The sequence below is a fragment of the Oceanobacter antarcticus genome (genome assembly GCF_044962685.1).
Lineage (GTDB): Bacteria > Pseudomonadota > Gammaproteobacteria > Pseudomonadales > Oceanobacteraceae > Oceanobacter > Oceanobacter antarcticus.
This window is the reverse complement of sequence record NZ_JBBKTX010000026.1, coordinates 1-56,101: the sequence shown is the minus strand read 5'-3', so window position 1 is coordinate 56,101 and position 56,101 is coordinate 1. Positions and strand designations below refer to the sequence as shown.

At 53.4% G+C, this 56,101-nt stretch carries 55 protein-coding genes (1 of these 55 cut by a window edge); 33 read left to right on the top strand and 22 right to left on the bottom strand.

Features of this window, described 5'->3' with window-relative positions:
* The 7 genes from WG929_RS17755 to WG929_RS17725 all read left to right on the top strand — a co-directional run.
* Nucleotides 1-724: the 3' portion of a catechol 2,3-dioxygenase gene (locus WG929_RS17755; protein WP_369855810.1), read on the top strand. 212 nt of this gene lie to the left of the window's left edge; 724 of the gene's 936 nt are visible here — the last part of the coding sequence; its start codon lies beyond the left edge, outside the window; the stop codon is at nt 722-724.
* Nucleotides 725-902: 178 nt separating this feature from the next.
* Nucleotides 903-2,258, top strand: coding sequence for a benzoate 1,2-dioxygenase large subunit (benA, locus tag WG929_RS17750; protein WP_416207157.1), 1,356 nt, complete (start codon nt 903-905; stop codon nt 2,256-2,258).
* A gap of 11 nt (nt 2,259-2,269) precedes the next feature.
* Complete coding sequence (benB, locus tag WG929_RS17745; RefSeq protein WP_369855808.1) at nt 2,270-2,761, top strand: benzoate 1,2-dioxygenase small subunit; 492 nt, start codon at nt 2,270-2,272, stop codon at nt 2,759-2,761.
* A 196-nt stretch (nt 2,762-2,957) separates the two neighbouring features.
* Nucleotides 2,958-3,968, top strand: coding sequence for a benzoate 1,2-dioxygenase electron transfer component BenC (gene benC, locus WG929_RS17740; RefSeq protein WP_416207156.1), 1,011 nt, complete (start codon nt 2,958-2,960; stop codon nt 3,966-3,968).
* A gap of 58 nt (nt 3,969-4,026) precedes the next feature.
* Nucleotides 4,027-4,812 carry a 1,6-dihydroxycyclohexa-2,4-diene-1-carboxylate dehydrogenase gene (locus tag WG929_RS17735; protein WP_369855806.1) on the top strand — a complete coding sequence of 262 codons (786 nt, stop codon included), beginning with the start codon at nt 4,027-4,029 and terminating at the stop codon, nt 4,810-4,812.
* Nucleotides 4,813-5,027: 215 nt separating this feature from the next.
* A complete protein-coding gene (locus WG929_RS17730) occupies nt 5,028-5,330 on the top strand; it encodes a hypothetical protein (RefSeq protein WP_416207155.1) in 303 nt (100 codons plus the stop codon).
* 126 nt (nt 5,331-5,456) lie between these two features.
* On the top strand, nt 5,457-6,020 hold the full coding sequence (locus WG929_RS17725) for a CBS domain-containing protein (RefSeq protein WP_416207154.1): 564 nt from the start codon (nt 5,457-5,459) through the stop codon (nt 6,018-6,020).
* Between the two features lie 93 nt (nt 6,021-6,113).
* Here WG929_RS17725 and WG929_RS17720 read toward each other — a convergent pair whose 3' ends face one another.
* The 3 genes from WG929_RS17720 to WG929_RS17710 form a co-directional block, all read right to left on the bottom strand.
* Nucleotides 6,114-7,502: a TRAP transporter large permease gene (locus WG929_RS17720; RefSeq protein WP_416207153.1), complete on the bottom strand. Its 1,389-nt coding sequence runs from the start codon at nt 7,500-7,502 to the stop codon at nt 6,114-6,116.
* A complete protein-coding gene (locus tag WG929_RS17715; RefSeq protein ID WP_416207152.1) occupies nt 7,492-8,043 on the bottom strand; it encodes a TRAP transporter small permease subunit in 552 nt (183 codons plus the stop codon). Before WG929_RS17715 ends, WG929_RS17720 begins: the two co-directional genes overlap by 11 nt.
* Before the next feature lie 109 nt (nt 8,044-8,152).
* Nucleotides 8,153-9,202: a TRAP transporter substrate-binding protein gene (locus WG929_RS17710; protein WP_369855801.1), complete on the bottom strand. Its 1,050-nt coding sequence runs from the start codon at nt 9,200-9,202 to the stop codon at nt 8,153-8,155.
* Nucleotides 9,203-9,499: 297 nt separating this feature from the next.
* Here WG929_RS17710 and WG929_RS17705 point away from each other — a divergent pair, with 297 nt between their 5' ends.
* Nucleotides 9,500-12,991, top strand: a complete 3,492-nt coding sequence (locus WG929_RS17705; protein ID WP_416207151.1) for a hybrid sensor histidine kinase/response regulator — start codon at nt 9,500-9,502, stop codon at nt 12,989-12,991.
* 143 nt (nt 12,992-13,134) lie between these two features.
* On the opposite strand, the gene WG929_RS17700 is transcribed toward WG929_RS17705, so the two are convergent.
* Complete coding sequence (locus WG929_RS17700) at nt 13,135-13,749, bottom strand: response regulator (protein ID WP_369855799.1); 615 nt, start codon at nt 13,747-13,749, stop codon at nt 13,135-13,137.
* A 438-nt stretch (nt 13,750-14,187) separates the two neighbouring features.
* Between WG929_RS17700 and WG929_RS17695 the strand changes: the two genes are divergently transcribed.
* Nucleotides 14,188-15,282, top strand: a complete 1,095-nt coding sequence (locus WG929_RS17695; RefSeq protein WP_416207150.1) for a DcaP family trimeric outer membrane transporter — start codon at nt 14,188-14,190, stop codon at nt 15,280-15,282.
* Nucleotides 15,283-15,487: 205 nt separating this feature from the next.
* Here the strand turns inward: WG929_RS17695 and WG929_RS17690 are convergent, their stop codons facing one another.
* From WG929_RS17690 to brnA, 4 genes are all read right to left on the bottom strand, one after another.
* A complete protein-coding gene (locus WG929_RS17690; RefSeq protein WP_416207149.1) occupies nt 15,488-16,483 on the bottom strand; it encodes a helix-turn-helix transcriptional regulator in 996 nt (331 codons plus the stop codon).
* Nucleotides 16,484-16,503: 20 nt separating this feature from the next.
* On the bottom strand, nt 16,504-16,767 hold the full coding sequence (locus tag WG929_RS17685) for a hypothetical protein (RefSeq protein WP_416207148.1): 264 nt from the start codon (nt 16,765-16,767) through the stop codon (nt 16,504-16,506).
* A 207-nt stretch (nt 16,768-16,974) separates the two neighbouring features.
* Nucleotides 16,975-17,346 carry a VOC family protein gene (locus WG929_RS17680; RefSeq protein WP_416207147.1) on the bottom strand — a complete coding sequence of 124 codons (372 nt, stop codon included), beginning with the start codon at nt 17,344-17,346 and terminating at the stop codon, nt 16,975-16,977.
* A gap of 52 nt (nt 17,347-17,398) precedes the next feature.
* Complete coding sequence (gene brnA / locus WG929_RS17675) at nt 17,399-17,653, bottom strand: type II toxin-antitoxin system BrnA family antitoxin (RefSeq protein ID WP_369855794.1); 255 nt, start codon at nt 17,651-17,653, stop codon at nt 17,399-17,401.
* Nucleotides 17,654-17,778: 125 nt separating this feature from the next.
* Between brnA and WG929_RS17670 the strand changes: the two genes are divergently transcribed.
* Nucleotides 17,779-17,925, top strand: a complete 147-nt coding sequence (locus tag WG929_RS17670; protein WP_369854690.1) for a hypothetical protein — start codon at nt 17,779-17,781, stop codon at nt 17,923-17,925.
* Between the two features lie 76 nt (nt 17,926-18,001).
* Here WG929_RS17670 and WG929_RS17665 read toward each other — a convergent pair whose 3' ends face one another.
* Nucleotides 18,002-18,175, bottom strand: coding sequence for a BrnT family toxin (locus tag WG929_RS17665; RefSeq protein ID WP_369855793.1), 174 nt, complete (start codon nt 18,173-18,175; stop codon nt 18,002-18,004).
* Between the two features lie 155 nt (nt 18,176-18,330).
* On the opposite strand from WG929_RS17665, the gene WG929_RS17660 reads away from it, so the two are divergent.
* Nucleotides 18,331-18,570, top strand: coding sequence for a type II toxin-antitoxin system ParD family antitoxin (locus WG929_RS17660; protein WP_369855792.1), 240 nt, complete (start codon nt 18,331-18,333; stop codon nt 18,568-18,570).
* A complete protein-coding gene (locus WG929_RS17655) occupies nt 18,570-18,863 on the top strand; it encodes a type II toxin-antitoxin system RelE/ParE family toxin (protein WP_369855791.1) in 294 nt (97 codons plus the stop codon). Before WG929_RS17660 ends, WG929_RS17655 begins: the two co-directional genes overlap by 1 nt.
* A gap of 100 nt (nt 18,864-18,963) precedes the next feature.
* Here WG929_RS17655 and WG929_RS17650 read toward each other — a convergent pair whose 3' ends face one another.
* From WG929_RS17650 to WG929_RS17635, 4 genes are all read right to left on the bottom strand, one after another.
* Nucleotides 18,964-19,353, bottom strand: coding sequence for an MAPEG family protein (locus WG929_RS17650; protein ID WP_416207162.1), 390 nt, complete (start codon nt 19,351-19,353; stop codon nt 18,964-18,966).
* A gap of 146 nt (nt 19,354-19,499) precedes the next feature.
* On the bottom strand, nt 19,500-20,837 hold the full coding sequence (locus tag WG929_RS17645) for a YecA family protein (RefSeq protein WP_416207146.1): 1,338 nt from the start codon (nt 20,835-20,837) through the stop codon (nt 19,500-19,502).
* Nucleotides 20,838-20,976: 139 nt separating this feature from the next.
* Nucleotides 20,977-21,186: a hypothetical protein gene (locus WG929_RS17640; RefSeq protein ID WP_416207145.1), complete on the bottom strand. Its 210-nt coding sequence runs from the start codon at nt 21,184-21,186 to the stop codon at nt 20,977-20,979.
* Nucleotides 21,183-22,151: an MvdC/MvdD family ATP grasp protein gene (locus WG929_RS17635; RefSeq protein ID WP_416207144.1), complete on the bottom strand. Its 969-nt coding sequence runs from the start codon at nt 22,149-22,151 to the stop codon at nt 21,183-21,185. The genes WG929_RS17640 and WG929_RS17635 overlap by 4 nt, the downstream gene beginning before the upstream one ends.
* A gap of 942 nt (nt 22,152-23,093) precedes the next feature.
* Between WG929_RS17635 and WG929_RS17630 the strand changes: the two genes are divergently transcribed.
* From WG929_RS17630 to WG929_RS17605, 6 genes are all read left to right on the top strand, one after another.
* Complete coding sequence (locus tag WG929_RS17630; protein WP_416207143.1) at nt 23,094-24,059, top strand: lipase family alpha/beta hydrolase; 966 nt, start codon at nt 23,094-23,096, stop codon at nt 24,057-24,059.
* Nucleotides 24,060-24,062: 3 nt separating this feature from the next.
* Nucleotides 24,063-25,202, top strand: a complete 1,140-nt coding sequence (locus WG929_RS17625; protein WP_416207142.1) for a lipase secretion chaperone — start codon at nt 24,063-24,065, stop codon at nt 25,200-25,202.
* Between the two features lie 268 nt (nt 25,203-25,470).
* The gene (gene tsaA / locus WG929_RS17620) at nt 25,471-25,947 is read left to right on the top strand and encodes a tRNA (N6-threonylcarbamoyladenosine(37)-N6)-methyltransferase TrmO (RefSeq protein WP_369855781.1); all 477 of its coding nucleotides are present in this window, start codon (nt 25,471-25,473) and stop codon (nt 25,945-25,947) included.
* Between the two features lie 433 nt (nt 25,948-26,380).
* Nucleotides 26,381-26,665: a 2Fe-2S iron-sulfur cluster-binding protein gene (locus WG929_RS17615; RefSeq protein ID WP_369855780.1), complete on the top strand. Its 285-nt coding sequence runs from the start codon at nt 26,381-26,383 to the stop codon at nt 26,663-26,665.
* 56 nt (nt 26,666-26,721) lie between these two features.
* Nucleotides 26,722-27,069 (top strand): 2Fe-2S iron-sulfur cluster-binding protein, encoded by a 348-nt coding sequence (locus tag WG929_RS17610; protein ID WP_369855779.1) that lies wholly within the window; start codon nt 26,722-26,724, stop codon nt 27,067-27,069.
* A gap of 477 nt (nt 27,070-27,546) precedes the next feature.
* Nucleotides 27,547-28,821: an ABC transporter substrate-binding protein gene (locus tag WG929_RS17605; protein WP_416207141.1), complete on the top strand. Its 1,275-nt coding sequence runs from the start codon at nt 27,547-27,549 to the stop codon at nt 28,819-28,821.
* Here WG929_RS17605 and WG929_RS17600 read toward each other — a convergent pair.
* Nucleotides 28,810-29,706 (bottom strand): LysR family transcriptional regulator, encoded by an 897-nt coding sequence (locus WG929_RS17600; protein WP_416207140.1) that lies wholly within the window; start codon nt 29,704-29,706, stop codon nt 28,810-28,812. The genes WG929_RS17605 and WG929_RS17600 overlap by 12 nt on opposite strands.
* 238 nt (nt 29,707-29,944) lie before the next feature.
* Between WG929_RS17600 and WG929_RS17595 the strand changes: the two genes are divergently transcribed.
* The 7 genes from WG929_RS17595 (at nt 29,945) to WG929_RS17565 (ending at nt 35,465) form a co-directional block, all read left to right on the top strand.
* The gene (locus WG929_RS17595; RefSeq protein WP_416207139.1) at nt 29,945-30,388 is read left to right on the top strand and encodes a DMT family transporter; all 444 of its coding nucleotides are present in this window, start codon (nt 29,945-29,947) and stop codon (nt 30,386-30,388) included.
* A 274-nt stretch (nt 30,389-30,662) separates the two neighbouring features.
* A complete protein-coding gene (locus WG929_RS17590; RefSeq protein ID WP_416207138.1) occupies nt 30,663-30,992 on the top strand; it encodes a phenol hydroxylase subunit in 330 nt (109 codons plus the stop codon).
* A 23-nt stretch (nt 30,993-31,015) separates the two neighbouring features.
* Complete coding sequence (locus tag WG929_RS17585) at nt 31,016-31,999, top strand: aromatic/alkene monooxygenase hydroxylase subunit beta (protein ID WP_416207137.1); 984 nt, start codon at nt 31,016-31,018, stop codon at nt 31,997-31,999.
* A 10-nt stretch (nt 32,000-32,009) separates the two neighbouring features.
* Nucleotides 32,010-32,279: an MmoB/DmpM family protein gene (locus WG929_RS17580; protein ID WP_369855774.1), complete on the top strand. Its 270-nt coding sequence runs from the start codon at nt 32,010-32,012 to the stop codon at nt 32,277-32,279.
* A 137-nt stretch (nt 32,280-32,416) separates the two neighbouring features.
* Complete coding sequence (locus WG929_RS17575; protein WP_369855773.1) at nt 32,417-33,916, top strand: aromatic/alkene/methane monooxygenase hydroxylase/oxygenase subunit alpha; 1,500 nt, start codon at nt 32,417-32,419, stop codon at nt 33,914-33,916.
* 122 nt (nt 33,917-34,038) lie between these two features.
* Entirely contained in the window at nt 34,039-34,401 is a 363-nt protein-coding gene (locus tag WG929_RS17570) for a phenol hydroxylase subunit P4 (RefSeq protein WP_369855772.1), read from the top strand.
* A 2-nt stretch (nt 34,402-34,403) separates the two neighbouring features.
* Nucleotides 34,404-35,465 (top strand): NADH:ubiquinone reductase (Na(+)-transporting) subunit F, encoded by a 1,062-nt coding sequence (locus WG929_RS17565; protein ID WP_369855771.1) that lies wholly within the window; start codon nt 34,404-34,406, stop codon nt 35,463-35,465.
* 96 nt (nt 35,466-35,561) lie between these two features.
* Here the strand turns inward: WG929_RS17565 and WG929_RS17560 are convergent, their stop codons facing one another.
* The gene (locus WG929_RS17560; protein ID WP_369855770.1) at nt 35,562-37,490 is read right to left on the bottom strand and encodes an FAD-dependent monooxygenase; all 1,929 of its coding nucleotides are present in this window, start codon (nt 37,488-37,490) and stop codon (nt 35,562-35,564) included.
* Here WG929_RS17560 and WG929_RS17555 point away from each other — a divergent pair.
* Together WG929_RS17555 and WG929_RS17550 are read left to right on the top strand one after the other, a co-directional pair.
* Nucleotides 37,464-37,643, top strand: a complete 180-nt coding sequence (locus WG929_RS17555; protein ID WP_416207136.1) for a hypothetical protein — start codon at nt 37,464-37,466, stop codon at nt 37,641-37,643. The two genes, WG929_RS17560 and WG929_RS17555, sit on opposite strands and share 27 nt — an antisense overlap.
* Entirely contained in the window at nt 37,640-38,578 is a 939-nt protein-coding gene (locus WG929_RS17550; RefSeq protein WP_369855769.1) for a LysR family transcriptional regulator, read from the top strand. The genes WG929_RS17555 and WG929_RS17550 overlap by 4 nt, the downstream gene beginning before the upstream one ends.
* A 263-nt stretch (nt 38,579-38,841) precedes the next feature.
* Here the strand turns inward: WG929_RS17550 and WG929_RS17545 are convergent, their stop codons facing one another.
* The gene (locus tag WG929_RS17545) at nt 38,842-39,831 is read right to left on the bottom strand and encodes a LysR family transcriptional regulator (RefSeq protein ID WP_416207135.1); all 990 of its coding nucleotides are present in this window, start codon (nt 39,829-39,831) and stop codon (nt 38,842-38,844) included.
* Nucleotides 39,832-39,971: 140 nt separating this feature from the next.
* Here WG929_RS17545 and WG929_RS17540 point away from each other — a divergent pair, with 140 nt between their 5' ends.
* Nucleotides 39,972-41,024 (top strand): zinc-binding alcohol dehydrogenase family protein, encoded by a 1,053-nt coding sequence (locus tag WG929_RS17540; protein ID WP_416207134.1) that lies wholly within the window; start codon nt 39,972-39,974, stop codon nt 41,022-41,024.
* Between the two features lie 88 nt (nt 41,025-41,112).
* Here WG929_RS17540 and WG929_RS17535 read toward each other — a convergent pair whose 3' ends face one another.
* The 4 genes from WG929_RS17535 to WG929_RS17520 all read right to left on the bottom strand — a co-directional run bounded on the left by WG929_RS17535 (nt 41,113) and on the right by WG929_RS17520 (nt 46,524).
* Nucleotides 41,113-42,987 (bottom strand): feruloyl-CoA synthase, encoded by a 1,875-nt coding sequence (locus WG929_RS17535; protein WP_416207133.1) that lies wholly within the window; start codon nt 42,985-42,987, stop codon nt 41,113-41,115.
* 82 nt (nt 42,988-43,069) lie between these two features.
* Nucleotides 43,070-44,848 carry an acyl-CoA dehydrogenase family protein gene (locus WG929_RS17530; RefSeq protein ID WP_416207132.1) on the bottom strand — a complete coding sequence of 593 codons (1,779 nt, stop codon included), beginning with the start codon at nt 44,846-44,848 and terminating at the stop codon, nt 43,070-43,072.
* A gap of 10 nt (nt 44,849-44,858) precedes the next feature.
* Nucleotides 44,859-45,638: a 3-hydroxyacyl-CoA dehydrogenase gene (locus WG929_RS17525; protein WP_416207131.1), complete on the bottom strand. Its 780-nt coding sequence runs from the start codon at nt 45,636-45,638 to the stop codon at nt 44,859-44,861.
* A 121-nt stretch (nt 45,639-45,759) separates the two neighbouring features.
* Nucleotides 45,760-46,524, bottom strand: a complete 765-nt coding sequence (locus WG929_RS17520) for a crotonase/enoyl-CoA hydratase family protein (protein ID WP_369855763.1) — start codon at nt 46,522-46,524, stop codon at nt 45,760-45,762.
* Between the two features lie 314 nt (nt 46,525-46,838).
* Between WG929_RS17520 and WG929_RS17515 the strand changes: the two genes are divergently transcribed.
* The 4 genes from WG929_RS17515 to WG929_RS17500 all read left to right on the top strand — a co-directional run bounded on the left by WG929_RS17515 (nt 46,839) and on the right by WG929_RS17500 (nt 50,100).
* Nucleotides 46,839-47,891: a TRAP transporter substrate-binding protein gene (locus WG929_RS17515; RefSeq protein ID WP_416207130.1), complete on the top strand. Its 1,053-nt coding sequence runs from the start codon at nt 46,839-46,841 to the stop codon at nt 47,889-47,891.
* 191 nt (nt 47,892-48,082) lie between these two features.
* Nucleotides 48,083-48,553: a MarR family winged helix-turn-helix transcriptional regulator gene (locus WG929_RS17510; protein ID WP_369855761.1), complete on the top strand. Its 471-nt coding sequence runs from the start codon at nt 48,083-48,085 to the stop codon at nt 48,551-48,553.
* 57 nt (nt 48,554-48,610) lie between these two features.
* Nucleotides 48,611-49,216 carry a GNAT family N-acetyltransferase gene (locus WG929_RS17505; RefSeq protein ID WP_369855760.1) on the top strand — a complete coding sequence of 202 codons (606 nt, stop codon included), beginning with the start codon at nt 48,611-48,613 and terminating at the stop codon, nt 49,214-49,216.
* On the top strand, nt 49,213-50,100 hold the full coding sequence (locus WG929_RS17500) for a carbon-nitrogen hydrolase family protein (protein WP_416207129.1): 888 nt from the start codon (nt 49,213-49,215) through the stop codon (nt 50,098-50,100). The genes WG929_RS17505 and WG929_RS17500 overlap by 4 nt, the downstream gene beginning before the upstream one ends.
* Before the next feature lie 153 nt (nt 50,101-50,253).
* On the opposite strand, the gene WG929_RS17495 is transcribed toward WG929_RS17500, so the two are convergent.
* Together WG929_RS17495 and WG929_RS17490 are read right to left on the bottom strand one after the other, a co-directional pair.
* Nucleotides 50,254-51,564, bottom strand: coding sequence for a jacalin-like lectin (locus WG929_RS17495; RefSeq protein ID WP_416207128.1), 1,311 nt, complete (start codon nt 51,562-51,564; stop codon nt 50,254-50,256).
* A gap of 246 nt (nt 51,565-51,810) precedes the next feature.
* Entirely contained in the window at nt 51,811-54,027 is a 2,217-nt protein-coding gene (locus WG929_RS17490) for an autotransporter-associated beta strand repeat-containing protein (RefSeq protein WP_416207127.1), read from the bottom strand.
* A gap of 652 nt (nt 54,028-54,679) precedes the next feature.
* On the opposite strand from WG929_RS17490, the gene WG929_RS17485 reads away from it, so the two are divergent.
* Nucleotides 54,680-55,873, top strand: a complete 1,194-nt coding sequence (locus WG929_RS17485; RefSeq protein ID WP_416207126.1) for a multidrug effflux MFS transporter — start codon at nt 54,680-54,682, stop codon at nt 55,871-55,873.
* Nucleotides 55,874-56,101: the final 228 nt, after the last annotated feature.

The window sequence follows — 56,101 nt, the reverse complement described above, 5'->3', positions numbered from 1 at the left end:
CAAGGTGCTGGATAACGACACCCTGCTCCATTTTGAGCGCGCATTAAACGACTATGGTCTGGAAACCAGTCGTATGCCTGCTGGCGAGATGCTGGAAACCGGCGAGCGGGTGCGTTTCACTTTACCTACTGGTCATCTGATCGAACTGTACGCCGACAAGACGTGGGTGGGCAACGACAGCGCTGAGTTGAATCCGGCACCCTGGAATGCCAACGCCGAAAAAGGCATCGCCCCTATTCGTATGGATCACTGCTTGCTGTATGGCCCGGATACTGCGGCTGCCAAAAAGATTCTGATTGAGGTGCTGGGCTTTCAGTTGGTTGAGCGCACCCTGACCCCGGATCGGGAGGGTGAAATTGCGCTCTGGCTCAGCTGTTCCAACAAGGCCCATGATATCGCCTTTGTTGAACATTCCGAGCCTGGCAAGCTGCACCATGTCGCCTTCCAGCTGGAAAGCTGGGAGAAGGTATTACGTGCGGCTGACATTATGGCGATGAACGATGTGCCGGTGGATATTGGCCCCACTCGCCATGGTATTACCCGAGGTTGCACCATTTACGCCTGGGATCCTTCCGGTAACCGGTTCGAAACCTTTATGGGCGGTTATCAGACCTATCCGGATCACAAACCGATCACCTGGACATTTGAAGGGCTGGGCGAGGGCGGTGGTCTGGATTACGCGCATCGCAAGTTACACGACACGTTTCTAACGGTTGTTACCTGATATTTTTGCAGACGGCCAGCGGGGTAAACACCCCGTTTTCTGGCCTGCGGCTGCGGCTTTTTCGGCTCGGTTAAACTCATTACCCGACTGTGCACAAAACGGATAAACCTTATCCGGCTCTGGATAGTTCGTATTTCGTCAGGCTTTTAACCTGAACATCAATACGGAGGGTCCATTGATGAACGAGCAACTGATAACAAAAATCCAGAGCATGATGGAAGAAGACAAGGAACAGGGCCTGTTTCGCTGTCGCCGTGACATGTTTACCGATCCTGAGCTGTTCGAGTTGGAGATGAAGCACATCTTCGAAGGCAACTGGATCTATCTGGCCCATGAGAGCCAGATTGCCGAAAACAACGATTTTTTCACCACCTATATGGGTCGCCAGCCGGTATTTATTGCCCGTAACAAGGACGGTGAACTGAACTGCTTTATCAATGCCTGTTCCCACCGGGGCGCGGTGTTGTGCCGTACCAAAAAGGGCAACAAGTCGGTTCTTACCTGTCCATTCCATGGCTGGAGCTTTAATAACTCCGGCAAACTGTTGAAAGTAAAAGATCCGAAAGAAGCCGGTTACCCGGATTCCTTCAACTGCGAAGGCTCCCACGACCTGGCCAAGGTCGCCCGCTTTGAATCCTATCGTGGTTTCCTGTTTGGCTCGCTGCGAGAAGACGTCAAACCACTGACCGAACACCTGGGCGAAGCGGCCAAGATCATCGACATGATTGTCGATCAGTCACCGCAGGGGCTGGAAGTAGTCAAGGGCGCATCCAGCTATATCTACGATGGTAACTGGAAGGTTCAGGCTGAAAACGGTGCCGATGGCTACCACGTGTCGTCCGTGCACTGGAACTATGTGGCGACCACCGCACGCCGTAAAAATGGCATGTCCGACGATGACGTCAAAGCCATGGATGCGTCGACCTGGAACAAACAGAAAGGCGGCTTCTACGCCTTCGAGCAAGGCCACATTCTGCTGTGGATGCAATGGCCTAACCCGCAAGATCGCCCGCTGTATGAAAAACGTGACGAGCTGGTTGCCCAGTATGGTGCAGCGCGGGCCGACTGGATGATCGGTAACTTGCGTAACCTCTGTCTGTACCCGAACGTCTTTCTGATGGATCAGTTCAGCTCGCAGATTCGTCACTTCCGCCCGATTTCAGTCGATAAAACCGAAGTCACCATCTACTGCATCGCACCCAAAGGCGAGAGTGCCGACGCCCGTGCCCACCGCATTCGCCAGTATGAAGACTTCTTTAATGCCTCAGGCATGGCGACGCCGGATGATCTGGAAGAATTCCGTGCCTGTCAGGAAGGCTTCAAAGCCGGTGGGCTGCCATGGAACGACATGTGCCGGGGTGCCACCCACTGGATCAACGGCCCGGACGACGCGGCCAAAGCCCTTGACCTCAAGCCGGTGATGAGTGGTGCCAAATCGGAAGACGAAGGTTTGTACACCATTCAGCACCGTTACTGGGTGGATTACCTGTCTGCCTGTGTCGACAAAACCGGTTCGGATAAAGCCAAAGGCTAAGGAGCAACATAATGAGCTTTGAATACCAACAGATTCTGAACTTCCTGTACTCCGAAGCCCGTGCGCTGGACGACAAGCAATGGGATCAGTGGCTGGAACACTACGACCCGGAAGCAGAGTTCTGGATTCCCAGCTGGGATGACGATGGCGAACTGGTGACCGACCCGCAAGCCCATGTCTCGCTGATGTACTACCGTCGTCGCGACGGTCTCGAAGACCGGGTGTTCCGTATCAAGACTGAACGCTCCAGTGCCTCCAGCTTGCCGGAGCCGCGTACCAGCCATAACACCAGCAATGTTGAAATACTTGCCGACCATGGCGACAGCTGTGATATCCGCTACAACTGGTGTACCCACAGCGTGCGCTACAACACCGTGGATTCCTATTTCGGCAACGCTTTTGTGACGCTGAAAAAGACCGACGCTGGTATTCGTATTCTGAAGAAAACCGTCGTGATCAAAAATGATTACATTCATCACGTCGTCGATATCTATCACGTGTAAGACGATGTCTGATGCTCGATAACAAGCACACAGGGTGCGCAGTGTTCACCCTGTGTGCTTGTTATCGGCGGCTTCAAGTGGAGTGGTGCAGCGGGCGATGGTCAAACCAGGCACCCGCCCGTGCATACCGCTCAATCGCCACTCTCTCGCAGAACCATAACGACAAAAGCCTTCAACAAAGGCTGGAGACACCGCTATGCCCAAAATAGCACTCAATTTTGAAGACGGGGTTACCCGTTTTATCGACGCCATGGCGGGTGAAACCGTTGCTGATGCCGCCTACCGCTCGCAAATCAATATCCCGATGGACTGTCGTGACGGTGCCTGTGGCACCTGCAAATGCCAGTGGGAATCCGGCCAGTTCGAAATGGATGATTACATCGAAGATGCGCTGTCAGATCAGGAAGCGGAAGCGGGCAAGGTGCTTACCTGTTGCATGGTGGCAGAAACGGATTGCGTGATTAACGTCCCGGCGCTGTCATCCCTGTGTGTACAGACCCAGATGGCAGATATTCATGCCGAGGTGGTGGCACTTAACCGACTGTCACCATCCACCTTCAGCTTTACCCTTGCCAGTGACCAGATTCGTGCCATGCATTTCTTGCCGGGACAATACGTCAACCTGCAAGTGCCCGGCACCGATCAAACCCGTGCCTACTCGTTCAGCTCGCTGGTGCAAGAAGACCGTGGTGCTGTGTCGTTCCTGATTCGGGTCGTGCCGGACGGCTTGATGAGCAGCTGGCTGGTCAACGACGCCAAGCCGGGCGATACCATGACATTGCGTGGCCCGTTCGGCAGCTTCTACCTGCGTGATGTCAAACGTCCGCTGTTGATGCTGGCCGGTGGTACCGGTTTGGCACCTTTTCTGGCGATGCTGGAAAAACTCGAACGCGACGGCTGCCCGCACCCCGTACATCTGATTTACGGCGTTACCAACGACGGTGACCTGGTTGAAATGGACAAGCTGGAAGACTTTGCCGCCCGGATCGACAACTTCAGTTTCACCGCCTGTGCCGCCAACCCGGATGCGGAATACCCGGTTAAAGGCTTCGTGACCCATCATATGGACGACGGCGTGCTACACAACGGCGACCTCGATATTTACCTCTGTGGGCCGCCGCCCATGGTGGATGCCGTCAACGGCTTTATGACCGATAAAGGCATCAAGCCAGTGAATTTCTATTACGAGAAATTTGCTTCCAGTTGAACATCGCCCGTTTGTGGTGGTGTGTTTTGCACACCACCTCGCTTCAGGAGAACACCTCATGCGTCCATCCCGTTTTGAAAACAAAGTCGTTATCGTCACCGGAGCTGCTCAAGGCATCGGCCGGGCGGTGGCGGAATCCATGGCGGCGGAAGGCGCGATACTGGCCTTGATTGATCTGTCGCCCATCGTCGAAGAAGTGGTCGAATCCTGCCTCGCTGCCGGTTCACCCAACACCCTCTACCGACTGGCCAATCTGGAGCAATTCAAAAGTGCCAACGACGCTATCCGTTCGGTCATTGAAGAGCTGGGTCGGGTCGATGTGCTGGTGAATAACGTCGGCGGCACCATCTGGGCCAAACCCTATGAAGCCTACAAACCGACCCAGATCGAAAAAGAAATCAGACGCTCGCTGTTTCCGACCTTGTGGGGTTGTCATGCGGTGCTCGATACCATGCAGGCACAACGCAGTGGCACCATCGTCAACGTCTCGTCGATTGCCACCCGTGGCCTGAACCGGGTGCCCTATGCGGCTGCCAAAGGCGGTGTGAATGCCTTGACCGCTTGTCTGGCGTATGAAAATGCCGAATACGGTATTCGGGTAAACGCTACCGCGCCGGGCGGCACCGACGTTGGCCCGCGTCGAATTCCGCGCAACACCAACAAACAAAGCAAGCAGGAAGAAATCTGGTATCAGCAGATTGTCGACCAGACCATCGATTCTACTCTGATGAAGCGCTACTCGACGCCGCAGGAACAGGCCAATGCCATTCTGTTTTTGGCATCGGATGAATCTTCCTACCTTACCGGTTCGGTGATTCCGGTCGGTGGTGGGGATTTGGGCTGACTCCCGGCATACGTTAATGGCATTTTTGATGCCATTCCGTTAGGTGGGGCAATAATGATGTAATAATTTACAGGATTGTCCCATTTGAACGTCTTTGGTGGAGAACTTAAACAGAATATTCAGTCTATACTTCAACAGTGACGCTAAATCCGTCATCTTGAACGTATCAACCACCGATTGCCGTTTAGCGCAATCTATCGAACCGGGGAGAGCTAATGATCAATCGTTGCATCATGCTGCGTATGCTCTTCTGTGTCTCCTTGTTGGGTGCCATCAGTGCGGTCAGTTGGCTGGATGCCCAGGGTGACCACGGCGCTTTCTGGAGTAGTCAGGTTGCGTTCAGTGATCCCCCCGCATTGCTGGATGGCGACAACGACCGCTATGTTCCACCTGCTCCGGTTACGTTATTCCTGCTGACGCTTGTGCTGATGGTTGTGCTGTTGCCTGCGATGGTGCCGGATTACCGGACGCAGCATCGCGCCAGCATTCGGGTTCGCGGCCCTCCTCGCCGTTTTTGATTGCTCTGGCCAATGGACAGCTTCCCCCGCTCCCTTTGGCCAGACTCCCGAATCTCACCCAACAATCAGAATATTGCCTGACCGATCAGTATCGCTGCGGTAACAGGCAAAAGAGGAGTATTTCCCATGCATAAATTGACTCTGCACCCAGTACAAAACGTCGATGAACTGGCCTTTCCTGAAAAACCCGTGCATATCTCACTGAACAGCCCAGCAAAGGCGTTTTTTACCGATTTTATCGACAGCGAACCGATGGTGATTGAATCCTCGGTGACTGCCGTCGAAGCTCGCAACATGATGATCAAGACCCATGTCCGCCTGAAGTTGGTGGTGGATGAGAATAACCGCTTTCTCGGTATCATTGATGCAGAGCATTTGTCGGATCAGTACATTCTGCTGCAAGCAACCAATACCGGCCTCAGCAGCCTGAAAGAAGTGCTGGTCTCGGAACTGATGACCCGCAAGAAAGATCTGACCGCGCTGAATTACTCCGAACTGGTGCTCTCAACCATTGGCGATGTGGTGAACTGCCTGCAAGATAACTATCAGCAACACTGTCTGGTGGTGGATCGTGAAAACCACAAAATCCGGGGCCTGTTCTCCGCCAGTGACATCTCTCGCAAGCTGCGCTTGCCGATTGATATTCATGAACAATCCAGCTTCGCACGGGTATTTTCAGCGGTATCCTGATGCGGCACCCCAGAAAAGGGGCTGTCTGCAAGGCGGGGTGAGATTCCGCCTTGCAGGCACGGCCAGCCATGGCCACTTTGATCTCTCCGGTTGTTATGGCCCGTAGACGTAGGCCGGGAACCAGTTGACCAGACCGGGGAAGATGATCAGCAACGCCAGGGCGGTCAGTTGCAGCAGAATAAACGGAATCACGCCTTTATATATGGTCGCTAACGATACTTCCGGCGGGCACACACCTTTCAGATAGAACAGCGAGAAACCCACCGGCGGTGTCAGGAACGAGGTCTGCAAGGTCAGCGCGACCAGCATCACAAACCACACCAGAGTCGGATTATCCATGACGCCGTAGCCGTTGATGGAAATTTCCAAGGCACTGATCACCGGCGCAACCAGCGGTAGAATAATCAGCGTGATTTCGATCCAGTCGAGGATAAAACCGAGTAAAAATACGATGCCAAGAATAAACAGAATGATGCCGTAGGGGCCAAACGGCAGGGCGGTCAGTAACGACTCGATGTATTCGTCACCGCCCAGTTCCCGCAGTACCAGTGCAAACATGGTGGCCCCGATAAAGATCGCGAAGATATAACCGCTGACGTTGAGAGTATCGTGCAGACATTCGCGCACGACCTTGATAGTCAGCCGTTTGTTTTGCCAGGCCAGGCCCATAGCCGCCGCTGCACCTACGGCAGAAGCTTCCGTCGGCGTGGCAATACCGGCAAAAATACTGCCGAGTACGGCCAGAATCATCGCCAATGTGGGTGCTACGGCCTTGAAAACATCGATCCAGACCTTGGCCGTCACTGGCTGAATGTTGTCGTCCAGTGGCATGGATGAGGGTTTAAACAGACCCCAGCCGAGAATGTAGACGATGTACAACACGCCCAGCAGCAGGCCGGGCATAACCGCTCCCATAAACAGGTCGCCAACCGACAACGCCAGCTGGTCGGCCATAATCACCAGCATGATGCTGGGAGGAATCAGGATACCCAGCGTCCCGGCGCTGGCAATGGTGCCGACGGTGACGGTTTTGTCATAACCCTGGCTCAACATGGCAGGCAGTGACATGACCCCCAGCAATACGACCGAGGCACCGACAATACCGGTGGATGCCGCCAGAATAATCCCGATCAGCACGACAGTAATGGCCAACCCGCCGCGTACTCGGCCAAACAGCGCCTGGAAGGATTTCATCAGATTTTCGGCGACACCAGACTTATCGAGCAGGTTGCCCATAAAGATAAACATCGGCAGTGCCACCAGAATCCAGTTGTCCATGATCTTGTAGGTGCGGTCAACGACCAACCCCACCGAGGTAAAGTCGATACCAATCAGGGTGTCGAGGTACGTATCCGACAGGTAGGCCAGCAGGGCAAACACAGTACCAACACCGCCCAATACCCAGGCGACCGGAAAACCGCTAAACAGCAGCAGGATAAAACTGGCGAACATGGCGATGATGAGGATTTCATTAATGTCCATCGTGGTGACCTCCGCTCAGATGACGTTGCAGCAGGATGGCTTCACGAAAGAGGCGGTTCAGTGCGGCGATGATCATTAACCCCATGGTGACGGGAATCAGGGTTTTGATCAGCCAGCGCCAGGGCAGCCCGGCGGGTGCAATCGAGCGCTCATTAATGCGCCACGACTGATAGACAAAATCCAGCCCGTGATAAAACACCAGCGACAAAAACGGCAGCAACAATAACGTCAGCCCGAGAATTTCTACCAGATGTTTGGCTGTTGGGCCGAACTGACCGTGCAGGACATCCACCCGCACGTGGCTGTTGTTGGCCTGGGCATACACGACACCGGCAAAGACGCCGATGGCGTATAAGTGCCATTGCAGTTCTTCCAGCGCGATCATGCCGGCACTGAAGCCGCGACGCAGCATGACCTGGGTGAGAATCACCACCATCAGGATGGCGAAGATCCAGGCGACGGCTTGACTGAGCCGGATCAGCAGCCGATCGACGGTGTCGGCAAATGGCACCGGAAGGGCAGTATCTGGGTGCTGGTTCATGGGTGTTCCTGCGAGTGTTCGTTGATAAAGCGTTGATGCGAAAAACAAAACAGGGTGCCTGGCAGACACCCTGTCGGCAGCAACTCAGCTGCGGCCCGGTAGGCTCGTATCAATCGCGAGGCAGAAAGGCGCGGCTGGACCACAACTTGTAGTTGCTGCGGAAGGTTTGCAGATCGTCATAGACCGCCGCGAAGGTCGGATCCTTGCGCTGTTCGGTGGCGACTTCTTCCCATGCGCCTTCAAAGGCATCTAGCATTTCTTTCGGCCACTCGTGCACGGTTACGCCGCGCTCCTCAATGTTGGCGCGGATCGCTTCAAACTGAATGTATTCAGACTCTGCCACCGAGTTGGTGACCGATGCCTTACAGGTGGTTGATACCACGGCGCGCTGCTGGTCGGTCATGCCTTTCCAGGTATCGCCGTTGACCAATAATTCAAAGAAGGTGGCCTGCTGATGCCAGCCAGGAAAGTAGTTGTGCTTGGCAACCTTGTAGAAACCGAGCTTCTGGTCGATCGCCGGTTGCGAAAATTCGGTGGCATCAATGGCTCCTTTTTCCAATGCACCAAAGATTTCACCACCTGGAATCAGTGAGGTGGAGACCCCCAGCTTGGCCAGTACTTCACCACCCAGACCATAGAAACGCATGTTCAGACCTTTGAGGTCTTCAAGGGAGTTGACCGGCTTTTTGAACCAGCCAGAGGTTTCCGGGCTGATCAGTGCGCAGGGCTCAACGTGGACGTTGTAACCGGCATCATCGTACATTTTTTGATACAGCTTGAGACCGTTGCCATAGTACATCCAGGCGGCAAATTCCGGCGCTTCCGGGCCAAACGGGATGGTTGAAAAGATGGCGGCGGCAGGCATTTTGCCAGCCCAGTAACCGGCGATGGAGTAACCTGAGTTAACTTTGCCAGTGGATACCGCATCGAGGATTTGCAGCGGAGCGACCAGTTTACCCGGCTCATACAGTTTCATTTTGACTTCGCCACCCGAGACAATCGGTAGTTGTTCAGCAACCCACGCGATGGGTGTTCCCAGGGCTGGCAGGTTAGAGCCAAAAGCAATCGGGGTTTTCAGTAAGACAGGTTTTGCCTGTACGGCAGTGCAGCAGAGCGCCAGCGCTGATGTGGCCACCAGAGTCGTAAGAGTGCGTTTCATAGCCTGATCCTGATTATTATTTTTTCAGTAGCTGTACGTCCATTGGTTGAAAAAATGGCACGCCAGAGTGTGTGAAAAACTATAGGGAGGCGGCCTGGGGCATCCTACCCTTCTTTGGTAGGGGAATTTGCCAAGACCTACCAAAGTAGGTTGAGCGGGAGAAATAACCTGTATACAAGAGAGATCAGGCCGATTCCGATTCACGTTTTGTGGGGTAAACAATAATAATGGCCTCAGTAATAATGACTTCAGTATCAACAGACCGCGTGACGACTTGCGCGAGTAGAGGCCGATTCCATGGATAGCCTGATTCATCAGGTCTGGTTTGTCGGTGGGCTGTCACTGATGTACGTCGGCTTTTTGTTTGTGATCGCCATTTGGGGGTCACGCTGGATGCGGCCTTCCTGGCAGCCTTATGTGTACAGTCTGACGCTGGCCATTTTTTGCACCACCTGGGCGTTTTACGGCACGGTACAACAGGCGCTGACCCATGGCTGGATTTTGGCACCGACCTACGCCGGAGCCATCCTCCTGATTACTGTGGGCTGGAAGGTCATGGATCGGATTATCCAGATCGCCCGGCAGGAAAACAGCACCACAATTTCCGATTTTATCTCGGCCCGCTTCGGTCATAGCCGGGGCGTGGGCATTCTGGTGGCGCTACTGTGTTTGCTGGGGGTGGTGCCTTATATCGCGTTGCAGCTCAAGGCGGTGTCTGCCAGTTTCCAGCTGCTAACGCTGACCAGTTCGGTCGAATTAAGCTGGTACAGCGACCCGACGCTGATCATCGCTGGCATCATGGCCATTTTCAGTATTCTGTTTGGTACCCGTACGGTGGATTCCAGCGAAAGCCATCAGGGCATGATGCTGGCAATTGCGTTCGAATCGCTGGTCAAGCTGGTGGCACTGACCGCCGTCGGGCTGTTTGCTGTGTATGGTCTGTACGACGGCTTTGCCGATCTGGTGAACAAGGCCATGGCAGAAGGTGATATTGCCCGTACCCTGACGGATTATGCCGATCCCAGTGTCTATCTGACCCATGCCTTGCTGGGGGGGATCGCCATTATTGCCTTGCCGCGTCACTTCCACGTAGCGGTAGTGGAATACCGCTCGCAGCGCGATATTCGTGCCGCCCGCTGGATGTTTCCGCTCTACTTGCTGGCGATCAATCTGTTTGTATTGCCACTCGGCATGGTGGCGATGCTGAATCAGGATCTGCTGGAATCCTTCACCTATATCACGCTGGAACTGCCACTGGCATTTCATCAGGAATGGCTGGCGTTGCTGGCTTATATCGGCGGGCTGTCGGCGGGGACGTCGATGGTGATTATCTCCTCAATCACCCTGGCGACCATGGTGTGTAATGAAATCGTCTTGCCCATTCTGATCAAGTTTGGCTGGCAGGGTAACGGCACTGGCATCAAGCTGCGGGTGTTGCTGATCCGCCGGGTGGCGATTGTCGGTGTGCTGGCGCTGGCCTTTATTTATTACCGTTTGCTGTCGCAGTTTCACAGCTTGTCGGAAATCGGCTTGCTGGCCTTTGTTGCTATCGCCCAGTTTGCGCCAGCGATACTGGTCGGAATGATCTGGCACGGTGCCAATCGTATGGGGGCTTACTGGGGGATCGGCACCGGGTTTGCGGTGTGGTCTTACACGCTGTTCCTGCCGGTAGTATCGGATATGGGCTGGGTGGATCCGGCCTTTCTTGACGGGCCATGGGGGTTGGCGTTTTTACAACCCCACGGCTTGCTGGGGCTGAATGAACTCAACCCGATTGTGCACGGCACCTTCTGGAGCCTGATGCTGAATACCCTGATGCTGGTGATTGCGTCGCTCTATCACAAACCCAGTTTTGCCGACACCGAACAAGCCCAGCGTTTTGTTTACAGTACCGGCTCATCGGGTCAGCTCAGTTCGCGGCGTTATGCCATTCGGGCCCAGGATTTACGTGCGTTGCTGCAGCGGTTTATCAATCCGGCCAAGGTCAACGCGTTTTTTGAAGATTTCAGCAATCCGCTCACCGGTCGGATATTGCATCGTGGCGAAGTGGATGAACCCATGCTCAAAGAAGCGGATCGTTTGCTCAGTTCGGTGGTGGGACGCAAGGGGTCGGCGCTGCTGTTACGTAATCTGGTTGAGGACGATACCGGCCAGTACACCACGCTGAATAATCTGGTTGAGGAAGTCTCCGAGGTAGTGCTGTTCAATCGCGACCTGCTCAATTCCATTCTGCACAGCCTCAATCAGGGCATCACGGTGGTGGATGAACACCTGACGTTGGTGGCCTGGAATCAGCGCTTTGCCAGCTTGTACGGTTTCCCCCAAGGGTATTTGTACGTCGGCCAGTCGGTCGAGGCACTGCTGGGGCATATTGCCCGTTCCGGCGGCTATGGTGACCAGAATGTTGACGCACTGGTGGCGCAACGCTTCAGGGAGTTACGCAATCGGGAGATACTGCATTACGTGCGTAAAACCCGTGATGGTCGTTCGATCGAACTGAGTGGCACCCCGATTGGCGAAAATCTCTACATCACGGTGTACAGCGACATTACCGAATATCGCCATATCGAAGACCAGTTACGCAGCGCCAACGAAGTGCTGGAACAGCGGGTCGAAGAGCGCACCCGTAAACTCACCGAACTGAATAATGACCTGCAAAAGGCCAGCCGTAACAAGACCCGCTTTCTGGCCGCTGCCGGGCACGATCTGGTGCAGCCATTAAATTCGGCGTCGCTGTTTTCAGCGTCGATACTGAACAAACTGGAGCGCAAGCAGGCAACCAGTCCCGGTGCGGTGGATGAAATCATGCCGGTGGCCCAGCATCTGGATCAGTCGCTGCACTCCGCTGAGTCATTACTGAACGAGTTACTGGAAATCTCCAAACTGGATGCCGATATCGTCCGCCCCCGCCGCCAGGTGTTTGCGCTGTGTCGGGTGCTGGACTCGCTGGTGGATGAGTTCCGCCCGCTGGCGGAACAGAAAGGTATCGAACTTCACTATCTGCGCAGCAGCGCCAGAGTGGATTCCGACCCGGTACTGTTGCGGCGTATCGTACAAAACCTGCTGAGCAACGCGCTGCGCTACACCCGTCAGGGGAAGATACTGGTTGGCACTCGACGTCAGCAACAGGGCGTACAGGTGCAGGTACTGGATACCGGCATCGGCATACCGGCCCATGAACTCGATATGATTTTTGAAGAATTTCATCGCCTTGAAGGAGTCCGTAATGGCGTTGAGCCTCATGCTCCGGCGAATACCAAAGGCTTGGGGCTGGGATTATCGATTGTACGGCGTTTGTGTTTGTTGCTGGATCACCCTATGAGGGTGGTTTCCGAACCGGAGCAGGGCAGTTGCTTCAGTGTGTCGATTCCAACGACCGTCGCACCATTAACGGCCACGCCGTCTGCTCGTGATGATCAAGGCGAACGCGGTTCCGGGCTGGTGCTCTGCATCGATAACGAACAGCAGATTATTGATGGCATGGCCATGTTGCTGGGCGACTGGGGCTATCAGGTGATTACCGCCAACAGCTTTAACCGCGCCCGCAAAGCCCTTGCCGGGCAGATACCGGATCTGGTGATCATCGACTACCACCTGGATCAGGGTGTCACCGGGCTGGATGTGATGGCCGGATTCCGCCAGGTCTGGCAGCGCCAGGTACCTTGCATGGTGATTACTGCCGACTACACCGATGAGGTCAAACAGCGGATAGAAGAACTGGGCTTCATGTTGTTACGCAAACCAGTGAAACCAATGGCGTTACGAGCACTGTTGAACAAGATGCTCTAGCAGGCTGTCGGGCTTAGGGCTGCGCTACTGCGAAAAGCTGAAGCTGGCTCTTTTTTGAGCAAATTCTGGTTAAATAGAACCACTATTCGCCTCAAAATTACGCAAACATCGCTCAAACCAGTCTTTCCCTCGCGACGAACGCCTCAGTCCGGAATATCCAGCTGCTGCACAATCAGTGCCGCCTGGGTGCGATTATTGATGTTCAGCTTGCGGAAAATATCGCTGATATGGGATTTGACTGTGGTTTCCTTGATGTTCAGCGTGTAGCCAATTTGCTTGTTCAGCGCCCCCTCGGCAATCAACTGCAACACCCGCAGTTGCTGGGGGGTCATCTGGCCCAGACGGGCCGTCATATCGTTGTTGGGCTGATCGGTAAATTCAGGAAAACTCAGCTTGCCTTCCATCACCTGCGCCAGCGCCTGACTGATACCTTCAATCGTGGTCGACTTCTGGATATAACCCAGTGCTCCCAGCTGGCGAACATTTTCAATCACCAGCCGGTCTTCACTGGCACTGACAACCACAATGGCCAGATGCGGAAACTCGGCCCGCAGTCGCATTAACCCCATCAGTCCGGTATTACCCGGCATACGCAGGTCGAGCAATAACAGGTCGGTGGCTTGTTGCCCAACCGTCTGCAGTACCTGATTAAAGTCCTCACATTCACTGCTGGAGCAGGGCATGCCGGTTTCAGCCAAGGCATCACTCAGTGCGCGGCGGAAGAGTGGGTGATCGTCAGCGATCAGAACCTGGTACATACATTATCCCGGTTTTTATAATTATCTCCGTGAATCTACTCCCGGCTTTCTGGGTCAGGCAAGCCTTTCCGGGAAGAAAGCACTCATATTCCTACTAAAGTAGGGCGACTATAGAAGGGAGACTATAGCAGGACGACTATAGCAGGGCTTTTAATATTATTAATAACCTTAACGAATTCATTGTCAGTGTTTTTTTATTAATAATAAAAACAATCAAAATAGGTGGCTGACTAGTGCTTTGGTAGCCGTCGGGATTTTTATTGCCGATTTTATAATCAATAACATATCCGGTTTTTTTCTCCCTACTATTTTACGGGATACCCGTCGGGAACCCTTGGATATAGTTTTTTGATCATTTGTGGCGCTGGCATGGCCAGAACGACCAATATCTGCAAATGGAAAATAACAAGCACAAAACAACTAACGGCAGGAAATACCATGCACAATAACAATAATGCAGGATGGTTCTCGATCACGGTTTTGGCGGCAGCGGTAATGGCAGCATCGGCCATGGCTCAGGCCGAGATTGAAAGCAGCAACAGCTTCAGTGGTTATGTCAAAACCGATATTCTGTTTGATGCCGAGAACGACGGCTCTGCAACCCATACCCGTGGACAGTCACTGATCACCCTGAATGAAAACGAAGCGGAAGACGAAGAGGGTGACCTGAACATGTCGTCACTGGAATCCCGCCTCAAGTTTGTCCACTCCAGCACCGGAACCCCCGCCGGTAACCTGAAAGCCGTGATTGAGGGTGACTTCTTCTCCGGCACGGCGCGGGTATTTAACCTGCGCCATGCTTACCTGCAGCAGGATAATCTTACCATTGGCCGCACCTGGAGTACCTTTATGGATCTGGGAGCACTGGCAGAAACCGCCGACTTTGGTGGCCCTGCTGCGCGTATTTTTTCACGTAAATCGCTGGTGAAATACGCCATCCCAATGGGGGATGACACCCTGGAACTGGCTGCTGAACAGCCGGTGAACTCGGAAGATCCGAACGTCCCGGATCTGGTTGCCAAGTACACCGCCAAAACCCGTTTCGGCCATCTTTCCGCCGGTGTGTTGGTGCAGAAAATCAATGTCGATGATGGCACCAAAGACGACAGTGCTACGGCGATTGCCGGACGATTCTCCGGTCGTATCAATATGGCGGGCGATCATCTCAAGTTTGCGCTGATCTCGGGTTCCGGCCTGGGTGGTTACATGAACTTTGGTGATGTGGCGGCCTACGATTTCAGCGGCGACAGCCTGGAGCTATCGAGGCAGACCGGCGTTAAAGTGGCCTATCAACACGTGTTTTCCCCGGCATTCCGTTCTACGTTGCGGCTGGCCAAAACCACCTCTGAAATTGATGGCAACGATATGGGTGACTTCTCTTCGATGCACCTGAACCTGATCTATAACGCCTACAAGCCACTGAAGTATGGCGTTGAGTTGATCAGGGCTACCAAGAAAAAAGCAGAGGGCAATACCTTTAGCGAAGACCTCAAATTGAGCCGCTTGCATCTGTTCGCCAAGCTGGCTTTTTAAACGCAGTTATTTGGGCAACTGGGTTGCAACTCACCGGTTACCCGACAGATATGTCGCTTGTAGCCCCGATATTGCCTGAGGGAGCAGGATTGCCCCTTCAAACGGAACAGGACGTTGGTATCAGGGCGGCACAAGGATGTTAAGCAAGGATGCAGGGCAAGGATGCCTCTTTTCTCGATGCTATTCAGGGACGTTATGCCGTCGTTTATTGCTGATACAAGGCCATCATCTTGTATGAGTTCTCCCTGAATTCATCCACCCAATGTGGCGGTGCGGTGACCCGAATATGATGATTCAGACCGTATACCCACCACTTGGTCTCCTGATCGTCGGGTACTCTGGCTTCCAGCTGATACCAGTCGCTGCCATCAAGCGGGGTAATCTTCTGTTCATCACCGAGTGGGGTTTCTTCAAGCCGTTGGGCGATAGCCGGAGCAATGTCTGCCTTGAGGATGATCTCTCCGGCGGGTGTCCAGCCAAAATTGGCGATGTACTCATCAATATTGAAGTGAATATGCTCGTCGATGCTGTCGTCTGACAGCTCGGCATTCGAGATTCGGTGTAATGCAAAAATGACCGGGTTGGTGTAGTCGTTCGCCGTCGCAATAAGGTAGTGAACATTACCCTTGCTCACCAGCCCCAGCGGTGAGAACCGCAGGGTTTTCGGGTGATCTGCGGTGCGTTTGGCGTACAGGGCCGTGAATTGTTTGCCGAGCAGCAGCGCCTGGGTCAGTGTCACCCAAACCTGATGATTAAATGCCGGTTTCTGCAATTGTTTTAATCCGGGGAGTACCCGAACTCGTTCAGGCCAGGCACTCAGGTGGCTGCCGTGGCGCTGGAGTACGGCTTCCGCTTCAGTAAACTGGGGCTCTATGCCCTGATAGACCTCGGCTGGTAATACTTGCTGCAAATAGGGCCGCGCCTGAAGGTAGCCCAATGCAATCACTGCCGTACTGGTCGGAGCAAGTTCCTTGCGACCTTTCAGAAAACGCCATGTCTGGCCTCTGCCCTGTTCACTGCAGTAGTAGGCGTAATGCTGCGACAGCTCAACCAGGTCTCGTTCAACGGTGCGCTTGTGGCAAGGGAAATGGGGATTGAGTTTTTCCCAGATGGCGCGGGTACTGACTGGCGGAGACGGTTCTTCCGGGATCATACGCAGCATTTCCATGCGACGTGCGAAGGTGGAGTAATCGTTAGACATGGTTCATATCCTTATGGGTCTTAGGCTCTATCCAGCCTGGCGAGTATAGCGCCAAATAAATGCAGGGTATGTTGTGCTTTTTTGACAGCAAACAGACCGGCTGATTGAGTGAATGTATCGGTCTGCAGGTGGGCCGATAGTGTGTCTTGCTGATCAACGTACAGCGCATAGGCATGACAGTCCGGGCAATATTCGGGTATCTCGCTCAGAGAGTTATACAGACTGTGCCAGCGACATTGTGAGCAGCTGGCGCGATAGACGAAGGATGGGCTGGTTTTTTTCATGGTCACTTCCTGTTTGATCCAGAGAATGGCCATTGTTGGGAGTGACTGCGTCAGTCTGCGTCGCTTGCGCGAAGAATCTTGCTGTTCAGGCGATGGTTGGATCAAACTTCACCATTCTCAGTGAAACGCCCTGTCCGGATCCGCATGCGGGGTGTTGTGGGGCGGGGTGTTGTGGGGGCTGAGGGTTAGAGACCCTCGGCTACCCGATTATGCATTTTTCCCAACCCTCAACTGGAAAATGTTACCCTCACAGTCACAGGCATCACATACTTGACGGCCACCAAACTCCCAGCTTTTTGGCGGATATATAGTGCCACCTTTTTCTTTGACTTTTTCCCCAATTAGTTCGAGGCGAGTATCGATAAAGAATGTTGGCTTTAGCGGCGTATTCTCTCTGGGCTCATGTGAATTAAGCGCCGTTTTAGAAATCTCCGTTTCAAGTAACACCAGCTCAAAATCTCCATCAACCAGTAACATATATGAACTGTCACTTTCGACGGCATCAAGCCCGAAGACGTGAGAATAGAATTCGGCTAATCGACCAATTGATGAAGCGTAAATAACCAACCCTGTTCTCATATGCTCTCCTTACGCACCTTCGAATGTATAACGTCCAAAGAAACGGTGCAGTTTACTGCGTCCGGTTGCTTGACTTGTTAAAAGTTGATTGCTCCAAACGTTCAGCAAGCCATATCTTGATAATGGATTGGCGAGTAACGCCAAGACGTGTTGCTTCTTTATCAAGGGATTCAATCATCCAGGTAGGAAAGTCTACGTTGACTCTCTTCTGAGTTTGATTGGGACGCTTAATTGTTGATAGATCGAGTTCATCGACGATATCCGATTGGTTATCGTCGAACTTCTTATCCAGTGATTTAGCTTTCATAGAGTACCACCTCAGATTCCCGGAACCGCCTGACGGGGATAATCCGAATCTTGTCTTTAGGGGACATCTATTTAATCCTGCACGGCTCTGCGCGAGTGTTGCCGTTGTTCAGGGCAAGGCGACGAATGCAGCGAAATGACGAGTCCTTTTCAAATTCGTCAACACCGCACTGGACGGCGGCAACCCGCGCCCTTCGGGGGCTGCCGGATGATCTCGACTCGGTGTCGCCGACTTTTGACTTGACCCGTCAGGCCTGCAAGTCGGCTTCGTGATTCGAAACCATCCGGTGGCCCAGAGTGAGCACCGGATTAAATAGATGTCCCCTTTACGGTAAGTAATAATGGCAGATCAATGCTTCCCGTCGATCATGCCGACCACCAAAGCCCTTGGCTCATCCTCTGATTTAGCCATAACTTTAATAAAATCAGTGTCTTGCCAGATGGCTTGGGCTTGAAAAAAGTCAATCCCATGCTTTTTCTGGTTAGATTCACTCTTCTTTGGGTCAAATTCAAAAGAATACATAGGTATAGAAAATATACCGTCATGGGGGGCCCGGCAAGATGTAATTTTAGACTTTTAATGCCCAAACAGCCGCGCGGCTTTATCGCGTCGGCCTGCCTTGCCTTGTTATGGGTGTTTTGGCAGAATATACCAATATTTGGTACAGGAGGCACCCCATGGCTAGAAACACCAGTATTACACTTGGCCCCCACTTTGACGAGTTTATAGCCACACAGGTTGAAAATGGCCGCTACGGCTCGGCGAGCGAGGTGGTGCGTGCCGGGCTGCGCCTGCTTGAAGAAACGGAAAGCAAGCTTGAAAGGCTCCGGCGCCTGTTGGATGAAGGCGAGCAAAGCGGTATAGCGGACTACTCCCTTGAAAACGTTATTGCTGAGCTGGATAACGAAGCCCACTAATGCGCTCATATCTACTCACCGCCGCCGCTCGAAAAGACCTTATTGATATTGGCCGCTTTACCGCTGAAAAATGGGGAAAGCGGCAACGCGACAAATACCTCAAGCAGCTTGATGCTGCCTTCAAGCTGCTTGCTCGCCAACCTGAAATAGGCCGCGATGCGGATGAAATAAAGGCCAGGTACAAAAAGTTCAGTCAGGGCAGCCATATCATCTTTTACCGAGCTGGCATGGAATCCAAGATCGTTGTGATTCGAATCCTCCACAACAGTATGGATGTGGATCAGCACCTCTAAAACCCATAACGCCAAGCACAGGGGCCGGAGTGAAGGCGCTGTTTTTCAAGCGCCGCAACGGAGGTCCAAGCCACGAAGCGGCTGAGCCTGGTGCGATTTGTTATATTTGATGTATTACTAGATTTACCCATAAAACCATGACGCTTATAAATGCAAACCAAAAAGTATACATGCGGTGTAGTATGTGGTTGTAAGTTAAATGAATGTAGGCGTGAATATACCGAAAACCTACAAATAACCAAGCGGTAATTAAACCCAATTTGCTTTCAATGTTGAGAGCAAGATAGAGCGTGCAAGCAACATAGAACAATAAAGGGATTTCAAATTGATTGTTAAAACAACGAGTGCTTCTCGTTATAGCTTCTGGTGCTTCGTAGCCTTGCATTAGCCGGAAATATTTGGGACTAATTTCTTTAGATTTGACCGCAGATATACGTGCCTTAATTTCTACAATGCCTATAAAGAAGACAAGCAAAACCATAGCAAACATTGGGAAGATCAATTTAATTACCTTTTGTGATTACGGAAATAGTAAAATATAACGCATAGCTCACCGGAAAAATGGGAGCGCAGCGAGTATTTTTTCCGGTGTAGCTACTTGTTAGTTGCAATTTGCTAGCAGACTGACCTATAAAATCACATTCTTTCATAATAACAATCGACCAAACCTATTATAACTGGGACTTCATGCCCTCTTATCTTTACTAAATGTTTCTCAAAAAATTGTCTCGACTTTTCTGGCAATAACAAACCAGAAGTACTTCTAACATACTCCTCTTCTAAAGCTATTAGAGACCTAATTTTGTTTATTACATTCTCTCTATTCTTATTTTTGTTTAACATTAAAATATAAATACAGGCTTCTTGCCCTGTTACATGTTTTCTAACTGCTTGATGAAATGCCTCTTTAAAACTTCTATCTCCTGTCCACCACTTTAGTTCACCGTTAATAAATTCATATCTATTTTCAATATTTGTTATTTTAAAATCTAGCTTTCCATCAAAATGGAAAGTTTCCCCTTCAGCTTGAACAAAAATAACTTTTGCCAATATCAAATATAGATCTCGCAACAACTCTTCATCTAAGGATTGCAGTGATTCGGGATGTTGTGAGCAATAAAATGCAAAATCATGAATTGAAATAAACACTTTATTTGAAAAATCTTCAAGCCTTGCTTTAGGTTCAATTTCAGTTTTTGAATAGGATTGAATTTTTAACTTTTCAGCAAGAATTCTTTTAACCTTATCCACATTTATGGGTGTTAATGATGAAGGCGCCTTAATGTCTATAACCCCATTGTATGGCACAGTAGTTCTTGCGATTGGCTCAAGTTTCCCCGCGCCAAATTTGGGGACATAATATATATGGTAGCTTAAAATTAGGTCATCCGATATTTCTAGCTTTAGGTCTTCCTCTAATAGTGAATTAATCTTCTGTAATGACTCCAAGATCATTTTAAAACCTTCTTGGTTCTTAGATAGCTCTTCTCCTTTTTTGGTAAATAGCTCACCTTGAAACTGTAATGAAGAAAAATACGGAAGCTTATTAGTTTCTAAAGTTGAAAAAAACTCCTCTCCCTTAGTCTTAGTTTTATGAAACATAATGTATTGGCGACCATGGAAAGTAACTGGATATGGTTCACTGTCTTCGAGGGGAAGCAAGGCTGGTATATCTGCGTTTATTATTAGGAAATATTGCTCCGGATTTTCTTGGACTTTAACAAATTCACCTTCAGTTATAACCGAACTAAAAATTTTAACTCCCGGTGAACCAATAGTTAATTTATGAAACCTACTGCCTTTTTCTACAGTATTATCAGTTACTTCCACTCCGTCATGATTGACATTTGGAATGTTCGAGCTTGCATTCGCTCTCTCTGCTACATGTTGAGAGATAGGGCTCCCATGGCATTTTTTATACTTGAGATTACTTCCGCACGGACAAAGCTCATTTCTTCCAACTTTTTTACGCATAACTTTAATACTTCCAATTTGTACAGATATTCGCCGATGCAACTAACGCCAGCATAACCGGTGGAGCGAGCTGCCGCGCATTTTTGTACGCAAAAATCGCGACAGTTCGCGGAGTCCGAGTTGATGCTTTTGTTAGCTTTTATGCAGCTACAAGCATCCCTTCGTTCGGGCGGTCAGAATCAGAGCGGTCATCTTTCTCAGCCGCATAAGTTGACTGCGCTGTACTTGTTGATGCGCCTGAGCCATAAATCTTTTGAGCATCAGGATTTGCAGGAATCCAATTCCATACACCTTGAGAGATCTCATCGTTACTTGGAGCTTCTAGAAACTTTGTAGCGAATACTTTCATTTTTCACCCTTCTTCGTTGATAACATACTTACAATTGAATCCGATATGCCTAGCCCAGTTAAGTCTTCAATCCATAACCATTGCCCCATTGTATTGATTTCTAAAAAATGCCACTCACCAGATGGCGACACAACAAAGTCTAAAGCGCCAAATTCAAGCTCTAAAGACTTCATAAACTGATTAACCTTGTCTCGAATTTCGATGGGAGGTTCGATTGGATGATGCGGTGTATTTGGAATGTCGTACCTCCTCCAGTCGACACTAGCTAATTTTGACTTCTGAGATTGTATTTGGCATACATGATGATCTTTACCGACTACTGTGTACCTGACCTCGTAATCTTTTTCTACATATGCCTGAAGAACAATTGGGTTTTCATCAATATCGCCGAAATCACGGATTTCAGATTCTGAAACTTTGTTTACATACAAGCCCTTAAAACTTCCATCTGCGTCCTGATAAAACTCTTGATTCATGAGTTTCAACACAACATCACCATAAGTGTCGATAAAGTTGCAAAGCTCTTTTTTCTCATTGCTTACAATTAACGGTGGCAATATGAACCCAACATCTCTTGCCACATCCATCTGTAAGTATTTATTTTCAGCTTGATATGACTTTGCCAATGGATTCAGCCATTTTACAGTCTTTAATGTGTTGTACAATCCAAGTAGTGTTTTATTCCACTCTCCGCGCCATATTTTAAATCCTGGCTCATTTATGTTAGCCTCCTCCAAGGAGACTTCAACGAAAGGCCTCCGCACCCAAACCTTATCTATCTGGTCTGAGTTTATAGAAATATTATTCTGATGAATATTCCATTTTCCCTCAAAAAATGTAATCTGAGAGGACTTTAGGGAGTCTGTGTCCAAATCAAATCTAAAGTATTTTTCATTGCTTGAACTCAACTTGCCGCATACGACATCAGCATGTTTGTCAAAACTATCACTTAATATCAATATCATTCTCTTTCATTTCCCTCTGGGCTAAGTTCCGGCAAAGCTAACAGTTTATTAGTGCGCATGCGCGGTTTCTGGGCAAGTCGGTTTCTGGGAAATCACCGTAACTACTTGAATAATAGGAAGTAAAATCCATTTCCAGATCAGTCCATTCTGTGAAAACGAGCATGCGCATTAACTCCTTTGTGCCTTGCGCATTAATCTGTAAACCTGCGCAACAACTTTCCGTGTATCAATGCCTTAACGATAACAACGTCCGGGAAAGCGCGCAAGGCTTCTGAAAAAGCGCGCATTGATTTGGGCAAACTTTCAATTATACTGGATATGCATACAGATCAGATCAAGGAGTGATCAATGACTTCCAGCCCCTTTCTCAATGACATTCGCCGCTTTATGCGCACCCGCGGCTACAGCTCGCCTGGCGTTTGTGTTGGCTGGACGGGATCTGGTGATCGAATAATTCGGCGGGTTCTGCTGCTTTACTGCTGTTCTGTTTGGTCAGGACTAATCGAGACTGTTGCCTTTAAGGCACTATGATGATGCCTTTTTGTCACTTTGTGACCTATCGACAGGACACTGAATACGTACACTTCCGATCGGTGCTGGCCCGGCAGACTCCGGGTACATGCACCAGTGAGATAACGTACTTAGGGGGCGTTCTCAATGATTTGCCACGGCCTGTCAGGAGGAAAGATTCCTCCAGGCAAGGCGTTGGACGCCGAGAATGGCGAGTCCTTTTCAAGTCCAATAACACCGCATGGCGGGATATTGACCCTGACCCTTCGGGCTGAGGCCAGTAACTCCAGTCCGGCGTTATTCGTCACTTGTTTAGCTCGCTAAACCACGCTCCTCATGCCTTGTTCTGAAGCCAACTGGCTCTCAGCAGGCTCGGTTTAATCATTGAGAACGTTCCCTAATCCTCAACAATAATAATCCGAGGAATACCAGATGTTGATGTCCTGTTTACAACGCAAAACCGGCTCGTTCACGCGCACCCTGATGTGTCTGTTGCTGTTATCGCCTGCCATGGGATGGGCGATGTCAGATCAGTCATCCGGTGGTTATACCGCGACCCGTTACCCGATTGTGCTGGCTCATGGCCTGTTCGGCTTTGATTCCCTGCTGGGGGTGGATTACTGGTACAAGGTTCCTGAAACCCTGCAGGCGGATGGCGCTCAGGTGTATCTGACGTCAGTGGCCAACTCCAACTCTCCCGAGGTGCGGGGAGAGCAATTGATTGCCGAGGTTGAACAGATACTGGCGTTGACCGGCGCCGATAAGGTGAACCTGATCGGTCACAGCCATGGTGGCCCGACCACCCGCTATGTGGCATCGGTACGGCCCGACCTGGTGGCCTCGGTGACGTCGATCTCCGGGGTCAACAAGGGCACTCCGGTTGCCGATGGTATGAGTGATTGGGTTGAGGGTGGCAGCGCCCTGTCTGGGGTTGCGGCGTCATTGGGAACGGCACTGGCTGTCGCGATTGATGTGTTGTCCGGTGGCGGTTACGAGCAGGATGTGATTGCTTCGCTGGCTTCGATGACCACCGCAGACTCGGTGGCCTTTAACCTGCAGCATCCAGGCGGTATTCCACTGACCGAATGCGGTGAGGGGGACTACGAGTTTAACGGTGTGCGTTATTACTCCTGGGCCGGTGCTGCGCCGTTGACCAATATTCTTGATCCGTTGGAAGTGGTGACTACCACGGCAGCGCTGTTTTTTGATGCCGGTGTTGCCAACGATGGTCTGGTCGGTGCCTGTGCGGCGCACCTGGGGATGGTGATACGGGATGATTTTGCCATGAACCACCTCGACGAAATCAACCAGACTCTGGGGATTCATCACCTGACCGAAACGGATCCGTTGACGGTATTCCGTACCCATGCGCATCGTCTGCAGCAAGCCGGACTGTAAACCATGGCTGAACCAGGTTCTAACTCTCCGTCACAACGGCCCTTTCTATACCGACTGCGCCACCCAATAGTCGCAGCATGGGGAATATTTGCTGCGCTGCTGCTGGCCGGTGTGTGGTGGCTAGCGGGGTCGGGTGCCTGGTCGCCGGAGACAGTACGGGTTCAGTCAGCGGCGGCAGTTGCCGCCGCTGACGCCGTTTCCGGTATGGCTGTGCCTTCATCGGCGGCACCGCTGCAGACCAGCACTCGTCGCGAAATATTGCCCGACGCGGTTGCTTTGGGGCTGGCCACCTTTCGTGGTGCGGCACCGGACGGTCGCTTGCACGTCGACGGTGCCAATCAGCTGATTATTGACCGGCAATTACGTTATTGGCTCGACAGCTGGTTATCGGTGCAAGGTGAATTAAGCCTTGAACAGGTGCTGGAATTAATCACTGAGCGCATGAATCAACTGCCGGATCCTGGTCGAACCGAGGCGTTGGCGCTGCTGGATGCTTATCTCGGTTATCGCAACCAGCTGGCCAGCTACGATGATCGCACCGGCCGCAGTCTGACCAGCGGCGATCTGGAGGCACTGCAACAGCGTCTCGACTGGACCGAACGGCTACGTCTGCAATGGTTCACGGCAGCGGTCAGCCAGGCCTTTTTCGCTCAGGACGACATTCTCGATCAGCGTTTTCTGGCGCAGCAGGCGTTACGCCAGGCCGCCCACACCAACGCCCACACCAACACGGAGGACGATAGCAACTCAACCATGGTGCTGGAGCAACAGTTACAAGCCCTCGAACAGCAGCTGGCACCAGAACTGCAACAAGCCAGAAGCCAGAGCCGCCGCCTGATTACCTTGCAACAGGGTGAACAGCAACTGGCCCGGCAAGGTGCCGACAGTGATACGTTGCAGCAATGGCGCAGTGCCCAGTTTGGCGAGCAAGCCGCACAACGGCTGGCAGTACTGGATCAGCAACGGCAGCTCTGGCAACAACGATTGCAAGACTACGCGACTTTGTCCGGGAAACTGTCCGGGAAACTGTCCGGGCAACTGTCAGGGCAACAGGGTGAACAGGCACTGGCACGTTATCGCACAGAACACTTCACCACGACGGAGCAGAAACGCCTCAAGGCTGCGCTGCAACTGCTGCCGTAATGGCGGTCTGGTTGACCGGTCAGGACGAATTCTGCACCTTGCGCGGCCATTGGGAATCACGTCACAATGCCTTATGTTGTGTTGCCGAACGTAAAAGGACTCACCATTTTGTGGTGTTTGCCGTCTTGTCCTGACGCCCCGCAGCACCCGCGCACGACGGCATGGATGCAGGAGGGAGAGCGAAGCAGGGAGCCGAGCGTTGTGCGGGATTCAATTGATGGTTCCTGATGGCAAGTACTTGGCATCAATCAACAGGAGGTCGCTACACATGCACGTAATAAACCCGATTGGCGTAATACATTCCCCCCACACATCCATTGACGGCATGCCTATCCAACCAAAAGGGGCCGCTGACATTGCCGGGTATGTCATCATCGACAAACAATACCAGGACGGATTACGCGACCTTGAAGGCTTTAGCCATATCTATCTTTTTTACAGTTTTCATCAGGCCAGCCGCACCGAACTGCTGGTCACGCCTTTTATGGACAAGCAAGCAAGAGGGGTCTTTGCTACCCGCTCGCCACTACGGCCCAATCATATGGGTATGTCGATTGTGAAGTTAACCGGAATTGAGGGTAACCGACTGTCTGTTGAGGGGGTGGATATACTGGATGGTACCCCCTTGCTGGATATCAAACCGTACATCGCCAAATTTGATGCTGTCAAAGACAGCCGCTCCGGCTGGTTGCAGGCCAGTGATGCAGACATCAGCGCCAAGCGTTCAGATGAACGATTCCGTTAAACCACAGTAGGGCAGAGGCGCTGTCACCAGGATTAAATATATGTCCCCTTATGTCTGGTTTCCGACAAAAAATCGGTAGCAATCAGTTTCGGCTCAGGAACTGACAAAGACGACATTATTATTGTCGTATTTCCGACAGTTATCCGCTCTCTTTTGAAAAATACCTTGTCTATCAAACAATTAGCCAGCTCCTTTGCCATGGTCTGGCAATTGCAGTCTGATTTTTGAACAGCCCTGATAACGATAATGGCGATGCATTTTGCCTCTGGATGCAATCGCTGCCCGGATCCGTTTGTTGGCGCCTGGCTGCTGGCTATGCGTAACAAAACATCCGAGGCAATAAGGCTGGGTTCCCCGCGCAGAAAAAGAGGATCGGTGTTTCGTCCAGTGGCGTCAGGCCGATGATTACTCCTTCCATTCAAGGAAACCAACCGTGGCTAAAGCTCAAATTACATTCAAGGACATTGATATCACCGTAACCGTACCCATTGGTGTACGCGTGATCGAAATCTCAGACAAAGTCGGCTCAGGTATTGTGTATGGCTGTCGCGAAGGCGACTGCGGTACCTGCCTTATGAAGGTCGAGGAAGGCTGGGATAACCTGTCCACACCGTCCGTTATTGAAGACAAGATCCTGCGCGACAACGCTGCGGGTAAACACCATCGACTGGCCTGTCAGGCTCAGGTTCTGGGTGACGTTATTGTCAGCCCGGCCTGATACCACAGCACAGACGCTTTTCGTTTTACTCACAGATAATTATCAAGGAGCCTGATATGGCTATTCTGACCTTCAGCAACCCATCGTATAAAGACAAAACCGTATACGCTACGGCAGGCAGTCACACGGAATCCGTGTTGAAAATTGCCAGGGAAAACAAGATCCCCATCGACTTCAACTGCGAAGACGGCAACTGTGGCACCTGCCTGATCAAGGTCACGCCACTGGGCAGCAAGCCTCGTATGGCTGGCCCGCTGACCGATAAAGAAGTATCCGCATTGACGGAGCTGGGGAAAATCAGCAAAGACGATGTTGATACCATGCGGGTTGACGATCTGCCAACCGTCTGGCGGCTGGCTTGTCAGCTGATTGCCCGTGATGAAGAGCTGTTGATTGAGTATTGATCACAGTTCCGGGGGAGGGTGTCGGGCATAGCCCGGCATTCGCCCGTTCTGCTCGTTGTATCTGGCGATGTGTGACGCCCTGTAAACAGAGTCCTTTCGTCATCGTGTTGAATACACGGCAGAGCTGGATGATTTACGGATAAATATCTTCGTAAGGGTGGTATTGAGTTCCGGTTTCCAGCATAACCGACACGCTTGGTGTCGAGAGCAGAGCCAACTGATAATCATGGCCGGTGTTGGGTTTGGCACCACGAATGGGATAAACACTTGCTCTGACCGCTCCGGTTGCATAAACGAGAAGCTATGTTCCTGTGTGCAGGAGCACAGCGGTCATCGGGGTTACAAGCCGATCCGGTTGCTGCTGTCATGGATTGCGGTGTTCGAATCGGTTCCGGTTCGGTATACAGGGAACAAGGTGCATCGGAGCTGATCGGCAGTGATCAGCATGCGCCAGACCACAGGATCAGGATTATAATAATGATAAAAAAAGACCCGTTATCTCGCCGCCGCTTCATTGCTGCTGGTGGTTCTGCCGCGCTGGCTGGATTGCTATTACCGTCGTTTGCGGCGGCCAATAGCCCAACTTTCAAAATAGGTTATATCAGTCCGAAAACTGGCCCGCTGGCAATATTTGCTGAACCGGATAACTTTGTGATGGAGCAGGTGCGGCAGCAAACGGCGGCGGGGATTCCAGTTGGCTCCGAGCGTTTTCCGGTCGAGATTCTTTACCGTGACAGCCAGTCGAGTGTCGATGTTGCCGCACAGGCAGCCCGTGATCTAATTGTCAGGGATCGGGTGGATATTGTGCTGGCAGCTTCGACACCGGAAACCACCAATCCGGTGGCCGATATGTGTGAACGCATGGGGGTTCCCTGTGTGACCAATGATGCCCCCTGGCAAAGTTATTTTTTTGGTCGGGGTGGCGATCCGAAGCTAGGCTTCCAGTGGACGTATCATTTTTTCTGGGGGCTGGAGGATGTGATTGAGTCCTATATCTCGCTTTGGCAACAGATCGAGACCAACCGGCGGATTGGTGTGTTGTGGCCGGATGATGCCGATGGCCGGGTATGGGCTGATGAGAGCATGGGCTTTCCGCCCGCGCTGCGCCAAGCCGGGTTTGAGATCGTTGACCCCGGTCGCTTTCAGGCCGACGCGGTCGATTTTGCAGGGATTGTCCGGCAGTTCCGGGAGCAGGAGGTCGACATTGTCTCGGGCGTGTTACCGCCGCCGTTTTTTCAGCGTTTCTGGACGGAAGCATTAAAGCAGAACTTCAAACCGCACATCACCACGGTTGCCAAGGCATCCGAATTTCCGTCGTCGCTGTTACCTTTCAAACGTGACGCCAACGGGCTCAGTGTGGAAGTCTGGTGGAGTCCTGGCTTTCCGTTTTATTCCGGTCTGACCGGGCAATCCGCTTTTGAGCTGGCGCAGGCCTATACCAAAAGCACCGGGCGTAACTGGACGATGCCGCTGGGCTTTAAACATGCTTTGTTTGAGGTGGCTCTGAATGCCCTGAAACATTCCAATGGGCCTGGACGACTGGAAAGCATTCGTGCGGCGTTGGCGAGCACCGATTATCAGTCGATAGCCGGGCGGATTAATTTCCAGACCGGTCCGGTACCTAATATCAGTAAAACCCCACTGGCGTCGGGACAGTGGGAATATCGTTATCGGCAGATGGAATTACTGGTGGTGGATAACAAGGGAGAGGATGAGATTCCGCTGCAGGCGCGCCTGCGTTCAATGCGCTGATGACTCGGATGTGGGCAGGGTGAGGTAAGCGCGGAAGCGTTGCAGGTGGTCTGAATTGTCATTTTTACGGATCGACATGACCAGTGGTGAAACCAGCCCCTCTTCGCGGATGGACAGATAGCAGACGTCATTCCGCTGCATCAAGCGCACGGATTCAGGAATAATGGTGACGCCCATACCCGCAGCAACCAGCCCCAGTGCTGTTTGCAGACTGTTGGTTTCAAAAATGTCGTTCAGTTCCAGCCCTCGGGCCTTGAACTGGTTCAGTACCTGGTCGGCAAAACTGGGGCGCGGCGCAGACGGGTAGAGGATCACCTTTTGCTCGCAGATTTGTTGCAGCGACAGATCGTTCCAGGCTGCCAGTCGGCTGGAGGACGACGCCGCAACGATCAGCTTGTCTTTGGTCAGGGGGATGCTGTCGATGGATTCATCACTGATCAGCAGTCGCCCGAAGCCAACGTCAATGCGGCCACTTTTCAAGGCTTCGGTTTGTTGCATTGAGGTGAGTTCAGAGAGCGAAATATCGATGTTGCTGTTGTCACTGATAAAGCGTTGGATCGCTTTGGGAATATGGCTGTACAGCACCGATGGTACAAAGCCTATGCCCATCCAGCGTTTCTTTTCTGCCCCCAAATGATGGGTCGCACGTTTGACTTCCGCAATCCGAGCCAGTACTTGCACCGACTGGTCGTAAAAAAACTGCCCGGCGTTCGTCAGCTTCAGCGGTCGGCTGGAACGATCAATCAGGGTGACTCCCAGCTCCTCTTCCAGATTCTGCACCTGACGTGACAGTGGTGGCTGTGCCATATGCAGCTCCTCTGCTGCCTTGCTGAAATTCAGCAAGCGGGCCACCGCCTCGTAGTATTTCAGTTGGCGTAATTCCATATATACCTCAATAGTATGAGCAGGAGGATGGTGGCGATATTTAAGCAGAAATAGCGATAAGAACCGAGATAAAGCCAGAGTTTATATCAACAGGATATGATCACCGACTGGCAGTCAGCCCCGCGAAAGCAGATCTTTCCATTAACCGTCGGGTATGTTCCCGGTTGTGGGACGGAGGCTGTATGGATGTTGGTGGTTACACTGCCGGTTGCTCCCTGACATCATAAAGGTACGTCGTATGAGCGTGAATTTGGTACTGCTTTGTGTCGCTGCCGGGTCTGCGTTATCCACCCAATCGGGCATCAACGCCCGGCTCAGTGCCGGTCTGCAGTCGCCGTTGCTGGCTGCTCTGGTGTCGTTTGGCACCGGTACGCTGGTGTTGGCGCTACTGGCTGGGGTGATGGGACATTACCACTTACCCGAATCGGCGCTGACAACCTTACCCTGGTGGGCATGGACGGGCGGTATATTGGGGGCGTTTATTATCGCCAGTATCGTCTATGTGGCACCACAGGTCGGCGCGCTGGCGCTGGCCGTCGGCATTGTGGTGGGGCAGGTGCTGGCCTCGCTGTTGTTCGATCAGTTTGGCCTGCTGGGATATCCGCAAATCAATGTGACGCCCCAGCGTTTGGCGGGGGCGGGCATGATTCTGGTGGGGTTATGGCTGGTGGTGAACAAGTAGGCCATCAAGGGTTTTTATTCCGTATATTCATCTCGTTTTGCGGGCAACGTGGCCCGCGCTTCGCAGCTGGTATGACCTGTCTGTTTTTAAACACCTGGCCGCAACACGGCTTTTACCGCTGTTTGATATTACGCAGTTCGCGTCTTTGCATATTTCATAAAAAACCATCATTTCTCTATAAAATCCTTTAAAAACAAATAGTTATTTAAGGTTTTAAAAGCTGGCACGGCGGCTGCTATAGCTCTGATGACGTAATAACAATAACGAGAACATCATGAGTAGCGCCGAATCTTCTTTGCCCGGTTCTTCCGCCGGTCTGAGTCTGGTGTCGTCCCGCGACCCGCTCCAATCACACACCCGCTATATCCGCGTCAGAAGCGCACCGAACAGCCGTTATGTGGAATTTGATTTCGCAATTGACGACCCGAGCCTGTTCGTCGAGCTGATCCTGCCACTGCAGGCATTTGAAATATTCTGTCAGGCCAATTCGGTGGTCGCTATGACCAAGCAGCAGGCGGCTGGAATTGACGCAGAAATGGACAAATGGCGCTACGGCCACGACACCCTGGTAGGGCGTTCACACAGCAGTGCCAACCAACAATAACAACCAGCAGGTGGGAATAATTTATGAGCGTTGAAATCAAGACAGCAACACTGGAGCCAGTGCGTAATACCTTCACACCCATCGCCAAACGCTTTGGCGACAAACCGGCCAGTCGTTACCAGGAGGCTTCCTACGATATTCAGGGGGTGACCAACTTTCACTACAAACCGGCCTGGAATGAAGCATTCGAGATCAATGATGCACGCCGCACTGCCATTCAGATGGAAGATTGGTACAGCCTGAAAGATCCGCGCCAGTTCTATTACGGCACCTACGTCGGCAGTCGCGGCAAAATGCAGGAAAACGCTGAAAACAACTACAGCTTTTTTGAAAAACGCCACTTTGCCGCGCGCTTGCCAGACGTCGTTAAAGAGAAATTGATTCGTCTGGTCGTGCCTCTGCGTCACGTTGAACAAGCTGCCAACCTGAACAATATGTACGGTGTTTCCGTTGGTTATGGCACCACCATCACCCAAGCGCTGGTGTACGAAGGTATGGATCGGCTGGGGATTGCTCAGTACCTCTCCCGTATTGGCCTGATTCTCGATGGCAATACCGGCACGGCGCTGGAGCAGGCGAAGCAATTTTGGATGAACGACGGCTGTTGGCAAGGTGTGCGTGCGCTGTGTGAAGAAACCCTGGTGCAGCAAGACTGGTTCGAGCTCGTCATTGCCCAGAACCTGATTATCGACACGCTGATTGGCGATCTCTATTACTGCCAGCTGGATCAATGGCTGGCTGATCAGGACGTTCCCGACGTTAGCATGTTGCTGGAATTTATGCAGGAATGGCAAAAAGACCGTAATCGCTGGCTCGATAGCATCCTTAAGCTGGCGGCGGCTGAATCCGACAGCAACCGGGCGCAACTGCTCACCTGGGCGGACAAGTGGAGCGCCAAGGCCAGCGTTGCTCTGACGCCGGTCGCGCTGGAATTACTGGGTGAAGACGCACTTTCCCAGGCGCAAGACGTACTGGCAACGCGCCTCAACAAACTCGGTATCAAATAAGGATTCCACTATGACCAAGGTGTATATCGCCCTGCAGGATAACGACGTTTCCCATTACCTGGTGGAAGCCATTGAAGCAGATAACCCGGACGTTACGGTGCAGTACATGCCCGCGATGATTCGCATCGAAAACGAACACCAGTTGATTGTTAAGCGCGCAACCGTGGAAGAAAAACTCGGCCGCGATTGGGATGTGCAGGAACTGTCGCTGAGCTTGATCACCATTGGTGGCAACGTTGAGGAAGACGAAGACGCCTTTACTCTGACCTGGAACCAGTAATCAGCGCCAGTGCTGTGACGGTGTTGGGCATGACTTTTGGTATGGCCCAACAGCCAGAGTGACAGCACAAAACAACAACGCGCCGAGCGTCTGCCTCAGGCAACGTTCGACCTGAAAAATAAAAAAGGGGCCACACCATGGCGACCAAAAAGCTCAATATGAAAGACAAATACAAAATGCTGACCCGTGATCTCGACTGGGAGTTTTCCTATCAGGATCGCAAGCAAGCCTTTCCGTATGAAGAATTTGAAGGCATCAAGATTACCGACTGGTCGAAATGGGAAGACCCATTTCGTCTGACCATGGATTCCTACTGGAAATACCAATCAGAAAAAGAGAAAAAGCTGTACGCCATTCTCGATGCTTTTGCCCAGAATAACGGCCATTTGAATATTTCTGATCCGAAATACGTCAACGCACTCAAAGTATTTTTGGGCGGCGTGACGCCGGTGGAATATCAGGCCTTCCAGGGTTTTGCGCATGTTGGTCGCCAGTTTGGCGGCGTTGGGGCACGGGTTGCTTGCCAGATGCAGTCGATCGATGAGTTACGGCATGTGCAGACCCAGGTGCATGCCATGAGCCATTACAACAAGTACTTCGATGGTCTGCACAACTGGTCTGGCATGCAGGACAAGGTTTGGTACATGTCGGTACCGGTCTCTTTCTTCCACGATGCCCGTGCGGCTGGCCCGTTTGAATTTCTGGTAGCGATTTCGTTCAGCTTCGAATACGTGCTCACCAATCTGTTGTTTGTGCCGTTTATGTCGGGTGCTGCCTATAACGGCGATATGGCCACCGTCACGTTTGGTTTTTCTTCCCAGTCGGACGAAGCCCGCCATATGACTCTGGGCCTGGAAGTGATCAAGTTCCTGCTGGAGCAGCATGAAGACAACGTCCCCATCGTACAGAAGTGGGTCGACAAATGGTTTTGGCGCGGCACCCGAGTGCTGGGGATTGTTGCCATGATGATGGACTACATGCTGCCCAACAAAGTGATGAGTTGGCGCGAAGCCTGGGAGGTTTACTTTGAAGAAGCAGGCGGTGCCTTGTTCAAGGATCTCGCCCGTTATGGTATTCGTCCGCCGAAGTACGCCGATATCGCCACCGCACAGATGGATCATATGTCGCATCAGACCTGGTGGAATTTCTACAACTTCGGTGAAGCCGCCGGCTTCCATACCTGGATTCCGACCGCTACCGAGCTGGACTGGCTCAGTGAGAAATACCCGGACACCTTCGACAAGTACTACCGTCCACGCTGGGAGCTGGCCAAAAAGATGGAAGCAGAAGGCAAACGATTCTACTCCAAAGGGCTGCCACAATTATGCAACACCTGTCAGGTGGCGATGCTCAACACAGAAATGGATGACCCAACCCAGTTGGTTTATCGCAGTTCTGAATACAACGGCGACAAGTACCACTTCTGCTCGGATGGCTGTAAGGACATCTTTGATGACGAGCCAGAAAAATACGTCCAGTCCTGGCTGCCGGTGCACCAGATCCTGCAAGGCAACTGCGGTGGTGCTGATCTGGAAACCGTCATGCGCGAGTACTACGGCATGGACGTCGGTGTCGACAACCTCGATATGAAGGGTTCGCCAGACGAACAACGCTGGAAGGAATGGAAATCAGCCTGACCCCGCCGGATGTGGTGGCGCCAGGGACAGGAGAGAAACGGACAGGGACGGAGCCCATCCCAGCGGAAAAACAACACCGAGTCTGACAGCAGATGTCAGGCTCCAGATAAGAGAATAACAATATGACTGTAAAAACCACCGCCGCCGAGTACATCGGCGAAGTTCGAGATCGTATCGAAAATTTTCACGGCAACCAATTGGTGTACATCGGTTGGGATCAGCATCTACTGTTCTGTTCCGCCTTCACCTTTATGGTGTCGCCGACGACCAGCTTTCGTGCATTGCGGGATGAAAACATGGCTGGCGTGTTTGGCGAGCATCCTGAATGGACGGACATTAACTGGGACACGGCCAGCTGGCTGCTGGATGGCCAACCATTCACCCCGGATCTGGACAAAGCCATTACGCCGCAAGGGATTACCCACAAATCCCTGCTGCGGTTGGTGACGCCGGAGCTGAAAGGCTTTATGGGTGCGGGGGTTTAACCATGAGTTATCGCGTGACCATCGAACCGACCGGTGACCAGATTGATGTGGAAGAAGGCCAAACCATTCTTGATGCTGCCTTGCGTCAGGGGGTCTGGTTGCCTTTCGCCTGCGGTCATGGCACCTGTGCCACCTGCAAGATCCAGGTATTGGAAGGCGACGTGGATGTGGGCGAAGCCTCGTCGTTTGCGCTGATGGATATGGAGCGTGACGAAGGCAAAATCCTCGCCTGCTGCGCTATTCCTGAAAGCGATATGGTGGTGGAAGCCGACATCGACGTCGATGACGACTTTGCCGGTTACCCGGTGGAAGATTACCAAGCCGAAGTGGTCAAGATTATGGATTTGTCACCCACCATCAAAGGCGTGCATTTCAAACTCGACCGCGAAATGAGCTTCCAGGCCGGACAGTACATTAACCTGTTGATTCCTGGTGTTGAAGGCACGCGGGCGTTTTCTATCGCCAACAACCCCTCGCTGGCAAACGAACTGGAGTTGCATGTTCGATTGGTGGAGGGCGGTGCTGGCACCGGCTGGATTCACCAGGAAATGAAGGTGGGTGACAAACTCACCGTCTCCGGCCCGTATGGACAGTTCTTTGTGCGTAAATCGGATGGCGGCGGCGCGATCTTTATTGCTGGTGGCTCCGGCCTTTCCAGTCCGCAGTCGATGATTCTCGACTTGCTGGTGTCGGAAGATCCACGCCCGATGTATCTGTTTCAGGGGGCACGTAACCTGGGCGAACTGTACAACCGCTCGTTGTTTGAACAACTCGATCAACAGCACGACAACTTTCATTATATCCCGGTACTCAGCGCCCCCGAGGCTGATGATGATTGGCAAGGCCTGACCGGTTACGTGCATGACGCCGCCAATCAGTACTTCGACGGCAAACTCCGTGGCAACAAAGCCTACCTGTGCGGGCCGCCACCGATGATCGACGCTGCCATCACCACCCTGATGCAAGGGCGGGTATTTGAGCGGGATATTCATATGGAAAAATTCGTCACTGCCGCTGATGGTGCCGGAGACGGAGAACGTTCCGCGTTGTTTAAACGGATCTGATCAGAATGTTAGGAGGCAGTAGAGGATAGCGGGATAGCAATAAAAAATCCCGGTGAGTCATCACTCACCGGGATGTAGAGAACGGCGGGCGGGTACTTACTTCAACACGCCGTTAAAAAAGGCTGTCAGACTGGCGTAATCATCCAGTGGCAGTACGTCAGCTACGTACTGATCTGGCCGTACGATAACAATACAGCCCTGTTCCTTGTTGATGCCGCGCATGTCATAGACATTTTTGCCACCGCCGGAAGATTCAGGGCGGTGATCGGCACAGAACACTTTCTCGTGGTCGCGCAGGCCATACTTGCCCTTTTGTGGTGCCAGTACCGGATGAATGGTGCCGGTTTCCACTGCCTGGTGGTGCTGGTTAAACACCGCTCGTACATCGATTACGGCGTCGGCATCGGCTCCTGCCGGGGTGTATTGCTGCAGCGGTGAGCTGGCATCGTTGGCAAGAAATTCACACAAGGCTTTGACGCCACACTGATCCGACATTGCGTCTGCACTGCCGCCGAAGGCATAAATACGATACGCGCCATTGGCGGTATGGCAGTGACCCAGCTGTACCGGTTTGGCATCGCCGTGGCGAACAACCGGAGCCGAGTGGAAGCGTTTGCCGACGGTCAGGCCGCTGGCCAGATGCTGATGCTGGCCGTCAGACACCATAATGGATGGCTTGTACTGGATCGAAACGCCTGCGGTGTATTTGCCAAACAGCTGGAAATAACGCTGGAATTCGGCTGGATCGACTCCGTCCGGGTTATCGGCTGACTTCGGTTTGGCGCTAAACATTCTGGAGAACTCGCGGTCGAAATCGATCAGCGCCTGACCATACTCACGCCGCTCGGCAGAATAGGTTTTTAACAGATCCTCTTCGGCCAGACCGGTCAGAACGTGAGCCAGTTTCCAGCCCAGGTTCCAGGTATCCATCACCGACGTGTTCAAGCCCTGACCGGCTTTCGGGCTGTGGGTGTGACAGGCATCACCCGCCAGAAAAACCCGTGCCGAACGATCGTTAGTGGAATCATCAAAGGCCGTGGTAATACGCTGACCAATCTCGTACACACTCCACCAGGCTACCTCTTTCACATCAATGGTGTAAGGCTGCATGATGCGGTTAGCGCCAGCAATCAGTACGTCGGCAGTCATCTCGTCACGGGCGACGCGCTCATTCTCCTTGAGTTTGTCCAGCTCGATGTACAACCGTGCCATGTAACCACCCTCACGCGGGATGATCAGCATATTGCCTTCGTTGTTGGAGTGAATCAGCGACTTCAGGCGAATATCCGGGAAATCGGTATTCAACAGCACATCCATCACACCCCAGGCCTGGTTGAGAGCATCGCCGACCAGCTCCTGACCAATCGCACTGCGCACGCTGGAACGGGCACCATCACAACCGACGACATATTTGGCTTTAACGGTCTCGATTTCCTGGCTGTACTGGGAATAGTTGACACCGCGCTCCAGCTTGACCGTGACCGGATACTCGCCGCCTTCCGGGTCGACCTCCAGGCCCAGCAATTTACGCTGGTAGTGCGGCTCCACCTTGCCAGGGCCTTGGCGCATCACATCCAGAAACATATCGTGAACACGGGCCTGGTTGATGATCAGGTGCGGCATCTCAGACAGATCATCTTCAACATCCGGCACCTTGCCGCTACGAGCAATCTCATGCGGTTTGTTGGCATCCGGCTTCCAGAATGCCGCTTCGCTGACCTGATAGGCTTCCTGAATAATCTGATCGGCAAAGCCGTAAGCCTGGAACATCTCAATGGTACGGCAAGCGATACCGTCAGCCTGACCGACCAGCAGACGGTCGTCTTTCTGGTCAACGATGGCGACCGAAATATCGCCAAACTGCGACAGCTGCGCCGCCAGATTCAGCCCGGCAGGGCCACAGCCAACGATCAACACATCAACACACTCAGGCAGAGGACGTTTGATCGGTGGTACTACAACGGCATCCTGTGGATCGGAAAAACGAGGATCGCCGGGATGAAAACCATTGAGATGGAATTGCATGATGTGCTCCTGAAGCGGGGTGACGGCGCACGCACACCCCTGCTATTCGATTGTATGGATTATTTTGATGAATCAGCCATAGCACTTTACCCGCCGCAAGTTATCAGGAAAAATCGGTTTTTAGGTTTAGATGCAAAGAAAACACATATATGAACCCCAACCTGCTCAAACAATTGGCGATGGTCGTTAAACAAGGATCGATCAGTGCTGCTGCTGAACAGCTGTTTATTACCCAACCGACTCTGACCCGCTCCCTGCAGCAATTGGAAATGCGGGTAGGGGCACCGGTGCTGGCCCGCACCCGCTACGGCATGATACCCACAGAAATAGGTGCCCGACTGGCACAAATTGGCGAACGGATACTGGCCGAAACCGAACAGGGTGACGAGGTTATTCGCCAATGGCACAGCGGTTACGACAACCAGTTCGCCATTGGCATCGACCCATTATGGGAATACGCCACCGTGGCAGAGATGACCAGCGGCTTTTTAAGCCAGAACCGTTACGTGTTTCATTGCCGGGTTGGCTCCGCCGCCACCCAGATCGAATGGATGCAGGGCGGAGAGCTCGACTTTCTGCTGGCCCCCGCACACTTGTCTGTTGCCCATGCCTCCGGCAGCCAGGGAGCACTGCAGCGGGAAGTGGTATTCCGTGACCGCTCCGGCGTGTTTGTCGGCAAACAATCCCGATTACTGGGCAGCCAGCAACCGATTTCCCCCGACGTCCTGGAACAACAACGCTGGCTTATCGCCGGAGCCAGCGCCGGATTTTTGTCTGGGGTAGAAGACCCGGCGGCGCAACAAGCCGCCCGGATCGCTTTTACTGGAGGCATTCGTTCAGTGATTCATCTGCTTAACACCACCAGTATGCTGGTGCGCCTGCCCGCACGACTGGCCTTGATGACGACCGAAATTGATCCACAACAAATGATACAAGTCGAAGGCCAGACCAGCGCTCGCCGCGATATTGCCCTCTGGTCGCGCAGGCAAGATAGCGAACGGCCCGACAGCCAGAAAGTGCGTGAGTTTATTCGGGACTGGGTAACCGGGCTGGATCACAGCGTGGGAGAGTTCGGGCTGGATTTGTAATGGCAATACATGAGAGCGCTATAACAAGTACTGGCTATAACAAGTACTGATAGTATCCATGTCGTGGGGTCATCTATGTCATCCTCTTGGCCCTGGACGGCGGCAACACTCGCGCAGAGCCGTGCAGGATTAAATAGATGTATAAGCAGCTGATCGTGGAATACCTTGGCAAGCTGTCGCGAGGGGTTGTCGGGGTTAACTGCCAAGCCGGTTAGCGTTGGGTGATCCGCTAGCAACCTGGGTGTTGTAGTGAGTGTCTGGGTTCAGCCTTGTTCGAGTGCCAGCACTTCGGCAAATTTTTGTCGCAGGATATCCCGTAACAGTAAGGCGGCGGGGGTGATTTGTTGACGGCCAGGGGAGACCAGGTTGAGATCGATCGGGTCGGATTGGTATTGCGGTAATATCCTCACCAGGCGTCCGGTGCGCAGGTCGTCGTTGATGTCGAGCCGCGATTTGTAGGCGATGCCGCGGCCTGCCAGTGCCCAGCGGCGTACCATTTCACCGTCATTGGCGCAGCGGTTACTGCGTACGCGAATACGTTCATGGTGGTGCTCGTGGTGGTGTTCTGTCGCAGTGGTGGCGCTGTTTTTTACTGTTGTTGACTTGGCTGTTGTTGAATCGGCTGGTGTTGGTTTCGCGGCAATAAATTCCCAGACATCGTGGGTACGGTTGTTGAGCTGAAACAGCAGGCAATTGTGTTGCAGCAGGTCGGCAGGTGTCTGAGGTGTACCAAACCGGCGCAGATAGGCCGGTGAGGCGCACACCACCCGATCAATCGTGGCCAGTTTGAACGCCACCAAAGATGAATCCTGCTGATTGCCGTAACGAATGGCGAGGTTGATCCTGTCCATATAAAAATCGGCTACCGCATCACCCAGCAGCAGGTGGATGGACAAGTCCGGGTGTTGCTCCATGATGTCGTCGATCCACCTGGGTAGCAGGTTCCGGCCAATATCGGACGGAGCGGAAATTCTCAGTTCTCCGGCAACCTTGCCAGCCAGCGCATGAATGGATGCCCGCCCGGCGTCCAGCTCCGCCAGTGCCTTGCGACAATACACCAGAAACCGTTCGCCTTCGGCGCTGATGCGTAATTGCCGCGTTGAGCGGATAAACAATTGCACCTTGAGCTGCTGTTCCAGTCGTTTGAGTGCGGCGCTGGCAGCGGCGGTTGTGATGTCCAACTGTTCAGCGGCACGGGTGATGCTGCCGCTGTCGGCGGTACGCACAAACAGGACGAGGTCTTTGGTGTTCATTATCAAATATTTTTTGACTAAGAGTGTGGTATTGCCCCGTTTATAGCACGGGTTTGGCTGGGAATAATAGGCCATCGCCGTACGCTGCCCACCGGCAGCAACAACCGGCATCTGTTCGCAGACATCAGAGAGGATCAGACATGAAAGCTGTTGGTTATTTGCAACCCCGGGCCATTCAGGAACCCGACGCCCTGGTTGATATCGAGTTGCCCATGCCGACTGCCACGGGCCGCGATGTGCTGGTAAAAGTGCAGGCGGTTTCGGTCAACCCGGTGGATACCAAGGTACGCTCATCGGCTGCTGCCGAGGCCGGGCAGTACAAGGTGTTGGGGTGGGATGCGGTAGGCGAAGTGGTCGCAATTGGAGACCAGGTAACGTTGTTCAAGGTGGGTGATGCGGTGTGGTACGCCGGGGATATTACCCGTTCGGGTTCCAATGCCGAATTTCAGCTGGTGGATGAACGGATTGTCGCCATCCGGCCAACCAACTTGTGGAATGTCGAAGCGGCGGCGATGCCTCTCACGGCGATTACCGCCTGGGAACTGCTGTTCGCCCGGCTGGGTTTTACGCCGTTGCTGCCATCTGCGGAGACGGTTGCCAGTGACGCGGATGCCGCTGCGCCAGCGCCGGTTATCCTGATTATGGGGGCTGCGGGTGGGGTGGGATCGATTCTGACCCAGTTGGCCGCGCGGCTGACTCGCGCGACGGTGATTGGTACGGCTTCGCGGCCACAGAGCGAGCATTGGGTGAAGGAGCTGGGGGCTGACCATGTGATTAACCATCACCAGCCGCTGTTACCGCAGTTGCAGGCGGTGGGTATCGACAGCGTTACTCATGTGATTAGCCTGACGCATACCGATCAGCATTTTGATCAGCTGGTCGAGGTGCTGGCACCACAAGGCAAGCTGGCGCTGATCGATGATCCACAAGGGCCAATCGATATTATGAAGCTCAAGCGCAAGTCCATTTCGCTGCACTGGGAGCTGATGTTTACCCGTTCGATGTTTGCTACCTGGGATATGCACAAGCAGCATGAGTTACTTACCGAGGTAGCCCGTCTGGTAGACGACGGTGTGCTTAAAACCACGCTGGGTGAGCATTACGGTACGATCAATGCCGCCAATCTCAAACGTGCTCATGCTTATCTTGAGAGCCATCAGGCGGTTGGGAAAATTGTGCTGGAAGGGTTTTAAGCTGATGCCTGCGTTACATGACGGATCGTGCCCGCCATGTAACGCCTGCTAAAATGCCTTGGCAAAAGCCATTGATTACAGCCATTGATTACAGGCAAATAATCCCGGCTTCCGGTTCGGCGGCATACAACTTTTCGACGATGTCGGCCCGATTGGTCAACACCGCATTCTGGTTGATAGAGCCTTTGTCGGTAATCTCGTGGGCGTCCAGTTGCGGTGGCCGGGCTTCAATCACCAGTCGCTGAACACGGGTAGAGCTACCGGTTGAGGAGGCTGCCATTTCACCGAGCAGGCGTTCAAATACCTCGCGTGTGCGTGGATGCGATACCAGTTCGCTGGCACTGGCATCGGCTGGCAGTTCGGTCAGCTTGTGCAGTTGAGCCAGGTCGGGGAACACCAGAACCGAAATATAGCCACGGTCGCGACCCGCCACCACCAGATCCTGCACGTAGGGCGCGCAATGGTGGATCACAAATGGCCGCAGGGTGCCAACGCTGACCCAGGTGCCGGTATCCAGTTTGAAGTCTTCCGATACCCGGCCGTCGAAGTAAAAGCCGCGATTGGGCTGCTTTTCATCAATAAACTTCAAGGCATCACCGAGGCAATAGAAGCCTTCTTCGTCATAGGCCTTGGCGGTTTTGTCGGCATCACGCCAGTATCCCGGTGTAATGCTGAGGCCACGGATGCGGGCTTCCAGTTTGCCACCGTTGGGCACCAGTTTGATTTCGGTGCCTGGAGCCGGTACGCCGACCACGCCGGATGCACATTCTTCAATGGATGCAAACAAGGCTGCCGGGCCGGTTTCGGTAGAACCCAGGCCGGTCAGCATCGGTACTTTTTTGCCGGTGTACTGTATCGCCAGCGCATCCAGAGAGTCCCATACATGCTGGGCCAGACCGGCACCGGCAAAGTACATCACGTTCAGGTTGCGGTAAAAATTGGCGGCAACGTCGGGGTTTTCCTTCAGTGCTTGCGCCAGTAATTCAAACCCCTTTGGGACGTTGAAATAGACGGTCGGGGAAATGTCGCGCAGGTTGTCCAGTGTGATGGGCATGGCCTTGGGAACGGGTTTGCCCTGATCGATATAGAGCGAACCGCCGTTAAACAGCACCAGGCCAACGTTGTGGTTGCCCCCAAAGGTATGGTTCCACGGTAGCCAGTCGACCACGACCGGTGGTTGCTGCTGTACAAAGGCCAGGACGCTGGCCAGCATGGCCTGGTTGGAGCAGAGCATTTTCTGGGTGTTGATTACGCCCTTGGGCATGCCGGTGGAGCCGGAGGTAAAGAGAAATTTGGCGATGCTGCTGGCGGTGACCGTCTGGTTGGCTTGATCAACGGCGCTGGTCGCAGCGGTGCTTTGCAGCGATTCAAACGCGGTCAGTTGACCTTGCAGGTTATCGGTGCTGTGTTCGGAAATCACCGACACCACCGGCAAGCCAGGCAGGACGGCGTCGATGGCATCACGATAAGGCCCGAGATTATCGACAAACACCAGTCCGGGCGTCAGTACGTCGACAATGTGGCGCAGCTTGCCGAAGTCGGTAGAAATCGTGGAGTAGGCGGTGGAAATAGGCGCGTATGGAATACCAACGTACATGGCCGCCAGCGCCAGCAACAGGTGTTCGCTGCTGTTGCCTGACAGGATGATAATCGGTCGTTCCTGGCTCAGGGGTTCCCCATCGATGCGTAAATCCAGCAGCCATTGGGCGATGGCACGTACTTGCGTACGGGTTTCGGCATAGCTGAGGGTTTGCCAATGGTTATGATCTGCGCCGGACAGCGGGCGCTGGCAGACAAACAGCTGATCCGGCGTGTGCTCGGCCCAGTAATCGAGTCGGTCGGTGATGCGCTCCGGGTAGTCACACAGTTCGCCGATCGAGCGGATAACGCGGCTGCCATCCTCGCGCTGTTCAACGTCGACAGGATGATTCACTACATGGACAGGATGGAAATCGGCAAGCATGTTGAGGCTCCCTGATGCACTTTTTATGGTTGTTCGCATCGTTTGTAAGTTTTTATTCAGTTGGTACGACCGCTATCGGGGGTTACCCGGCAGCAGTAAAGTCAAAGTCTTTCAAGCCGTCATCGGCATTGGCTACGGTGCTCATCAGTGCGTGAATACGCGGCATTTCATGGGCAAAGTAGAAACGTGCTAGGGCAATCATATTGCTGTGATAAGCCGCATCGCTGTCACCCCGTGTATGGGCCTGATTGGCCAACAAGGCCAACTGCCAGCCAACACAGAGCAAGCCCAGCGCTTCCAGCAGCGGCACCGATCCAGCGTGCAGGCGGGTCTGGTCGCTGTCTTTGGCGGCCATCTCCAGCAGCGTGCGTAACTGGCCATGAATCGCTGCACCTGAGCGAATCAGGCTGGCTTGCAGTTGACTCAGAGGGGCTGCCAGGCTATCGGCATCCTGGTTGATGTCTCGCAGCAGGTGTTGCAGTGCTACGCCCTGGTCTCCGAGAACCTTGCGGAACACCAGATCCCGTGCCTGAATACCGGTGGTGCCTTCGTAAATGGTGATGATGCGGGCGTCGCGCATAAACTGGGAAACCCCGGTTTCTTCGACAAACCCCATGCCGCCAAACACCTGAATGCAGGTGTAGCTCATCTGGTTGCCCTGTTCCGTACTGAAGGCCTTGAAGACCGGTGTGAGCAAGGCAATCCGTTCTCGCAGTTGCTGCCGCAGGTGGTCGTCCTCGCTGTGTTCCGAAAGGTCGATCCAGGCCGCAATCAGATAGCCCAATGCCCGCAGTCCCATGGTTTGACTGTGCATGGAGAGCAACATGCGCTGCACATCGGGATGCTGGCTGATAGTGACCCGTGCGCCGCTCTGGAAGTGGCTGCCCTGGGTACGTTCCTGGGCGTAGCGCAAGGAGTGCTGATAACTTTGTTCGCCAAAGCCTACCCCTTGCATACCGGTGCTCAGGCGAGCTTCGTTCATCAGTACGAACATCGCCATCAGACCCTTGTTCTCGGCACCGATCAGCTCGCCAATGCAGTCGTCGTTGTCGCCATAGCTCATCGAACAGGTCGGGCTGCCGTGCAGGCCCATTTTGTGTTCAATGCCACTGCAGACCACATCGTTGCTGGCCCCCAGTGAGCCGTCGGTGGCAATGCGATATTTTGGGACGGCAAACAGTGAGATGCCACGGCTGCCGGCCGGAGCATCTGGCGTGCGCGCCAGCACCAGATGGACGATGTTTTCGGCCATGTCGTGCTCACCGTAGGTGATAAAGATCTTCTGGCCCTTGATGCGATAGCTGCCGTCACCCACGGGCGTGGCCCTGGTGGTGGTCGCGGCGAGGTCGGAACCGGCTCCGGGTTCGGTCAGTGCCATGGCAATGGTCCACTGGCCACTGGCCAAGGGTTCAAGATAGCGTTGCTTTTGCTCATCGGTGCCAAAATGCAGCAGGATCTCACTGCCACCCTGGTTCAGGGCGTGGAACATCACAAACGCCAGGTTGGCCGACAGCCACATTTCATTAACCGGCTGGGCGATACTCTTGGGCAGCGCTTGGCCACCAATGGCTTCGGGCATGGCCAGACCCATCCAGCCATTGTCACAAAACTGCTGGTAGGCTTCTTTCCAGCCGGCCGCAGTGGTGACTGTGCCCTGGTCAAAGGAGCAACCTTGCTGGTCGCCAATCTGGTTCAGGGGTGACAGGGCACCGCTGGCAAACTTGGCTGCTTCTTCCAGTACCGCAGCAACAAAGTCCGGGGTGAATTCGGCCAGGGCTTCAACCTGATCCATCGCGGTTTGCTGGCGTACCAGATCGAGTACAAACAGCATGTCTTTTAGCGGAGCTATGTAGTCACTCATCGCATGCTTCCTATTTTGCGGCCATGCGAATAGCGCCATCCAGGCGGATGGTTTCGCCGTTGAGCATGCAGTTTTCAAAAATCTGCTGCACCAGTTGGGCAAACTCGTCCGGCTCACCCAGTCGTGGCGGGAATGGCACGGCAGCGCCGAGCGATTGTTGCACTTCTTCTGGCAGTACGGCCATCATCGGGGTCTTGAACAGGCCTGGAGCAATGGTCATCACTCGAATGCCAAAACGGGCCAGCTCTCGGGCAATCGGCAGGGTCATGGCGACCACACCCGCCTTGGAGGCGGAATAACCGGCCTGGCCAATCTGGCCATCAAAAGCTGCGACGGAGGCGGTATTGATGATCACGCCACGCTCACCGGTCGCTTCCGGTTCGTTGTGCTGCATCTGGTCGGCACACAGGCGAATCATGTTGAAGGTGCCGAGCAGGTTGACCTTCAAGGCGCGTTCAAAGGAGGAAAGACGGTGCGGGCCTTCACGGCCAATCACCCGTTCAGCTCCCGGAATTCCGGCGCAGTTGACCAGCCCGTAGAGGCTGCCAAAGGTGTCGGTTCCCTGGTTGATGGCGCTGCTGACCGATGCTTCATCGGTAATGTCACAGGTGCAGAACAGGCTGCTGTTCGGGTAGTCCTGTTCCAGTTGGGCCACCAGTCGGGTGCCTGCTTCGGTATTAATGTCGACCAGTGTTATGCGGGCACCCTGGCTCAACAGGCGGCGGGCAACCGCTTCACCCAGGCCAGAACCGGCACCGGTTACCAGACAATGTTTATTGGCAAGATTCATATAACGCTCCTTCTCCAGCGATTGCTTCGGGTCCAGCGGTTGTTGCGGATCCTGTGATGGGTTTGGGCAGGGCACTCATGGGCGGCTTTGAATCCACCTGGATGAGTGCCATACCAACCTGTCAGGATGATTTTTTACGGTTGAGGAAGGCGTCGATACGTTCCTTGACCTCACCACTGGTCTGGGTAATACCGGTCAGCAGGGATTCGGTGAACAGGCCGTCGTCGCTGGCCATGTTGTTGATACGGGCAAGACCGGAGGCCATGGCCCAGTTGGACAGGCGTGAGTTGGTGGCAATGGTTTCTGCCAGCTCCTGGGCTTTTTCCATCGCCGTACCCTTGGGCACAACGTAGTGCGCCAGGCCCAGACGTTCGCCGTCTGCGGCATTCAGCGTGCGGCCTGTCAGCATCATTTCTGTCATGCGGCCATGACCAATGGTTTGCGCGACGCGCACGGAGGCACCACCACCGACAAAAATACCGTGGCGACCTTCTGGCAGACGATAGAAGGTGGTTTCATCGGATACCCGGACATGAGCGCAGATGGCCAGTTCCAGGCCACCACCAATCACGGCACCGTGCAGGGCGGCAACAATCGGGATACCACTGTTGCTGATGTGGCTGAATACCCGGTGCCACATACGGGAATGCACCACCACTTCGAATGGCTCGCGGGCGGTGTGTTCGGACAGATCCAGGCCGGAGCAGAATTCAGGGCCATTACCAGAAAAGAGGATAACGCTGACGTCCTTGGGCATGTTGATAAAGACCTGTTCGATCTCCAGGCACAGGGCGTCGTTGATGGCGTTTTTCTTGTTGGGACGATTCAGGGTCAGGTGGCCAATACTATTGTCTACACTGAATGTCAGGTGTTGGTAGTTGCTCATGAGCGGGCCTCGTCGGCTTTGTTCTTGTTGGTTATCCGCTGAAATCAGTCATCCGGATATTTGTTGTTTTCAAATATAGTTTATGAGTACAACAGTTTGCAACCAATAACTCCATTCTTTGCACGGGAGAGGCCAGGAGGACAGCTCGCGACAGTTCGATCAATGTCTATTGATGTGCTTTAAACTGTTGTTGACATAAACAATTAGCCGGGACACACTCGTTCACGAGCGGCATCGCAAGAGTCAATTCGGATACGTCACGATCCGATTGATGCCCTTCAATAATCGATAAAAATAACAAGGTGTGAATAATAATGAAGATTAAAAACCTGCTGATCACGCTGGGCGTGACTTTGGGCAGCTTGACGACTGCTCTGAGTGCTCAGGCCGCTGAACCCGAATATACGTTCAAATTGCACCACTTTCTGCCGCCGATGGCGATGGCCCACAAAGACTTCCTGCAGCCATGGGCTGACAAGGTAATGAAGGAATCGGGTGGGCGTATCAAGATCGACGTCTTCCCGGCCATGCAGCTGGGCGGCAAGCCACCACAGTTGTTTGACCAGGCCCGTAAGGGAGTTGTTGATATTTCCTGGACGGTGGGTGGTTATACCCCTGGCCGCTTCCCGAAAGCCGGTGCTTTTGAGCTGCCATTCATGGCTGCCAGTGCCGAAGCCACCAGTATGGCGTTACAACAATACGCCGAAGAAGAGATGCAGGAAGAGCTGAGTGATGTGCATGTACTGGCCCTGCACACCCACGCGCCGGGTTCTCTGCATTCTCGGGGTGACATGATCAAGGTTGCTGCAGACCTGAAAGACCTGAAGCTGCGTGCCCCCAACAAAGCCATGGCTGAAGCCTTTGGTATTATGGGTTCTGCCCCTGTATTCATGCCGGTGACCCAGATGTCGAGTGCCTTGGCCAAGGGAATTCTGGATGTGGCTGCACTGCCGTTTGAAGTGGTTGCACCGATGAAGATCAACCAGCTGACCAACAATCACACCCTGGTTAAAGGGGATCGTGGCCTGTATACCCAGTTCTTCCTGTTCAGCATGAACAAACAGGCCTACGAACAACTGCCAGCTGATCTGAAAAAGGTCATCGACAACAACTCCGGTATTGAACTGGCGCGTCATATTGGTTATTTGTTTGATCAGTCGGAACAGCACGGCTATGACATTACCGCCAAGGGTGGCAATCATTTCTACACCTTGCCAGCCGCTGAGGCAGACCATTGGAAGCAGATGATGCAGCCAGTAACGGATTCCTGGATTGGCGATATGACCGAAGAAGGTGCTAATGGTCAGGCGCTGTACGACAAGGCCAACGCCTTGATCACCAAATATCAGAAAAAAACCGGTTCCTGACCGGTTCACCTTACTGGCCTGCCAGAGACGTCGTCTGTGGCAGGTCGTTTGATTGCGCGTGTTAAACCGTTGTTTGATAACTGTTTAACAAACAACAATTGCCCGGAAAACAAACACTTTTTTGTTATACTGCCCGCCAGATATGACTTATTAATACGCAGCACAGTGGCTGTTCAGACCCCAGGCATCTCATGGCAACTTCTGATTTATCGTCCGACTCCCTCGATTTTGGTATTTTGCACGACCTGATTGGCTATCGTTTACGTCGCACCCAACTGGTGTTTTTTAACCGCTTTGCCGAAGCCTGTACGGATCTTGGTATCAGTCCGGGATTGTTTGGCGTATTGGTACTGGTGAGCCGTAATCCTGGTCGCACCCAGACAGCCATTGCCCAGGCATTAGGCAACGACCGCTCGGCGATGGTCGCCGCCGTCGACAAGCTGGAGAAAATGGATCTGGTGGAGCGCCGTCCATCGCTGAATGATCGTCGTTCCTACGCACTCTATCTGACCGAACACGGTGAAACGTTTTATCAGACGATTGAAAACCGGGTGCGAGAACATGAACAAGGGCTGGAGTCGCTGCTTGAACCGGGTGAAAAAGACCTTTTAATTGATATGCTTGCGCGACTTTGTCAGGCTGGTCGTAACGGCGGAGTCTGATCGCAGCCAAACAGCGACATACTCCCCGGCGACAGCTAACAGACGAGGAGGGTGAATATGTCGGTTTCTCTGATGCCCGTTAGCGGCGTTGAGTTGCAAGCCTATATTGATGACCTGGCGCGGTTACGTATCCGCGTATTTCGGGAATATCCCTATCTTTACCAGGGTTCTGCCGCCTACGAGCAGCAGTACCTGCAAACCTATACAGGCTCTGGCCAGGCCATGGCCGTATTGGCCATGGATGACAGCCTGCCATCAGGGCAGCGCATTGTCGGTGCCTCTACCGGCATTCCGATGACTCATGAAAGCGAGGCGTTTCGCCAGCCGTTTGAGTTGGCGGGCATTGATACCGCGACGTTGTTTTATTGTGGTGAATCCGTGTTGCTGCCGGAATATCGTGGTCAGGGTATTTATCGCGGTTTTTTTGCTGGCCGCGAACGTTATGTGCGTACCCTGGCTGGGTTTGAATCGCTCTGCTTTTGTGCAGTGGTCCGGCCCGTCAACCATCCCCTGAAGCCTGTTGGTTACCAACCACTGGATGCTGTCTGGCAGCATTTTGGCTATTCCCCGCGACCGGATCTGGTTGCTCATTATGACTGGCAGGATATTGATCAGACGGCTGCAACTGCTCATCCAATGATGTTCTGGGTAAAAACACTGTGAGTACATTACGCATTGCCTCGGCGGCCTATGAGGTCGGTTTTCTGGACAGCTTCAGTGCCTGGCAACACAAGGTCTCAGGCCTGGTGCAGCAGGCAGCCAATAACGGAGCGCAGATTTTGCTGTTGCCGGAATATTTTGCCATGGAGTTGACGTCGCTGTTTACACCCGCTGTGTATCAGTCGCTGAGCCAGCAGCTGGTCGAGCTGCAGAGTCTGCGGGTGGCTTTTGTGGCGGAGTTTGTCCGTCTGGCGAAACAGCATCAGGTGTTGATCGCGGCAGGCACGTTTCCGGTCGGATTAGCCACGGTGGCGGGCTGGGAGCAATACGTTAACCGCTGTTACCTGTGCTATCCCTCCGGCGAGGTACATTGGCAAGACAAACTGCAAATGACCCGCTTTGAACATGAGCAGTGGGGGATTTCCGCTGGTGACGCTTTACGCGTTTTTGATACCCCGTTTGGCCGTCTGGCGGTGAATATCTGTTACGACAGCGAGTTTCCACTGCTAGCTCGTCAGCAGGTGGCGCAAGGTGCGGATCTTATTCTGGTGCCTTCCTGTACCGATACGCTCGCGGGTTATCACCGCGTACAACTGGGCTGTCGGGCACGGGCGCTGGAAAATCAGTGTTTTGTGGTGCAGTCGCCTACCGTTGGCAGCGCTGCCTGGTCGCCAGCCATCGATAGCAACTGCGGTGCGGCCGGTGTTTTTGCCCCCGTGGATTACGGCTTTCCTGACGACGGCATTGTGGCGCAATTGCCGCTGAATCAACCCGGCTGGTGTTATGCCGATCTGGATCTGGCTGAGTTGGCGCGAGTTCGCACCGCAGGACAAGTGTTTAACTATCGCGACTGGGAAGGGCAATACCGGTTCATGGAAGGGCGATAAACCGGGTAAAACATCGGCCCCAAGGGCCTCCCTGCGTCAATTGCATTGTTGTGGCAGGAGGTGGCTTGCCGCTGAACCGGTGTGATAAACACCAGCCCCAAGGCACCTCCTGCCGGTAAGTCAAATCAACAACGCCCATTCGCTACCGGGCAATTATTGCGGCGCATAAATCACTCCGATTTTATCCAGTTCGTCACCGGCCCGGCCCTTGAAGCCGACAATCTGCCAACCTGCGGGGGCGTTGAAGGTGGTGCAGCTGGATGTGCTGCTGCCGCCCGTCAGCGTACGGTTCTGGCTGGTGGTGAAACGCGCGTAAAAGATGCGGGTCTGGTCGTTTTTCTGGCCGGAGCAGACCTTCAGCGCCGTGAGATATTCACCGCTGTTCAGGGTCAGGGAGGATTCGCTGCCACCGTTACCACCGTGCGACAGTACATTGCCTTGAGATAAGCTCAGGCCAATATTGTCGATGCGGGAACCGGCACGCAACGTCACCCTGCTGACAACCGGATTGGCTGGTAATACCGCCACGTCGTTAAATCCGCTGCCATGCGGGCCACCCCAAAAATCGGACATTTGCAGGTTGCTGGCGGTGCTCCAGCTGAAGTTGGTCTGTACCGGCGGGTGATCGGACAACTTCAGGCCATCGTAGGTCAGGTCATCCTGACGCACATCATACAGAGTGGCGTCCAGCTGGATAAAGGCATTGCCGCGATAGACGATCTTGTCGACGATTTCGCAGTTGGCACTGGTGATTTTCGGATCACAGACCAGCGCGTCGATACCGGCTTCGGGCGTATCGCCGGAGCGTATCAGGTCGACCCAGGCATCGCTAAAACCACGATTGAGAAACTCCCACATATTATCGCCACTGCGAGTGTAGCGGGTATTGGTATCACCCATGACGATCACGGCGTTAGCGGCGGAGTGGGTTTCGATATAGTTGATCAGTTGCAGCATATCGGCGCGGCGAGCGACCAAGTCGGCCTCTTCTGTTTGTGCTTGGGTATGCAGATTGTAGATGTCGACGTACACACCTTCTGCCAGTCGGGTGCGTGCCAAGGTAAAGCCTTTTGGGGTCAGGCAGTCGACGCCATTGCAGGCATCCCAGCTGACCCGATCCCAGTCGGTGTATGCAAAACGGCTCATGCTGTTAAGACCGCTACCGACTCCCATACCTCCGGTGGTGGCAGAGCGATGGGCGTGGTCGTCACAGGTGTCGTACAACGCCGCGTGGTAGTTGAAATCTTCCTGGACGTTGACGATGTCAAATTCGTTGACGTAGCAGCTGATCTGCTCGGTGGCGGCCTGCCGGTCGGAGTCTGCGCTGGAAAAGACTTCCAGCAGTCCGGCGACGTTGTAGGTCAGGGTGCTGAAGGTTCCGGCGTCGGCCTGGACCGGGGTATGCAGCAAGCAAAGTGGCACCAGCGCAGCGAGGTGGCGAACGATGTGTTTCAGGGCGGTCATTTCAGTGTCTCCAATGGTGGGTGGGGCTTATGGATTGGTTGTGGTTGTGGTTGTGGTTGTGGTTGTGGTTGTGGTTTGCGTGACGCAGCCGTTCGCAATCCTGGCTTGGAAGTACAGGCCGTTTGATAGTGAGTTGAAGGATTCGTCACGGTACTGCGAGGTGGCTGGTAAAAGGGCAGCTGAGAGAGGAACTGCCCTTTTACCGTCAGCGGAACCGGGCACCGGCTCGCTGACGGGTCGGACGGATTATTCGACGGTAGCGATAATCGAGGTGTCGGTGTACTCGACGGTGATGGCAACTTCTCCAGCGTAAACGCTGGCAAATTCTCCCCCTATGTTATCGGCCTGAACCAGGGTGAAGGTCGTACCGGATGCAGGGGTTGATGCAAACGTCAGTTCCAGAGCGGCACCCGCAACATACGCCGTGCCGGAAGCCGCTACTTGAGTGCTGTCTGTATCCATGTTGATGGCCAGTGTGGCGGTGTTTTCCAATGTCAGGTTTGCAACAGCCACCGCGCCATCGGCGTCCACCAGAGCAGCGCCGTCATTGATGTAAACATCACCGCTACCGAAAGCGGTTGCCGATGCGGCCGCCAGTACGCCACCTTCGATCACGGTGCCACCGCTGTAGTGGTTGTTGCCTGTCAGAGTCAACTGGCCGGTGCCATTTTTGGTCAGCTTGCCAGCACCGCTGATGTCATTACGCCACCAGTCCTGGGCATTGAAGCCGCCTTTGCCGGCATCCATATAAACGTTGACGTCACCGTTAAATGCGCCATAACCATCGCCTGCTGCGACCAGGTTAATCCGTCCCCAGCCGTTGGAGTCATCCAACAGCGGATAACCGGATTCCACTTCTGTGGTGGCCAGTACGGCCCGGCGCTGTTCATCAGACAGGTAAGGCTGACGGGTTTGCAGCAAAGCTTCTGCCCCTTTGGGCACAATAGCAGCCAATCCCAGGGTGCCGTTTTGCGGTAAGCCGTAGGTCATGCGGGCCAGGTAATCAGCTTTGATTGCGGCGTGGTCATCGAAGCGATTGTTGTCGAAGACGTTGACGTTGAGTGTGCCGTCTGCATTTTTGCTGCTGCCGGTGCCTGTCACGGTCTGGTGGGCGTAGTCATACAGACTCATACCGGCCGCCGCCGCTTTGCCACCAAAATATTCCAGCGCTTGTTGCCGTGCCGCTGCGGCCTCGGCCGGTTGGGTGTTGAGCGCGTAGGTGGCGACCATCAGGGCCTGCATGCGACCACCAATGACATCAACCGGTGAGTGCATGCCGGCAAGAATTCGGTTTTCTCCCAGGTCTGAACCACGGGCTACGTGCTCGGCAAAACGCTCTGGCAAGGCATAGGCATAGGCGAGAGAGGCCAGAATGCCAGCGTTGGCGTGGCCGCTTGGGTAGCCGTTGTCTTTACGGCGGTTTTCCGTGGTGGCGGTGTAAAGCAGTTCCGTTTCCTTGCTGGACGAATGCGCCCGACGACCGCAAAACAGACCGGGCAGGACATTCACGCTGCTGGTGTAAGAGTCGATACGGTATTCTTTTTCTTCGCGGGTCTCACTGGCTCCGTCAATACAGGTCAGGCTTTCGACTCCTTTGAAGTCAATGTCGCCGGTGTCGGTCATGCGCCATGGACGCGGTGTACCAAATATGTATTTCGGGCCACTGGTCGACGCGTGTGAATCACGGAAACGTTTTGCCAATTGCACCATGTCACCCAGGGTTGAATCGGTTTGACCACCATAGGTGCTGTAGCTGTCGTTGTTTGGTTGCGCGTAGCGGTTGTTTTCGGTCACGTCGGTGAGCAGGATGGGCTCGAAGCTGGCGTAAGCGCCAGAGTTGGCGGCGTAGTCTTCCGTCAGTGGGCCAAAGCCATCAATGGTGCTGTAGGTTTTGCTGCGGATGTCATCCAGAAACGCAAACAGTGCCTGATCTTCCGTGCGGGCTGCCGTCACGTCGATCACGTACTGGATGTTGGCGGCCCAGGAAGCCGCATCGACGATCTCGGTGCCAGCCTCAACATAATCGCTGGGCTGACCGTTGGCGGCAGCGTGCGGGTTGGGGCCATCACCGGCCTTGTAACCGTTGGCCTCATCGGTGTAATTACCCGCCGTGGTCTGCCATTGTTCTGTGGTGCCTCGCCAGATTTTATTGATGCTGCTTAGCGCCGTAAGAATCGGGTTTTCATCGCGGAAGAAACGGCCATCTCCTTCATTCAACGCCAGGTTATCAACCGCTGGCAGCGGGTACTCGACTGATGGTTCAGCAACGTATTGTTCGTAACCCAATCCGGTCGGGATGGCTGGTTTAGACACCAGCAGGGTGCTGGTGTCGATGTCTGGAGTGTCTTGTACCGCGTCGTTGTTATTATCGTCACTGCCACAGGCGCTGAGCAGCAGGGCGGTCGCTGCCAGTACCGCAGTGTACAGGGTGCCACGCTTGGCGCCGAAGAATTCAGAGGTCATAAATACGCTTCCAGGTGAACAAAATAGAGCAAGGATCAGGGCTGATCTGCACCGCTGAAAACAACAGGCAGAACAAGCGATTCACTGAAGAAGACGTCGGTACGAGCGCGATGGGGACATGACAATTACGTGAAGTTTTACTCACAGTTTATGCACAGGTTGTTGTTGCCGGGCCAAGAAGGGCGGAAAATCCGGTTTTTCAGCATTTCTGGTACTTCCTACGCCTGCTGGAAACGTTGCAGCCGATGGATTGGCCAATCCGGTATCAGGCATAACTGCTATTCGCTGAACCAATAGCAAAAATGGCACGGTGTCCGATATATTGTTGCCACTAACGGATCAATTCATACCGGCAGCATCTATTGATGGTGCGGTGCTTCATACTGTATGGTCGCTGGCGACACTACCAATACAACACCGGTTGTGTTCTTCCTGTTTGGCGCCAGTCGTTTGATCAGTCATCCCGTTTTTTGAATGGCACCTTGTGCGCTGTGTGCTGCGATTACCAGAGTATGATCGTCATAAACTGGATCGTAGTTGATGGTCTGGTGTCCTGATTGCCAGGCGGGTATTCGATGCTTGACCCAGGTTTCCACAGCGCCAGATTGTGTTTGTACTGGCGTTTTGCGGCTTTTTATATTTCCGGAGAATTATGTCTTCTGTGGCTGTTCGCCTGACTCCAGGCTTCTTGTTAATGCTGTCGGCATTAACCGCGCTTACGCCATTGGGAACGGATATTTATTTATCTGCCGTTCCGGCTATTGCCAGTGATTACGGTAACTCGCTGCATGAGGTCGAGCTGTCGGTCAGTGTCTTCCTGATGGGTTTCAGTCTGGGGCAGCTACTGGGCGGGCCGCTGTCGGATCGTTATGGCCGTCGCCGCATGGTGTTGATTGGTCTGAGTATTTTTGCGGTCGGCTCGCTGGGTATTATTTTGGCACCATCGCTCGATGTAATGCTGGCTTTTCGCGTGGTTCAGGCACTGGGTGGCGGTTTGGCGGTGGTCAACAGCACCGCGATTATTCGCGATCTGGCCAGTGGCCGTGAAGGGGCAGGGGCAATGATACGGGTGATTCAGGTGATGATGATCGCACCGCTGGTCGCGCCGTTACTGGGTATGCTAATCCTGAAAATGCTGGGCTGGCACTCGGTCTTCGGCTTTTTGCTGATCTATGCACTGTTGCTGATTGTACTGTTTTATTTTCGCCTGCCAGAAACACGCAAGGTACGTACGGGCGGTAATCCGTTACGTAATTACTGGCAGGTATTGAGTGACCGTCGCATATGGGGATTTGTCGCCTCAACTTGTGCTGCTTATGCCGGGATGCTGTCGTTTGTGACGTCGTCTCCGGGTATTTTTATGGGCCATTTTGGCCTCAGTGATACTGTCTATCCTCTGGTGTTCGGCTGCGTTGTATTAACCATGCTGGCGATGAGCAAGGTGAACCTGCATTTACTGAAACGCTACAGTCCTCCCGTGCTGATCAGTATCGGCCAGAAGATCCAGATCGCCATGGGGATGTTAATGGTGGGTTATATTTTCCTGTTTGACGAGCTGTCGGTATGGCCACTGACGCTGATGCTGATGCTCTACATTGGCAGCCATGGGTTTGTGGTCGCCAATGCGACGTCATCGATTACCGAGTATTTCCCCCATCTGGCTGGAACGGCGACAGCGCTGGTCGGTGCGTTGGGCTTTGCCAGTGGTGGTATCGCTGGTGGTGTGGTCAGTGCGTTGTCGGATGGCTCTCCCAAGGCCATGGTCTGTATGATGCTGGCAGCGGTATTGTTTGGTTCTATTATCCGCCGTTTAACCAAATCTTTTCAGGAGCTGGCCAGCGCCTGAACGCTCGATCCTCGGCAGCCCTCTCGTTGGCTGTCTGTTTTTCTACTGCTGCTTGGGATCATCCTTGCTGGCTGTCACCTTGAACCACCCATATCTCCGGCCAGGAGCTAGTGTCCCTTAACAAAAGTTCACTTGGTATTTATCTTATCTGATAATCGAGCAATGGACTCGATGATCTGGTCAGCAGTTTTTTGCCACACAAAGGGTTTCGGATCATTGTTATAAACG

What these genes read in the sequence shown, in the direction of transcription:
- benA (WP_416207157.1), top strand. Translation starts at nt 903, where the DNA reads ATGAACGAGCAACTGATAACAAAAATCCAGAGCATGATGGAAGAAGAC.
- benB (WP_369855808.1), top strand. Translation starts at nt 2,270, where the DNA reads ATGAGCTTTGAATACCAACAGATTCTGAACTTCCTGTACTCCGAAGCC.
- benC (WP_416207156.1), top strand. Translation starts at nt 2,958, where the DNA reads ATGCCCAAAATAGCACTCAATTTTGAAGACGGGGTTACCCGTTTTATC.
- WG929_RS17735 (WP_369855806.1), top strand. Translation starts at nt 4,027, where the DNA reads ATGCGTCCATCCCGTTTTGAAAACAAAGTCGTTATCGTCACCGGAGCT.
- WG929_RS17730 (WP_416207155.1), top strand. Translation starts at nt 5,028, where the DNA reads ATGATCAATCGTTGCATCATGCTGCGTATGCTCTTCTGTGTCTCCTTG.
- WG929_RS17725 (WP_416207154.1), top strand. Translation starts at nt 5,457, where the DNA reads ATGCATAAATTGACTCTGCACCCAGTACAAAACGTCGATGAACTGGCC.
- WG929_RS17720 (WP_416207153.1), bottom strand. Translation starts at nt 7,502, where the DNA reads ATGGACATTAATGAAATCCTCATCATCGCCATGTTCGCCAGTTTTATC.
- WG929_RS17715 (WP_416207152.1), bottom strand. Translation starts at nt 8,043, where the DNA reads ATGAACCAGCACCCAGATACTGCCCTTCCGGTGCCATTTGCCGACACC.
- WG929_RS17710 (WP_369855801.1), bottom strand. Translation starts at nt 9,202, where the DNA reads ATGAAACGCACTCTTACGACTCTGGTGGCCACATCAGCGCTGGCGCTC.
- WG929_RS17705 (WP_416207151.1), top strand. Translation starts at nt 9,500, where the DNA reads ATGGATAGCCTGATTCATCAGGTCTGGTTTGTCGGTGGGCTGTCACTG.
- WG929_RS17700 (WP_369855799.1), bottom strand. Translation starts at nt 13,749, where the DNA reads ATGTACCAGGTTCTGATCGCTGACGATCACCCACTCTTCCGCCGCGCA.
- WG929_RS17695 (WP_416207150.1), top strand. Translation starts at nt 14,188, where the DNA reads ATGCACAATAACAATAATGCAGGATGGTTCTCGATCACGGTTTTGGCG.
- WG929_RS17690 (WP_416207149.1), bottom strand. Translation starts at nt 16,483, where the DNA reads ATGTCTAACGATTACTCCACCTTCGCACGTCGCATGGAAATGCTGCGT.
- WG929_RS17685 (WP_416207148.1), bottom strand. Translation starts at nt 16,767, where the DNA reads ATGAAAAAAACCAGCCCATCCTTCGTCTATCGCGCCAGCTGCTCACAA.
- WG929_RS17680 (WP_416207147.1), bottom strand. Translation starts at nt 17,346, where the DNA reads ATGAGAACAGGGTTGGTTATTTACGCTTCATCAATTGGTCGATTAGCC.
- brnA (WP_369855794.1), bottom strand. Translation starts at nt 17,653, where the DNA reads ATGAAAGCTAAATCACTGGATAAGAAGTTCGACGATAACCAATCGGAT.
- WG929_RS17670 (WP_369854690.1), top strand. Translation starts at nt 17,779, where the DNA reads ATGCAGCGAAATGACGAGTCCTTTTCAAATTCGTCAACACCGCACTGG.
- WG929_RS17665 (WP_369855793.1), bottom strand. Translation starts at nt 18,175, where the DNA reads ATGTATTCTTTTGAATTTGACCCAAAGAAGAGTGAATCTAACCAGAAA.
- WG929_RS17660 (WP_369855792.1), top strand. Translation starts at nt 18,331, where the DNA reads ATGGCTAGAAACACCAGTATTACACTTGGCCCCCACTTTGACGAGTTT.
- WG929_RS17655 (WP_369855791.1), top strand. Translation starts at nt 18,570, where the DNA reads ATGCGCTCATATCTACTCACCGCCGCCGCTCGAAAAGACCTTATTGAT.
- WG929_RS17650 (WP_416207162.1), bottom strand. Translation starts at nt 19,353, where the DNA reads ATGTTTGCTATGGTTTTGCTTGTCTTCTTTATAGGCATTGTAGAAATT.
- WG929_RS17645 (WP_416207146.1), bottom strand. Translation starts at nt 20,837, where the DNA reads ATGCGTAAAAAAGTTGGAAGAAATGAGCTTTGTCCGTGCGGAAGTAAT.
- WG929_RS17640 (WP_416207145.1), bottom strand. Translation starts at nt 21,186, where the DNA reads ATGAAAGTATTCGCTACAAAGTTTCTAGAAGCTCCAAGTAACGATGAG.
- WG929_RS17635 (WP_416207144.1), bottom strand. Translation starts at nt 22,151, where the DNA reads ATGATATTGATATTAAGTGATAGTTTTGACAAACATGCTGATGTCGTA.
- WG929_RS17630 (WP_416207143.1), top strand. Translation starts at nt 23,094, where the DNA reads ATGTTGATGTCCTGTTTACAACGCAAAACCGGCTCGTTCACGCGCACC.
- WG929_RS17625 (WP_416207142.1), top strand. Translation starts at nt 24,063, where the DNA reads ATGGCTGAACCAGGTTCTAACTCTCCGTCACAACGGCCCTTTCTATAC.
- tsaA (WP_369855781.1), top strand. Translation starts at nt 25,471, where the DNA reads ATGCACGTAATAAACCCGATTGGCGTAATACATTCCCCCCACACATCC.
- WG929_RS17610 (WP_369855779.1), top strand. Translation starts at nt 26,722, where the DNA reads ATGGCTATTCTGACCTTCAGCAACCCATCGTATAAAGACAAAACCGTA.
- WG929_RS17605 (WP_416207141.1), top strand. Translation starts at nt 27,547, where the DNA reads ATGATAAAAAAAGACCCGTTATCTCGCCGCCGCTTCATTGCTGCTGGT.
- WG929_RS17600 (WP_416207140.1), bottom strand. Translation starts at nt 29,706, where the DNA reads ATGGAATTACGCCAACTGAAATACTACGAGGCGGTGGCCCGCTTGCTG.
- WG929_RS17595 (WP_416207139.1), top strand. Translation starts at nt 29,945, where the DNA reads ATGAGCGTGAATTTGGTACTGCTTTGTGTCGCTGCCGGGTCTGCGTTA.
- WG929_RS17590 (WP_416207138.1), top strand. Translation starts at nt 30,663, where the DNA reads ATGAGTAGCGCCGAATCTTCTTTGCCCGGTTCTTCCGCCGGTCTGAGT.
- WG929_RS17585 (WP_416207137.1), top strand. Translation starts at nt 31,016, where the DNA reads ATGAGCGTTGAAATCAAGACAGCAACACTGGAGCCAGTGCGTAATACC.
- WG929_RS17580 (WP_369855774.1), top strand. Translation starts at nt 32,010, where the DNA reads ATGACCAAGGTGTATATCGCCCTGCAGGATAACGACGTTTCCCATTAC.
- WG929_RS17575 (WP_369855773.1), top strand. Translation starts at nt 32,417, where the DNA reads ATGGCGACCAAAAAGCTCAATATGAAAGACAAATACAAAATGCTGACC.
- WG929_RS17570 (WP_369855772.1), top strand. Translation starts at nt 34,039, where the DNA reads ATGACTGTAAAAACCACCGCCGCCGAGTACATCGGCGAAGTTCGAGAT.
- WG929_RS17565 (WP_369855771.1), top strand. Translation starts at nt 34,404, where the DNA reads ATGAGTTATCGCGTGACCATCGAACCGACCGGTGACCAGATTGATGTG.
- WG929_RS17555 (WP_416207136.1), top strand. Translation starts at nt 37,464, where the DNA reads ATGAAAACCATTGAGATGGAATTGCATGATGTGCTCCTGAAGCGGGGT.
- WG929_RS17560 (WP_369855770.1), bottom strand. Translation starts at nt 37,490, where the DNA reads ATGCAATTCCATCTCAATGGTTTTCATCCCGGCGATCCTCGTTTTTCC.
- WG929_RS17550 (WP_369855769.1), top strand. Translation starts at nt 37,640, where the DNA reads ATGAACCCCAACCTGCTCAAACAATTGGCGATGGTCGTTAAACAAGGA.
- WG929_RS17545 (WP_416207135.1), bottom strand. Translation starts at nt 39,831, where the DNA reads ATGAACACCAAAGACCTCGTCCTGTTTGTGCGTACCGCCGACAGCGGC.
- WG929_RS17540 (WP_416207134.1), top strand. Translation starts at nt 39,972, where the DNA reads ATGAAAGCTGTTGGTTATTTGCAACCCCGGGCCATTCAGGAACCCGAC.
- WG929_RS17535 (WP_416207133.1), bottom strand. Translation starts at nt 42,987, where the DNA reads ATGCTTGCCGATTTCCATCCTGTCCATGTAGTGAATCATCCTGTCGAC.
- WG929_RS17530 (WP_416207132.1), bottom strand. Translation starts at nt 44,848, where the DNA reads ATGAGTGACTACATAGCTCCGCTAAAAGACATGCTGTTTGTACTCGAT.
- WG929_RS17525 (WP_416207131.1), bottom strand. Translation starts at nt 45,638, where the DNA reads ATGAATCTTGCCAATAAACATTGTCTGGTAACCGGTGCCGGTTCTGGC.
- WG929_RS17520 (WP_369855763.1), bottom strand. Translation starts at nt 46,524, where the DNA reads ATGAGCAACTACCAACACCTGACATTCAGTGTAGACAATAGTATTGGC.
- WG929_RS17515 (WP_416207130.1), top strand. Translation starts at nt 46,839, where the DNA reads ATGAAGATTAAAAACCTGCTGATCACGCTGGGCGTGACTTTGGGCAGC.
- WG929_RS17510 (WP_369855761.1), top strand. Translation starts at nt 48,083, where the DNA reads ATGGCAACTTCTGATTTATCGTCCGACTCCCTCGATTTTGGTATTTTG.
- WG929_RS17505 (WP_369855760.1), top strand. Translation starts at nt 48,611, where the DNA reads ATGTCGGTTTCTCTGATGCCCGTTAGCGGCGTTGAGTTGCAAGCCTAT.
- WG929_RS17495 (WP_416207128.1), bottom strand. Translation starts at nt 51,564, where the DNA reads ATGACCGCCCTGAAACACATCGTTCGCCACCTCGCTGCGCTGGTGCCA.
- WG929_RS17490 (WP_416207127.1), bottom strand. Translation starts at nt 54,027, where the DNA reads ATGACCTCTGAATTCTTCGGCGCCAAGCGTGGCACCCTGTACACTGCG.
- WG929_RS17485 (WP_416207126.1), top strand. Translation starts at nt 54,680, where the DNA reads ATGTCTTCTGTGGCTGTTCGCCTGACTCCAGGCTTCTTGTTAATGCTG.